General features: G+C 42.7%; 35 protein-coding genes and 6 pseudogenes (1 of these 41 running past the window's edge). 28 read left to right on the top strand and 13 right to left on the bottom strand.

Annotated elements, in window-relative coordinates:
* Both ACFI6G_RS16320 and ACFI6G_RS16315 read right to left on the bottom strand, forming a co-directional pair.
* Positions 1–1570, bottom strand: the 5' portion of a protein-coding gene (locus tag ACFI6G_RS16320; protein WP_046209599.1) for a DUF294 nucleotidyltransferase-like domain-containing protein. 275 nt of this gene lie to the left of the window's left edge; the window shows 1570 of its 1845 coding nt (coding positions 1–1570); its start codon is at positions 1568–1570; its stop codon lies beyond the left edge, outside the window.
* Positions 1571–1643: 73 nt separating this feature from the next.
* Positions 1644–3272 carry a sodium/sugar symporter gene (locus ACFI6G_RS16315; RefSeq protein WP_462710355.1) on the bottom strand — a complete coding sequence of 543 codons (1629 nt, stop codon included), beginning with the start codon at positions 3270–3272 and terminating at the stop codon, positions 1644–1646.
* Positions 3273–4049: 777 nt separating this feature from the next.
* Between ACFI6G_RS16315 and ACFI6G_RS16310 the strand changes: the two genes are divergently transcribed.
* From ACFI6G_RS16310 to ACFI6G_RS16300, 3 genes are all read left to right on the top strand, one after another.
* On the top strand, positions 4050–4643 hold the full coding sequence (locus tag ACFI6G_RS16310) for a hypothetical protein (protein WP_046209601.1): 594 nt from the start codon (positions 4050–4052) through the stop codon (positions 4641–4643).
* A 119-nt stretch (positions 4644–4762) separates the two neighbouring features.
* Complete coding sequence (locus tag ACFI6G_RS16305) at positions 4763–6994, top strand: hypothetical protein (protein ID WP_046209602.1); 2232 nt, start codon at positions 4763–4765, stop codon at positions 6992–6994.
* The gene (locus tag ACFI6G_RS16300; RefSeq protein WP_046209603.1) at positions 6976–9963 is read left to right on the top strand and encodes a tyrosine-type recombinase/integrase; all 2988 of its coding nucleotides are present in this window, start codon (positions 6976–6978) and stop codon (positions 9961–9963) included. The genes ACFI6G_RS16305 and ACFI6G_RS16300 overlap by 19 nt, the downstream gene beginning before the upstream one ends.
* A gap of 117 nt (positions 9964–10080) precedes the next feature.
* On the opposite strand, the pseudogene ACFI6G_RS16295 reads toward ACFI6G_RS16300, so the two are convergent.
* Positions 10081–10286: pseudogene (locus tag ACFI6G_RS16295) on the bottom strand (IS5/IS1182 family transposase); the annotation flags it as partial.
* A 577-nt stretch (positions 10287–10863) separates the two neighbouring features.
* On the opposite strand from ACFI6G_RS16295, the pseudogene ACFI6G_RS16290 reads away from it, so the two are divergent.
* The 3 genes and pseudogenes from ACFI6G_RS16290 to ACFI6G_RS16280 all read left to right on the top strand — a co-directional run bounded on the left by ACFI6G_RS16290 (position 10864) and on the right by ACFI6G_RS16280 (position 15890).
* A pseudogene (locus tag ACFI6G_RS16290) lies at positions 10864–11971 on the top strand (IS3 family transposase).
* Between the two features lie 258 nt (positions 11972–12229).
* On the top strand, positions 12230–13270 hold the full coding sequence (locus ACFI6G_RS16285; RefSeq protein ID WP_046209605.1) for an aldose epimerase family protein: 1041 nt from the start codon (positions 12230–12232) through the stop codon (positions 13268–13270).
* A gap of 403 nt (positions 13271–13673) precedes the next feature.
* A complete protein-coding gene (locus ACFI6G_RS16280) occupies positions 13674–15890 on the top strand; it encodes a glycoside hydrolase family 3 N-terminal domain-containing protein (protein WP_052714403.1) in 2217 nt (738 codons plus the stop codon).
* Positions 15891–16000: 110 nt separating this feature from the next.
* Here the strand turns inward: ACFI6G_RS16280 and xylA (ACFI6G_RS16275) are convergent, their stop codons facing one another.
* Positions 16001–17320: a xylose isomerase gene (gene xylA, locus ACFI6G_RS16275; protein ID WP_261896635.1), complete on the bottom strand. Its 1320-nt coding sequence runs from the start codon at positions 17318–17320 to the stop codon at positions 16001–16003.
* Between the two features lie 425 nt (positions 17321–17745).
* Here xylA (ACFI6G_RS16275) and ACFI6G_RS16270 point away from each other — a divergent pair, with 425 nt between their 5' ends.
* The 11 genes and pseudogenes from ACFI6G_RS16270 to ACFI6G_RS16220 all read left to right on the top strand — a co-directional run bounded on the left by ACFI6G_RS16270 (position 17746) and on the right by ACFI6G_RS16220 (position 31775).
* On the top strand, positions 17746–18825 hold the full coding sequence (locus ACFI6G_RS16270) for an ABC transporter ATP-binding protein (RefSeq protein ID WP_046209669.1): 1080 nt from the start codon (positions 17746–17748) through the stop codon (positions 18823–18825).
* A 28-nt stretch (positions 18826–18853) separates the two neighbouring features.
* Complete coding sequence (locus ACFI6G_RS16265) at positions 18854–19951, top strand: AraC family transcriptional regulator (protein ID WP_046209670.1); 1098 nt, start codon at positions 18854–18856, stop codon at positions 19949–19951.
* 205 nt (positions 19952–20156) lie between these two features.
* On the top strand, positions 20157–21767 hold the full coding sequence (locus ACFI6G_RS16260) for an endo-1,4-beta-xylanase (protein WP_052714405.1): 1611 nt from the start codon (positions 20157–20159) through the stop codon (positions 21765–21767).
* A gap of 160 nt (positions 21768–21927) precedes the next feature.
* Positions 21928–23214 (top strand): carbohydrate porin, encoded by a 1287-nt coding sequence (locus tag ACFI6G_RS16255; RefSeq protein WP_046209671.1) that lies wholly within the window; start codon positions 21928–21930, stop codon positions 23212–23214.
* Between the two features lie 230 nt (positions 23215–23444).
* Positions 23445–24491: an ABC transporter ATP-binding protein gene (locus tag ACFI6G_RS16250; protein WP_046209672.1), complete on the top strand. Its 1047-nt coding sequence runs from the start codon at positions 23445–23447 to the stop codon at positions 24489–24491.
* Positions 24492–24504: 13 nt separating this feature from the next.
* Positions 24505–25758, top strand: a complete 1254-nt coding sequence (locus tag ACFI6G_RS16245) for an extracellular solute-binding protein (RefSeq protein WP_046209673.1) — start codon at positions 24505–24507, stop codon at positions 25756–25758.
* A gap of 61 nt (positions 25759–25819) precedes the next feature.
* Positions 25820–26797, top strand: a complete 978-nt coding sequence (locus tag ACFI6G_RS16240) for a carbohydrate ABC transporter permease (RefSeq protein ID WP_046209674.1) — start codon at positions 25820–25822, stop codon at positions 26795–26797.
* 62 nt (positions 26798–26859) lie between these two features.
* Positions 26860–27627 (top strand): carbohydrate ABC transporter permease, encoded by a 768-nt coding sequence (locus ACFI6G_RS16235; protein WP_231576292.1) that lies wholly within the window; start codon positions 26860–26862, stop codon positions 27625–27627.
* 75 nt (positions 27628–27702) lie between these two features.
* The gene (locus tag ACFI6G_RS16230; RefSeq protein WP_052714406.1) at positions 27703–29988 is read left to right on the top strand and encodes an endo-1,4-beta-xylanase; all 2286 of its coding nucleotides are present in this window, start codon (positions 27703–27705) and stop codon (positions 29986–29988) included.
* A 323-nt stretch (positions 29989–30311) separates the two neighbouring features.
* Positions 30312–30398, top strand: a pseudogene (locus ACFI6G_RS16225) (methyl-accepting chemotaxis protein); the annotation flags it as partial.
* A gap of 222 nt (positions 30399–30620) precedes the next feature.
* Positions 30621–31775: a glycoside hydrolase family 5 protein gene (locus tag ACFI6G_RS16220; RefSeq protein ID WP_052714407.1), complete on the top strand. Its 1155-nt coding sequence runs from the start codon at positions 30621–30623 to the stop codon at positions 31773–31775.
* 247 nt (positions 31776–32022) lie between these two features.
* Here ACFI6G_RS16220 and ACFI6G_RS16215 read toward each other — a convergent pair whose 3' ends face one another.
* The 3 genes from ACFI6G_RS16215 to xylA (ACFI6G_RS16205) form a co-directional block, all read right to left on the bottom strand.
* A complete protein-coding gene (locus tag ACFI6G_RS16215) occupies positions 32023–33075 on the bottom strand; it encodes a glycoside hydrolase family 43 protein (RefSeq protein WP_046209676.1) in 1053 nt (350 codons plus the stop codon).
* 261 nt (positions 33076–33336) lie between these two features.
* Complete coding sequence (locus tag ACFI6G_RS16210; protein ID WP_046209677.1) at positions 33337–34959, bottom strand: glycoside hydrolase family 43 protein; 1623 nt, start codon at positions 34957–34959, stop codon at positions 33337–33339.
* A gap of 86 nt (positions 34960–35045) precedes the next feature.
* Entirely contained in the window at positions 35046–36365 is a 1320-nt protein-coding gene (gene xylA, locus ACFI6G_RS16205) for a xylose isomerase (protein WP_261896563.1), read from the bottom strand.
* 342 nt (positions 36366–36707) lie between these two features.
* Here xylA (ACFI6G_RS16205) and ACFI6G_RS16200 point away from each other — a divergent pair, with 342 nt between their 5' ends.
* The 6 genes from ACFI6G_RS16200 to ACFI6G_RS16175 all read left to right on the top strand — a co-directional run bounded on the left by ACFI6G_RS16200 (position 36708) and on the right by ACFI6G_RS16175 (position 46176).
* The gene (locus ACFI6G_RS16200) at positions 36708–38096 is read left to right on the top strand and encodes a glycoside-pentoside-hexuronide (GPH):cation symporter (protein WP_046209654.1); all 1389 of its coding nucleotides are present in this window, start codon (positions 36708–36710) and stop codon (positions 38094–38096) included.
* Between the two features lie 151 nt (positions 38097–38247).
* Positions 38248–39348, top strand: coding sequence for a substrate-binding domain-containing protein (locus ACFI6G_RS16195; RefSeq protein ID WP_046209655.1), 1101 nt, complete (start codon positions 38248–38250; stop codon positions 39346–39348).
* Between the two features lie 123 nt (positions 39349–39471).
* A complete protein-coding gene (locus ACFI6G_RS16190) occupies positions 39472–41835 on the top strand; it encodes a glycoside hydrolase family 3 N-terminal domain-containing protein (RefSeq protein ID WP_046209656.1) in 2364 nt (787 codons plus the stop codon).
* 575 nt (positions 41836–42410) lie between these two features.
* On the top strand, positions 42411–43406 hold the full coding sequence (gene xylF, locus ACFI6G_RS16185; RefSeq protein ID WP_046209657.1) for a D-xylose ABC transporter substrate-binding protein: 996 nt from the start codon (positions 42411–42413) through the stop codon (positions 43404–43406).
* A 63-nt stretch (positions 43407–43469) separates the two neighbouring features.
* Positions 43470–44999 carry a xylose ABC transporter ATP-binding protein gene (locus ACFI6G_RS16180; RefSeq protein ID WP_046209658.1) on the top strand — a complete coding sequence of 510 codons (1530 nt, stop codon included), beginning with the start codon at positions 43470–43472 and terminating at the stop codon, positions 44997–44999.
* A 4-nt stretch (positions 45000–45003) separates the two neighbouring features.
* Positions 45004–46176, top strand: a complete 1173-nt coding sequence (locus ACFI6G_RS16175; protein ID WP_046209659.1) for a sugar ABC transporter permease — start codon at positions 45004–45006, stop codon at positions 46174–46176.
* 147 nt (positions 46177–46323) lie between these two features.
* Here the strand turns inward: ACFI6G_RS16175 and ACFI6G_RS16170 are convergent, their stop codons facing one another.
* A complete protein-coding gene (locus ACFI6G_RS16170) occupies positions 46324–47538 on the bottom strand; it encodes a XylR family transcriptional regulator (protein ID WP_046209660.1) in 1215 nt (404 codons plus the stop codon).
* Positions 47539–47775: 237 nt separating this feature from the next.
* Between ACFI6G_RS16170 and xylB the strand changes: the two genes are divergently transcribed.
* From xylB to ACFI6G_RS16155, 3 genes and pseudogenes are all read left to right on the top strand, one after another.
* Complete coding sequence (xylB, locus tag ACFI6G_RS16165; RefSeq protein WP_046209661.1) at positions 47776–49227, top strand: xylulokinase; 1452 nt, start codon at positions 47776–47778, stop codon at positions 49225–49227.
* A 79-nt stretch (positions 49228–49306) separates the two neighbouring features.
* A pseudogene (locus tag ACFI6G_RS16160) lies at positions 49307–50099 on the top strand (IS5 family transposase).
* Positions 50100–50190: 91 nt separating this feature from the next.
* Positions 50191–51192, top strand: coding sequence for a Gfo/Idh/MocA family protein (locus ACFI6G_RS16155; protein ID WP_052714404.1), 1002 nt, complete (start codon positions 50191–50193; stop codon positions 51190–51192).
* A 320-nt stretch (positions 51193–51512) separates the two neighbouring features.
* On the opposite strand, the gene ACFI6G_RS16150 is transcribed toward ACFI6G_RS16155, so the two are convergent.
* The 5 genes from ACFI6G_RS16150 to ACFI6G_RS16130 all read right to left on the bottom strand — a co-directional run bounded on the left by ACFI6G_RS16150 (position 51513) and on the right by ACFI6G_RS16130 (position 55491).
* On the bottom strand, positions 51513–52199 hold the full coding sequence (locus tag ACFI6G_RS16150; protein WP_197080433.1) for a Shedu immune nuclease family protein: 687 nt from the start codon (positions 52197–52199) through the stop codon (positions 51513–51515).
* A gap of 663 nt (positions 52200–52862) precedes the next feature.
* Positions 52863–53417: a hypothetical protein gene (locus tag ACFI6G_RS16145; protein ID WP_046209662.1), complete on the bottom strand. Its 555-nt coding sequence runs from the start codon at positions 53415–53417 to the stop codon at positions 52863–52865.
* Between the two features lie 26 nt (positions 53418–53443).
* Positions 53444–53926, bottom strand: coding sequence for a hypothetical protein (locus tag ACFI6G_RS16140; protein WP_046209663.1), 483 nt, complete (start codon positions 53924–53926; stop codon positions 53444–53446).
* A gap of 166 nt (positions 53927–54092) precedes the next feature.
* Positions 54093–54848 carry a DUF3307 domain-containing protein gene (locus tag ACFI6G_RS16135; protein WP_046209664.1) on the bottom strand — a complete coding sequence of 252 codons (756 nt, stop codon included), beginning with the start codon at positions 54846–54848 and terminating at the stop codon, positions 54093–54095.
* Complete coding sequence (locus ACFI6G_RS16130; RefSeq protein WP_046209665.1) at positions 54841–55491, bottom strand: hypothetical protein; 651 nt, start codon at positions 55489–55491, stop codon at positions 54841–54843. The genes ACFI6G_RS16135 and ACFI6G_RS16130 overlap by 8 nt, the downstream gene beginning before the upstream one ends.
* Positions 55492–56361: 870 nt before the next feature.
* Here ACFI6G_RS16130 and ACFI6G_RS16125 point away from each other — a divergent pair.
* A pseudogene (locus ACFI6G_RS16125) lies at positions 56362–57174 on the top strand (reverse transcriptase N-terminal domain-containing protein); the annotation flags it as partial.
* A gap of 61 nt (positions 57175–57235) precedes the next feature.
* Positions 57236–57671, top strand: a pseudogene (locus ACFI6G_RS16120) (transposase); the annotation flags it as partial.

Below are 57671 nucleotides of genomic sequence, written 5' to 3'. Positions count from 1 at the left end.
CACTGACCGAGTATATTCGCACAAGATCAACTAATGGACCAATAGCGGCTTTTTTAATATCGAGTGTTTTTCCATTGTCCCCATTTTTCTCTAGTACCAAGTTGTTAAAAATACCGAGAGGGGGCCTGTTTTTGAGTGAATTTCTTACTAACGCGGACATAAGTCGTGTATTGGCGGTGACTTTTTCATGTCGAAAAGTATTCAGGTCGTCAAAGAGCATTTGCTCGCCGGCCAATAGTCTTATCTCAAGAAAGACCGTTAAGTTTAGTAATTTGTCATATTCGGGGCTACTAGACCATTTATGATAATATTGCTTCCAAATAGAAAGGGGTTGATTCCATTTCGGAGTTGCTGCCATAAAACGACCGCTACATAACGAATACCCGCACTCGGCAAGGCCTTTGCACACATACATAGCCAAATGGCTAAAATATATACGGTCACCATCGCTGGCGGAGTCTTCAAGTACGATTGCATTATCTTGATCGGACCCTAAGTGGACTTCACTTCTGGCATGAGAGCCGGCTGCTAAAAATGCGTATTTACAGGGTGCAGGCCCCAGGTTTTTTTTTGCCAGAGTGATAAGTTTTGTAGTAAAGGTATCATAAATCATAGTTAGTACTTGACTGATCACAACAGAAGGTAAGTGAGCTTCTGCCATTGCTTCAAATATAGCCTGTCTCTCCTGAGACAATGAAGTAAGTTCTTCTATGTCTTTTGCCTTATCGATCTTCTTAATGAGAAATACTGCTTGAACACTGTGCTTTTTCACTAAGCTTTGCGGTGTTATTACACCAACGACTTGGTGATCATTGTTTATGACGGGAATATGCTGAATATTTTTTGTCATCATCAAATTAACGGCAGAGAGCACTAAGTCGTCGTCTTTAATTGTGTGAGGCGTGGGTGTCATAACCGTTTTTATTGGTTGGGTGATATTGATCCCTTCCGCAACCACTCGCTTGGTCATGTCTTTATCCGTAATCATACCTATTAATAAGTTTGCTTCCATAATTACCGCGCAAGATGAACCTATTTCGTGGCGCATTATTTTCGCGACATCCTGGATACTGTCGTTCGCATTAACAATGGCTACATTTGAATTGGCTACATCTTTGGTTGGTTTAAAGAATAACCCTTTCTCTGACTCGGACCATTTCACTTTTACGCCTGAAGAAAGGCGTTGATTAGCTTTATTGGCTAGCTGATCAGCAACGGTCGGAAAATCTTGTACTTGAATTTGCAGTTTCGATAACGGAAAACGGTAGATGAGAGAGTTCTCGACTGCCGTTATTTGGTAGTTTTCTTTTTCAAGATTAAAACCGAATAAGTCATTGGCACCAATCTTAGATCGAAGTTTTCCGTCAGGTAAGTGTTGATCTAAGATTCCAGAACGAACAGCATAGAGGTGTCGACCTGAATCTTTTTTTATAGAAAGTATTTCACCATGTCCAATATAGAGAATTTCAGTATTTGAGGCGATGTTGTCCAATATAGCGTTGGGAAGTTGAGAAAAGGGTTCTATTGTTTTAAGAAAGCTAACGATGTTTGGTAGTAAGGTAGAGTCCATAGAAAAATTATCCTCATAGGAACACAAAACTCCGATCCAACCGGAACGGAGCTGAACTTTAATTGTATTGATCTTACCAGAAAATAGTATACAAAATCGCAAGTGTAATCATTATACCGTATGACGCAAGATTAAAGCTTGAATCTGTAGCAAATATTTTCGCTGTAACTGCAATACCTTTCGGATCATCATCTTCAGTAGAAGTACTGAGACTTGTTAGTCCGATGATAACGATAGTGAACAGTAACGTATAAAGCATTTGGTCTAGAAACGGCATGTTTATAGGCATGAACTTTAGGAATAGAGCAAACGGAATAGATGCAAGAACACCAATAATTGCACCTTTACTGGTTGTTTTCTTCCAGAATAGGCCTAGGAGGAATACGGCTAGGATGCCAGGGCTAACAAGACCTGTGTATTCTTGTATATATTGGAATGCTTGACCAAGGTCAGCTAAGTTAGGAGCGATAATACATGCAATTACTAGAGCAACAACTGCAGTCATTCGTCCCACGTTTACTAGTTTATGATCACCTGTATTTGGAGCGATGTGCTCTTTGTAGATATCCATTGTAAAGATTGTAGCGGTAGAGTTTAGCATTGAAGCGAGAGAAGATACGATTGCCGCAGAGAGTGCAGCGAATACGATTCCTTTGACCCCCACCGGTAAGATTTGAGTTAACCATGGGTATGCTTTATCAGCTTGACTATCCGTCGGAGCCGTTGCCAGACCAAAATTTGTGAACTCTGCCATTAGAGTTGGGTCGTTAACAATAACGTATGCAGCAATACCTGGTAGTACCACGATGAAAGGGATAATCATCTTAAGGAATGCAGCAAATACAATACCTTTTTGTGCTTCTGGTACTGATTTAGCTGCTAGAGTTCGTTGAATAATGTACTGGTTGAAGCCCCAGTAATAAAGATTTGCTACCCATAGGCCACCGATAAGTACCGCGACACCTGGAAGGTTAGAGTACTGAGGGTTAGATTGGTCTAGAATCATTTCGAAGTGACTCGGCGCTTTGTCTACCATAATACCAAGGCCCGCAAACATATCACCCGCCCCAATGAACTCTGCTGCGTAGTAAGTGGTCATGAAGCCACCAAGAACGAGAATGAAAACTTGAATTACGTCTGTCCATACTACTGCCGATAAGCCACCGTATACAGAGTAAACCATGGCAAATAGCGCCAGGCCTAAGATCGCATACCACATATCGATACCAAGGATAGTCTCCAGAGCTAGAGCTCCGAGGTAAAGAACAGATGTTAGGTTAACGAAGATGTAAAGTGAGATCCAGAAAAGTGCCAAAATAGTTTTTAGACTTTTATTAAAGCGTTTTTCGACAAACTCAGGGATCGTATAAATGCCCTTCTCGATAAAGATGGGTAGGAAGTATTTACCGACAATGATTAACGTTAGAGCTGACATCCACTCATAAGACGCGATTGCAAGACCAATTGAGAAACCAGAACCTGACATTCCGATAAATTGTTCTGCAGATATGTTGGCAGCGATCAGTGATGCACCTACGGCCCACCAAGGAAGAGATTTTCCTGCTAAGAAATAGTCTTCGGTACTTTTTTCTACCCCCTTTTTATCTCGAGAAACCCAAAGGCCTACACCGATAATAACGGCAACATAAATGGCAAATACCATTATGTCAATAAAACCTAAACCTTGTTGTATGTCTGACATTGCTTCATCCCAATGTTGTTGATTGATACCAAAGTGTAAGCGTTTACACACCTTGTGGTTGGTATTTTAGTCACACTTTAAATATTAACTTACAAAAAATAGTATTTTTGGGAGGTTTATTACGATTTTTTAGGTGTTAATCGTTATTTGTATTTTATGTTCTTCTTTAGAAAAAGGGGTTTTAACAAAACTAGTGTACACGTTTACACAAACATCAAGAGAGCGGGAGATAAGGCGAATTGTGGCTTTAGGGAAGTATTGATGGTTATTTGAAATACCTTGGTTGCTCAACTTGATGAGGCTAATTCATGATAGCAAAGCTCGAGAAGTCAAGATGATGAAAAGGAACGAGATGGTGCAAGACGTATTCAAAAAGGACTTGAAGAAAGTAGTTAATATGATGTAAAAAAAACCATTGCCGTGAGCATGAAATGTCAGATCTGAGTTGCGAAGGTTGCCCGGAGTTCCAATATTAAGACAGACAGACCTGCCTTCGGTGATTGTACATCACATAGATATCAACAAAAGATGGGATTTCGCGCTCTGGCAACAATTGCCCTAAAACACTTCTGCCCTGAAATCATCAGATTATAATGATTATACCCTCACACTTTTTTATGTTGGTTTTTATATAAAATAATTTAATATCAATTGTTTAATTGGAAATTTTTTGTAAGTCCCTTCACATTTATTACCATTTAATCTCATATTTTTTCATTTTAGGCTTCCATTAATGTACAGTATTTGCACATTAATAGTTTGGATGAGGTGAACGAAATGGCAAAGATACTGGGATCTAAGCAGAAAAAGTACTTAGAATTTTCTATCCATCCGTATGCACTTCCAGCATTTGAATTTTTTAATCAGAGTTCGCTTTTGGTCAATAAGACGAAAATGGAACGTCAGGCTCTAATTGATTTAAACGTAGGGTTACCACTGCAGGGGGTATTTGAGTCTAATCATCTTCAAATCGTTTCTGGGTTCGAGTTCATTAGTTTTTCTCTTGCAGAACTCGACCTATCTGTATGTGAAGTCATTATTCATAGTAATCTGGCAAATAACGATATTGCTCAAAAAGCATGGTCCGCCGTCATTCGTTCACTACTAACGTCACTAGATCCACACCAGTTAGAACTCACTCGCAGAGCACTGAATGAGTCTGCTCCAAAGTCAGTCCTCAATTCTGTTTTTGGTAAAAACAAGCTATCTCAATCTTGTTTTGCAGAAATTACGCACCTGTCACGCAGCACACTTGCCCAGCAGTACTCAAAAGCCGAAGGTGATAAGCTATTAGTTCAAGAAGAAGTTCCTACAATTTTCTCACTACTACAACAGAAGGCTAAAAGTGATCTCTCTGGCATTAAAAACTGAACATTGCTGATTGGTCTCTCTTATGATATTCAACTAGCCGGTTCATGACTTTGATGCCCGCTTTAGTACTTTTAAAGCGATTACTCTGTTACCGATTCATAACCAAAACGGCGGTGTAAATGATTGACGACTTTTTCGAACGGTATAAAGAGAAGAATATCGAGCGATTTTTTAAACAATTACTCCCTTTTGGCAATGCTGACAATATTGCAATAGCGAAGGAAGTCCAACGATTATGCAACCTCGTTTCTCCAAAATATAAACAAGAGTTTGAAGAGGTTGAGCTCTTGGTTCAGCGCACCAATACGCTGGCAAATCAAAAGTTGAATAGAACCCTCAACGATGTCTTCAAAAGCATTAATCGAAACCAGGCCGTTGGGGTACACCATCTTCCAATATTTCTTGCCTCGAACCTTCTTTTGACCTCCTATGACCACACTAGGTTTGAGCAATATAAAGCATTAACACTGTTGTGCGTTACTCGTCTAGCTTTCATTGGTTCGCATCAATCTAAGATCAAAGCAATTTGTGATGATGTACGTCTGTTTTCTCAAGGTAAAAGAGAAAATATGGCGGCTTATTTACCGGATATTCATGACCTCGACTTTCCATCGCTTGTTGATGAATTTCAGCTACTTGTCGATGAAGAAAATACCAATCCTCCACCATCAACCGTGGTTAATCAGTTAAACCACTATCGCCGTCCCTATGAAGCCAGCTTGGATCACAGTGAAGGTTTCACACGGAAAACCACATCCACAGAGTTCACAAAGAGCGGTCAGCTACAAACCAGTGACGTGAAAACTCTGGATGACGATGAAGCGAGTTCATTGTTGGAAATTCAGCAGATCCAACCATCAACAAAGTTTCATCATCAATGGCAAAGAGAAGATGAATCTGGCGATGCAACGCGCACTCTCAACATCGTCACCTCCAAATCATCGAACCCAAAATCTTATGCTGCCGAGGCAATGCTCGCACAAGCCGTCAAAAATAAAATCGCAAAGAAAGAGATGGCTATGGCTTGCGATACCTCTGTTAGCACTAATTATGAAATTGGAGCGGTAGTAAATTTTTGCCTTACCCAAATAGAAGAAGATACAAGTACCAAACCTGCACAGTTACTGCTCATTATGCTAATTACGGGTAATACTTCAGCACAAGTAAAAAAACTGAAGACAAAGAGACTAAAGCCCTCAGGTTTAATTGGTTTTCAGCGCACACATACCCTACCTTCCCAAAATCAACGTCCAGAACTCTGTGCCTTGCTAAATGTTACGGATAAGAAGTACTGGTCTCCTCTGCCCAAGATCGTCACACAGGGACTACAGAGTTTAACCTTCACTGATGTAACCGATGACGATCTCAACGACTTACTCAAGAGCCTAAATAAAAATTATGGTACTCACATTACGCTAACTAGAGTTTCAGCCTATTTAAACCAGAAACTGACTCACGAGAATATTGACCCAACAATTATCGCTTTACTAACCGGCGCAGCTGCTCAAACTGTTCCTTCGAATTATTATCTAGGCTTATATAGTCTTAAACTCTATGAGACGTATCGACGATATCTTACGTTTCTTTCTAAATTTCACGGCGATGATGCGTTAATTATTTTTGCCTCTGAGCCGGAAAATATTAAGTTAGGCTCGCCTTTACATATTGAACTCCGGATCCTTCAATGGCTATTTAAGTCGCTCATTACCAAAATAAAGGATCAAAGGAACAATCTGAGCACTGAGCAGTGCCACAATGACGTCACACTCTATACTCAGTTAGTCCTTGCTTTATCCTCGGGCTATCGACCAGTGACAGGCTGGTTTGGCAAACTTAGTCACATGCATCTCGCTACGGGGGATTACTGGATTTCAGATAAAGAGTCCGGCATTGGTGACAACAGTCGAGTGGTGATCTTGAGCCCAACGGCAATTCAAGTTGTGCGCTATTACCTCGAATATTGTGAACAAATGATTGTAGAGCATGGGAATAGCAATGTAGATCTTAGCCGTCGCTACAAGCAGATTGTCGATGGCGATGAGTATCTGTTTTTTTATCAAAAAGAGGGAGAGTTGTTGCCTTGTACGCCGTCGAATTATACCACGATGATAGATGATATTTGGCCTCTACAACCTAACTGGGCACGACATCATATACGATCAACACTGAGTCAAACTGGGGTCGATTCAACCTTAATCAATGCATGGATGGGTCATGCTACAAATGGAAAGCGCTGTTACCACTCCTATAGCACCTTATCGAGGACGCAATTAGAAAAAGTAACAGATACTATTGAAGAGCATTTATTACAAATAGGAGTCGAGACTATACAATGGACCAAATTGGCTTAGAAGCTCGCTCGAAAAATCGATTGAAGCAGATAGAGCGTGTTAAAAACAAAGCTAGGCAGTTGTTTGAAAAGCAGTTTCCGAACCCGTCTCACATACCAACTCAAGATAACTTTCATGACAAATGGATGCTTTATCTGAGTGATATTACTGAGACATTTGGAGCTCATAAAGACTATCGGCGTGCGTTTAACTGGGCAGTTAAGCAGGTGCTATCATATCAAGAGCAATATAATTGGAAAGTCACTCCACCCTCATATATTGTCACCAATAAACCGCCAAAGCAGCTTAGAACGCTAGAATGGATGCAGCGCGCATGGCGCGTCCATAACTTCTATCAACATTGGTACCAACAGCTTTTATCAAAACCTGTCGATGACCAGGCGCAGTCGTTTTGCAATGTTGTACTTTCGTTTATCTTTCATAGCGGCCATTGTACACCTTGCGTGGTGAAGGCGTTCATTGAATATATTAGTGGTAAATCACTTGCTCTCAAACAATGGGATGAAACCCCCTTTGTTTCATTGCTAACAAAAGGGGGGTCATTCAATACCAACATAAAAGTTGACGAGCAGCCACTCACCCAGTTTCAGTGCTACTTACATCCTGTTACGCTCGGTTTACTCAGAACATGGCGTCGTTGGAAAGATGAAAACTGGTGCTCTCCTAATGATGAATCCTCTTTGATGAAAATACTCACTGGCAACAATCTATCATTGACCTTCGACCAGCTTTGCTGCTCTGGGGTATATGTCTGTGAGCAGCATCAAGGCGTTTCTATTAATCAGGCGTTGGTTGAGTATCAAGTTGGTTCAACCAAATCTTATAGTTTACCGACTTGCGATCTTGCTCGTATCCTCCATCCTGAGGTTGCCATCGCTAAATATTTTGCACCACAATCCACGAAACACGCTTCCAATAAGTCGACATCACATAAAATAGAACGAAACTTCGACACAAGTATAGATACTTATCAGGAACTAAAAGTCAGTCTGTACCCTAAAAATGGCGCGAAAGAGCTTAGTAAAAAAAAACTATTGGTGGACTTAAATGCTCTGGTTGAACGGATAAAGTCATCCCCTGAACAAGTGAATGAGCGACTTATTGTTGACTGGTACCGCCATAAATTGAGTACGACTTGTGGCATTCCCACGATTAAAAGATATCACGCTAATTTGACTCGGAAGTGGATATACCTCTGCAACCAAAATCAGCTAGATAAACTTGAATCTGACGATCTTGAATCCATTTATCAAAACGCAATAGAGACCCAACCAACAATTAAGTCGCAGAAGTATTTTACAGCGAGGCTCAAGGACCTGCATGGTTTTGCAGTAGAGCACTATAACTTTGCACAAATTTCTGAGCAGTATCTCCATTCTGACCCCACACAGACTCATACTCGATCGGGTTTTATTGATGAAGCCCTATTCCTTGCTTTAATTAATACAATAGAAGCCAGCAATGATTTCGATGACGCGGATAAATTATGCTTACAATCCATTAGTATCATTGCTTATCGCTGTGGCTTACGTATTTCTGAAATAAGAAAGCTTCGGATGAAAGATATCGAGCAATCCAATATTGGCTGGTTATCCATTCGCTCTAGCTATTTGGGTGAAAATAAAACTGCCAGCAGTTTAAGGAAGGTGCCATTGCACCCTTTGCTGTTAGAGCACGAAGAAGACATAATTAACAAATACTTCCATCTGAAATTTGAACAACAAACGTCGAAAACAAAGCCCTTTTTCTCTTTAGGTCATGCCAATTTACCATTTAGTACATTCGAGGTATCACATCTCATCGGTTGCCTTCTAAAAGCGTTATCGTTAAATAATCATTTAGTGTTCCATCACCTCAGACACGCGTGCCTCAGCAAACTTCAACTCCTTTTGGAGCTACCTGACAATCACCCTATACCAAATCAACTCATTCCATATGATGAACAACAGAGGCAGAAAATTAAGGCTACGGTATTTGGCCGTTCGCTGATGACTGGCTACGATGCTATTGCTGCATTTGCAGGACATGAATCTCCAGCTATGACCTTTAGGCACTATTTTCACTTCTCAGACTGGATCGTGGCACACAAATTGAGCCTGGCTGACTATTCAACAATAACCAAAAAAGAAGCGCATCATTTAGGTTTACTACCCAAAAATACAGTAAGCGATACAAATAATAATCAGATCTTGAAAGAATCTAGCGCTTACCTAATTCGCAAACTTCGAGTTAAATATCTAGAAACCCAAGTAGAGGAAGGGAAAGTTCCGGCACTCTCACTAATGATGTCCGACCATGAAGTCATCTCGATCCCAATTTGCTATCAAGCATTGACTACTTATAACAAAGGGTTCCAAGTGGGCGATATATGCGCTAAATACAGACTGAAACAGAGGACTGTCGATAAGTGGATTAAGAATGCTATGGAAATTAAAAGCTATGCTACAGAATCGAAAGGCACAGAGTACCGACGACACTTTACAAGTGCTCGTATCGACAAGTTGTTACCGGCTCAACTCAAAACAGAAGCAGAGCAACTGCGCTTAAATCAATATGCTTCTAAGTTAAACGAGGCCTTGAAAGACGACTCCAAACGGCATGCAATTCAGGATGCTATAAAATATGCGCTTCAACATACCAGCCCTTCTCGATCTGGGATCTACTTTAACTCACCCGACCGGTTAGAGCAGTTTGTTGAGGCCTGTCACTCGTTTATACCAAAAACGCACTGGAGAGCCGCCACTCAGTTTGTTGAGAAAAGTATTCAGCTTGAAGAGTGGCGTTTAGCTACAAAAGGAATATCAAGCTACTCGGAGCGGAAACCTTCAGGGCGCAGTAAAAAAAGTCGAGGGGCAATCAGGCTAGAGTTAATTCATCCTCACACACAGCAAGGTAAGAAGCTCAAAGTCAAACGTTCGTCGTCAACATTGATGTATTTATTCCACATGATGGGGATAATGATGCTTTAACCGGAAACCACAAGACGATATGCCTCGCAACACAATGAAGATAAATACCTCATGATTTGTAAGGCTTTGTCTCCTGAGTCTTCTGAACAATTACCCAGTCTTCTAAGAGTGATAGCGTTATTTTCTTAAAATTGTTTCAGATATATCAAGCTCGGTTGTCTTGTTCACGCTTAACCATTACGTATGTTTTTCCTGTTCTGGCGTTGTAACCTCTTAAGCTCAAAGTGTTACCCAACATTTTTTAATCGATGTATTACTGTCTCTAACAGCGAACGTTTGTGGTAGCCATATTTCGACTTCCAGTATTTGTTGCACTCATACAGTGGTATAGATTTTCAGGTAAACCAATCACGGTATCTAGCAGTTTTTCTTTGATGTAGCTGAATCTGACATTACCGGCGGTGACTAACTTAAAACGTTAATTACTTGGGTTGAAGCATACGAAGATGCGATGGACAAAGAAATAATCAGGCAAAGAGAAAGCTTTCCTGAAATCGATGTAAACCTTAATGAACTGTGATCTCTGGCTCTCTCGATGTCTATGGGTTGGCACGCAGATGCTTTCCCGAGCTTGATTGACGCTATCGAGAATCGCGTCAATTAAATCTGCTTTAGCAAAGGAATTCCCATTGTCTAATATCGCTGGAGCTTAAGGAACCACAGAGTCGCAAGCATGTTGGTAAGTTGGTTCTTATTCCCGATCACGAAGAATAAACTAAATAGCCCTATATTTAGTTCTCATGTTTAAAAACATGTGCAGATATATTCTTAAGCTATACCTCTATCTCAATTGGATTTAATGGTTTAGCGAATAAAAAAACCTTGTGCAACGTGGTAACTGATCCGCACCAGCAGTTTTGACATTGAGTTAAGTGAGTACAATCACTAATGAGGTGAACCATGACAAGTAAGAAGAAACCTATTATCCATTCTCCTGAATTTAAAGCAGAAATCCTGAAGCTGGCAGAGAAAGTGAGAGTCGCTGCAGCTGCAAGGCAGCTTTCGTTAAATGAACCTCAGATCTACGGTTGGCGAAAAGCCACAAAGAAGAATTCTAATATTAGCCAACGAGAACAAGAATTGGCTGTTGAAGTCGCTAAGTTCAAGAGGCTGTTGGCAGAGCAAACAGAAGAGCTAGAAATCGTAAAAAAGGCCGCCACCTACTGCGCGAAAAATCTAAAGTAAATTGCTATGAATTTATGCTCGAACACCTGCTGAGTTTAAGTATTTCCTGTATGGCTAAGGTGTTCAGAGTTTCTCGAAGTGGGTTGTATTATTGGGTTGAGAATCGGCACAAGGCGATTCAACGTGAAGACAGAACGCCAAAAGGTTGATACCTAAGCAAAAGAAGCTTTTGACGTTAGCAAAGAACGAGATGGATCGAGACGTATTCAGAAAGAACTAGCAGATAAGACCATTGCCGCCAGTATTAAACGTCAGGACTTAATAGCGAACGCAGTACGCAAGTTTAAGTGTACAACGGACAGTAAGCGTAAAATGTCCGTTGCTCCGAACTTGTTCGCTCAAGATTTTAACGCAACGGCTCCGAATCAAAAATGGGCAGGAGATATCACCTATGTTTCCACAAGCGAAGGCTGGCTGTACTTAGCTGTCATTATTGTGGTTGGTCTATGAATACGAGAATGACGGCCTCACTGGTCTACGATGCTTTATCAATAGCTTTATTTCGCCGAGGTTTCTCTGATCAGGTTATTACTCATAGCGATCTAGGTCGTCAGTAATGTTAGAAAGATTATCGAGACCTCCTAAGTCATTTTAATCTAAGGCAAAGTATGAGTAGGAAAGGAAATTGCTGGGATAATACTTGTGTTGAGAGCTTCTTTCATTCTATGAAAATTGAAGCAATCCAATATAAACCGATCATGACGAGAGAGCAGATGCGTTAAACGATCTTCGAGTACATCGAGGTTGATTATAATCAAACGAGAAGGCACAGTGCGCTTGAGTACCTAGGCCAATGAACTTTGAAAAACAAAATGTCGCTTAGTTAAGTGTCCAGTCTGACTGGAGCAGATCAGTCACTTCAAATTAGAGAATAAAGCTACCTCCCAATATTCGAGGGTTGGATACACTTAGCGGTAATTATTGAGCTTTCTGGTGCTGCTTGATGATCAGTCCTTTTTTTGGACATATTATAGAAAGTGTGATCAAAATTAGCTTTGAGATTTAACGTTAGAGTAGATCAAAATTTCATAATGGATGACACCATATTTATTTCTGATAATGCATAAAAACAGGAGTGAATATGAGTGTGAGCGAGCACAGTGTAGAGCGTAAACATTGGGGTGATTACAACATTTTTGTTCTCACCAATAACAACGGTGTGACGGTCGAAATCAGCGATTTAGGCGCAACGATTGTTAGCTTCTGGGTCACTGATAAGTCGAGTATACCGCGTAATATTGTGCTGGGTTATGACACCGCGAACGAGTACCTGAGCGGCGGTGCATTTATTGGTGCAGTTGTTGGCCCTTGGGGAAATCGAATCGACAACGGGAAATATGAGCTAAACGGACAAACGGTTCAGCTAGACAAAAATGAAGGGGAAAATCATCTTCACGGTGGTTCATGTACGCTTCATAAACGCCGTTGGGAAGTTATGGCGAGTGCGAAACAAGGCATTTCATTACAAACGCGGGTAGCAAGTGGCGAAGGTGGTTATCCGGCTAACTTAACATTGTTAGTGACGTATCGCTTGAGTGATGACAATGAGTTGTCTATTGATTATCACGTCACGGCAGATAAAGAATGCCCAGTGAACCCCACGCATCACGCTTATTTTAATCTGTCGGGCCAACATAAGAGTATTGGCGATCATGTCGTGAGCATTGATGCCGACCGCTATTGGCAGGTAGACAAAAACTCCATCCCGACAATTCAGGCTTCGGTCGGCACAAGCGCAATGAGCTTTATGACGCCGAAAAAGGTAGGACTTGGTTTAAGTAGTGCGGATACAAATCTTGTGGAAACCAAAGGGTATGACCATTGCTACATCGTAAACGGCGAAGGGTTAAGACATTTCGCTTGGGTATTTGAGGCCACAACCGGTATTGAGTTGGATGTATTTTCAGATAGGCCAGCGATACAATTTTATACAGGCAATCATTTAGCGGGCGAAAGCAGAAAGACAAACGAACTGTTTGTTCAATATGCTGGGTTGTGTTTGGAGACCCAAGCCTTTCCTAATCAAGTTAATATGCCAGAGTATCAAGATGGCGGTTTAGTACACCCTAACAACCCATTTTTCTCGACCACTATATACAAAGTCAGTGTCGACAACCTTTAGCATTTAAAACGGTTCAATCTTTAATCAAATCATCTCTACGTACACCGGTTTCTTAATCATTATCTCTAAATACACCACCTTCATGCCAGTGCTGATTTAAGCGCTGGTGTGTTATTTTTCTTCGATTTACCGCATGAAACTTCTTTGAAACAAGTCATGGCGACTCAATTCTTATGAGTAAACTCACAATTACAAGAAGTTAGAAAAAAAACGTAATTGAATAATGAATTAACTAAATGATTGTGTTAGCAACGCGATAGATACTGACGTGTATTATTTGTGTATTTTGAAGTCGTGCCATGATTGACCTAAATGAATAGAATTCATTCGCTGAAATCTATAGAGATTTAGTCAGTCTGGATCGGCCAATATTGTTGAGAGAGCCTCACATTGGAGCATTCACGTGGAACCTATTTATAAAAATCAGCAGTACTCAACAGAGCAACGCGTTGATAATCTAATTCAACTCATGACGCTTGAAGAAAAAGTGGGCCAACTACTTCAGTTGCCTGCCAACGTTGAAGGAAATGCAGACAAGCTCGAGGAATGGCATGTTGGTAGTTATCTGCATTGTACTGGAACGATGAATACAGCACTTCAAGAGAGAGCGCTTAATTCCCGTCTCGGCATTCCGCTGATCTTTGGAATTGACGCTATTCATGGTCACTGTTTTGACAACGATTCAACCGTTTTCCCGAGTCAGTTGGCCGCGTCGTGCAGTTGGGACTTAGGTCTTATGCACAAAATGGCTCAAGTTACTGCTAAAGAGACAAGGGCGTCAGGGCTGCATTGGACATTTTCACCAGTATTATGTGTAGGGCGCGACGCCCGTTGGGGAAGAATTGATGAAACCTACGGTGAAGATGCATGGTTAATTGGAGAAATGGCCGCTGCCACAATTAAAGGGTATCAAGGTGACGACGTGAGCTCGCCAGATTCTATTTTAGCGTGCGCAAAACACTACGTGGCTTATGGTGAAACCATTGGCGGTCGTGACTCGTATGAAGCCAATGTAACTAGACGCCAGTTGCTATCGACGTTTTTACCGCCATTTGAAAAAGCTGTGAAGGAAGCCAATGTTGCCTCGTTGATGACGGGGTATCACAGCAACGACGGCATACCGTGTACGATTGACGATTGGTTGTTAACCGATGTAGCTAAAACCGATTGGAATCTGGGTGGCTTTATCGTGACAGATTGGGAAAACGTACGTTCACTGCATACGAAACAAACGGTATGCGAGAACGAGAAAGAAGCGTGTTATCAGTCATTAATTGCAGGCAACGACATGATGATGTCTACGCCAGAGTTCTACCCTCTGACGGTGGAACTTGTTCAAGAAGGGCGTATTTCAGTTGCGATATTAGATTCGTCTGTAAAGCGCATTCTAACTAAGAAGTTTGAATTGGGTTTGTTTGATTCGATGGTAAATTACGCTCCAGAACGAAGCTCAATTATGGGCATCGAAGCGCACCATGCGGTTTCATTAGAAGCCAGTCGTAAAGGCCTAGTGTTATTGAAAAACGATGGAGTGCTACCTATTAAGCCTAACTCGCTAAAGAAAGTGCTTCTGGTTGGTCCTAACGCAGACGACGTGATCGCACAGCTTGGTGATTGGTCGTTTGGTTCGATCCAAGCAAGCATGACAAACGATACATTTCACCGGGAACAAACAGTCACACTGTTAGACGCCCTAACTCATGAAGCGGATGTGCAAGGGTTCGAGCTAGAATTTATTAAAGGTGCAGACTGCGTTGATGCCTCGGTTGATGAAATCGAGGCAATCAATTTGGCGCTGCCGACGGCGGATCTTGTTGTGGCATGTGTGGGAGATACTTTATCCCAAAACGGCGAGTTTCATGACAGAGCGAATCTGGATTTGAGTGGACAACAGCAAGCTATGCTTGAAACTATTCGCCGTCAAGATAAGCCTCTTGTGGTGTGTTTAGTGGCGTCGAAACCATTAACGATCCCTTGGGTAAAAGAGCACGCAAATGCCATATTGTGTGGTTTTAATTCTGGTCCTAAAGGTGGACAAGCGCTCTCTGAGGTATTGTTTGGTCAACTTAACCCAACTGGTAAACTAACTATTTCATTTCCCGTCCATGTTGGGCAAATTCCGGTGTACTACAACAAATATCAAGGTTGGCACGCGCACAATAGTGGCCAAACAAACGGTGAAGAACGTTACATTGATATGCCTTTAGATCCGTTATTTAGCTTTGGTGAAGGGATGTCATACAGCCGTTTTAGTTACAGTAATGTTCATATTCAGAACACGCACCTTAACCCTGGTCAAAATGTCGAAATATCGTTAGAACTTGAAAACCTATCTGATATAGATGGGGTCGAAATTGTGCAGGTGTACCTTCGTGACCTTTATTCCTCGGTCACTACTCCTATCAAAAAACTGTGTGGTTTTGCCCGAGTTGAGCTTGCGGCGGGTGAGAAAAAAGAGGTGAATATTGTCGTACCGTTTGATGAACTGGCGCTCATCAATGCGAAACTACAAAAGGTTGTGGAAGCGGGTGAGTTTGAATTTATGATTGGTGCATCATCTAAAGACCAAGACTTACAGCGTGTTCGAGTCAACGTAGGGCAATCTGTTGTATTGACCTAGCAAATAAGCAATAAGAAGTATGAAATAAGAAATAAATGAATGGCTAAAAAAAGCCCAAGTGCATAAAGTGAAAATGCGCTTGGGCTTTAATTTGCAGTGGAATTAATCGGTTATTTAAAGATGAAACCGTTCACTATGTTTTCTAGGTGCTCTTGTTGACCAGATGACTTAACAGGGGCGATGTTGTTTGTTACCGCAAAATCAGCCACTTGTTGAAGGTTGATGTCACCAGCAAGGATCTTCTTACCTAGGTCTTCATTCCAACCCGCATAACGTTGAGCAATTTTCTTAGACAACACATCGTTTTCAATCATGTCGGCAGCGCGCTCTAAAGACAGTGCCATGGTGTCCATGCCGCCAATGTGGCCGTGGAACAAGTCTTCGCCATCAATAGAAGGGCGACGAACGCGAGCATCAAAGTTGAAGCCACCTGTGGTGAAACCACCTGCTTTAAGAATTTCGTACATCACTAACGTGTTTTCTTCCACGCTGTTCGGGAATTGGTCGGTATCCCAACCCAGTTGAGGGTCGCCACGGTTGGCATCAATAGAACCAAACAAGCCTAAAGACGTTGCGGTCGCAACTTCATGATGGAAACTGTGACCCGCAAGCGTGGCATGGTTCGCTTCAATGTTCACCTTGATTTCGTTCTCTAGGCCGAACTGTTTCAAGAAACCGTAAACCGTTGCGGTATCGTAATCGTATTGATGTTTGGTTGGCTCTTGTGGTTTAGGTTCAATTAAAATCGCACCCTTAAAGCCAATCTTATGTTTATGCTCAACCACCATCTGCATTAGGCGGCCTAACTGCTCGCGTTCTTGACGTAAGTCCGTGTTTAGTAGAGTTTCGTAGCCTTCACGACCACCCCATAAAACGTAGTTTTCGCCACCCAGGCGCTGAGTTGCGCCCATCGCGTTGAAAATTTGTGTTGCCGCGTAAGCGAATACTTTCGGATCAGGGTTAGTTCCCGCACCCGACATATAACGTGGGTTAGAGAAAGCGTTCGCCGTACCCCAAAGCAGTTTAAGGCCGGTTTCCGATTGCTTTTGTTCAAGCACATCGACCATTGCTTGGAAGTTGTTCACGTATTCCTTGATGGAGTTGCCTTCTGGTGCCACATCGGTGTCGTGGAAGCAGTAATAAGGAACATCGAGTTTAGAGAAGAAGTCGAACGCGGCATCGGCTTTCATTTTGGCCATTTCCATGGCGTCGCCATTTTTGTGCCAAGGGCGGTCGAACGTGCCAGCACCGAAAACATCAGAGCCCGGCCAGCAGAAGTTGTGCCAGTAGCAAGCTGCAAAACGAAGGTGGTCTTTCATGCTTTTGCCAAGGATCATTTTGTCGGCATCGTAATGACGGAAAGCAAGTGGATTTGAAGATTCAGTGCCTTCAAATTGTATTTTATTAATGTGTTCAAAATATTTAGTCATGATTATTGTTCCATAATATTAGTGTTATGTTTCATCAATAATTATTCCTTTTCACCACATCAGCAATTACGAAATTTTATACACACATTAATCTATTTGTTTAATGTGCATCACGTCTCAAATAATCACTCATTATTGATTGGTTTATAGTTGTTTTTCATTCACTGACTACTCACTGTAGTTTTGATGTTTTTTTAAAGTGTTGTTTTTGTTGTGTATTTTGGGGTTTTAGTGAGGTGTGTATGCTGGTTCGTTAACTATCTATGCTTAATTGCGCATGACTCGCACTATCTTTGTGATCCAATGCTCAGTCGTAAAATCTACCAATAGCAGAAACAAAAAACATAATTGAGAGAAAGTCATTTGCCTATAAAGATAAGATAAATTAACTATCCATAACAAATTACGGAACAATAGGTGAATAAATGGCGACGGTTCAATTCAAAAATGTAGATAAGATCTACTCTGAAGATGCGCACATTGTTAAAGACTTCAATCTCGAGATTGGCGATGGGGAGTTTGTGGTGTTTCTAGGGCCTTCGGGGTGCGGGAAGTCAACCACGCTAAGAATGCTATCGGGTCTCGAAGAGGTGTCTCATGGCGAAATCTTAATTAATGGTGAAGTCGTCAACCACCTTAATCCTAAAGACCGAAATATTGCGATGGTGTTCCAAAGTTATGCCTTGTACCCACACATGACGGTGTATGAAAATATTGGTTTCTCGTTAAAGATGGCAGGCGTCAACAAAGACGAAATTAAAAAGCAAGTTCGACACGTAGCAGATATGCTGCAGTTGACACCGTTGCTTGAGCGTAAGCCTCGTGCATTGTCTGGCGGGCAACGCCAACGTGTAGCAATGGGGCGAGCGATGGTTAGAACGCCGGAAGTATTTTTGTTTGATGAACCTCTATCGAACCTAGACGCTAAACTTCGTAATGTGATGCGTACTGAAATCAAAGACCTCCATAAGAAGCATCAAAAAACCACGGTGTATGTGACTCATGACCAAGTGGAAGCAATGACACTTGCCGATAAAGTGGTGATCTTACGCGATGGCATCATCGAACAAGTGGGCACGCCAAAAGAGATCTACCACAAACCTGCCAACCTGTTTGTCGCTGGTTTCATCGGCAGCCCATCAATGAACATGTTACCTGTTGCAATGAAATCTGCTCAAGATGGTTGGGGCATCGAATTAAATAGAAAAACCATTGATGTGGTGTCGTTAAATGACTCAAGCACAGTGACTAATGAAGCCACGTTGGGAGTAAGACCAAGCGATATTAGCAACCAAAGTTCAAGCAAATCGGTTGCGGTTGAAGTGTTTGTTGAATCCACTGAATTACTTGGCACAACAATACAAGTCCATGGGCAGCTTGGTGACACAGCTGTGACCATCGAACTGGATTCTGAGCAGCAAGTCGAAGCGGGCACGAGTTGTACTTTCTATATCGATATTCAAAGATCGCACCTGTTTAATCAAAATGGCTTGGCTATCCTCTAGCATTGCAATGTAAGAGGAAAGAACCAGTATGAAAAAGATACTCGTGCTATTGGATGTGATGGTGTTTTACGACCGCGAAATATTCCGAGGAATTAAAGCGGGTGTGCATTGTCGTTCAGAAGACGTATCTATTTATATTAGTTCTGAAGAGCACATTGATAAGTTGAAAGAAGATTGCTGGGATTACATCATTGCTGATGGGGATAAGTTGGTTGATACCCCTTCAGTGATGAGAGTGGCGCGCAAAGGGTTAATTTATTCGAGCTACCAACTCGATTCCATACCTGCCGGCATTTCTACGTTAGTGGTTGATAATCAGCAAATTGCGATTACCGCACTAGGTAAGTTCACCGAGCTTGGCATTCAACGTGTTGGCTTTTACAGCAACGAATTTGACCGTCAATACAAGTGGAGTAAAGAAAGGGAACAAGGCTTTAAAGCGACCGCAGACAAGATCGGCCTAGAAATGTGCCTTGTCGACCCACCTCATTTGGTGGTTAGTAATGAAAAAGTAGGGGTGTTGTGCAGCACAGATCGCTCGGCGAGAACATTAATACAAGCGCTTACTGACGAAAAAATCATGGTGCCAAAGCAAGTTAACGTGATTGGTGTCGATTGTGATCCTATTGAAAGTGAAATTTCTCCTGTCGCAATTACTTCTGTCGATATCAGCCCTTTTGATATTGGTAAGCAAGCTGTATCACTGGTGCTTAAAGAAGAGAAAGCTCAGGCGTATTTTTACACACCAAGCCAATTAGTGGAAAAGGCATCTTGTAGCAGTGAAGACTTATCTGACGGAATAGTGAGTCGTGCCAGTTTTTATATTTACAATAATTACCACAATAGTATTAAGGTTTCTGATGTGGCTAACTATTGTCGTGTTTCAAGGAAAACGCTAGACAGTCGATTTTTTAATGCAAAGAATATAACCGTCCATCAATATATTCATGAAAGACGCTTAGAAAAATGTATGCGATTATTATCTGAAACCGATGAAAGTATTGAAGATATAGCATTGCAATGTGGTTACCCGCACCAAAGTTATTTGTATCAAGTTTTTAAGAAACACTTGTCTTGTACCCCGCTAGATTTTCGGAAGAAGGAGAATTCGCGTTATCATATTTAATATACGCATTCCAATATCTGATTTTATGTGAGCTCGATAATATTATTGAGTTTTTTTGTGTCTAATGAATAGTTTGCTTTATATCACAATTAATAATTCCATGGAAAATACCTAACTCTATTTACAACATTTGGTAAAGAACTCCAAGCTGGTTTATCTCATAGTGTTGCTGTACTCATACAACACTAATAAAAGGTTAAAACCAATGAAATGGAATTCATTTTTGCTAATAGCGGGCGTCGCTATCGCTTTACCCGGCTGCTTGTCTGAATCTGGGTCTGAAGTTGAGACAGGCTCTCCAGAATTACCTTCAACAGAAGTTGCCAGTTTGTTCCAACTGTCTGAAGGGTATCCAATTGGCGTAGCGCTTCCAGCTGGTGACGCTCAAAACTCAGTGTTCATTAGAAGCGACTTACAAAGTGTTGTAGATCAGCATTTTAACCAAATAACCGCTGAAAACATTATGAAACCCAGTTACTTGCAACCAGAGCAAGGAACGTTCTTTTTTGATGATGCGGACCTATTGGTTGCATTTGGCCAAGAAATTGGAGCAGGGATCCACGGCCACACGTTAGTCTGGCATCAGCAGTTACCTGAGTGGATGAAAAGCTGTACAACCAATTGCGCCTCGGTGATGGCCGATCATATTACTCAAGTTACCAGTCATTTTGCGGGAAAAGTAGACAGTTGGGACGTAGTCAACGAAGCATTTCATGAAGATGGAACGTATCGAAATGCCGGCGATCAAGGAAGTGTTTGGTTTGCGAATATTGGTAAAGATTATATCGCACAGGCATTTACCGCTGCTGACCTAGCAGATAGCAGTGCCGATTTGTACTACAACGATTACAACATAGAACGTAATGACGCTAAGTTAACCGCGGTGCTTACAATGGTTACCGAGCTGGAAAACGCTAATGTACCCATTGACGGTATTGGGTTTCAGATGCACGTTGGGCTCGATGACCCAAGTATCGAAACGATCTCTGCGTCTTTAACTAAAGCTGCACAAACAGGCCTAAAAGTAAAAATAACGGAACTCGACGTGCGCTTGAACCGGAACGGTGATTTCTCGCATTTATCGCTTGAACTCGCAGATAAACAAAAGGATCGTTTCGAAAATATCGTCACTCAATACTTAGCTATTGTTCCGAAAGAGCAACGTGGTGGGATCTCCGTTTGGGGCGCCTCTGATGCCGACAGTTGGATTATTGATTTATATGGTAATGCCGATTGGCCGTTACTTTTTGACTCGAAACTCGTGGCAAAACCTGCCCTACAAGGCTTTGCTAATGGCTTGATATCCGCAGCCGAACCCGAAGTGCCATCATTGTTTAAAGACAGTTTTGAAGATGGCGTGTACTGGTATGAAGACGGTTCGACAACCGTTGTTGGTGCATACACTCATAATGCCGCCGATAAAACGATGAATGTTGATGTGGACTGGTTAGCCGATGGCGATGAGTATGTTATTGCCACTACGTTCACTGACAACGAAACAATTGATTTCTCCACTGCTAAAACTCTGTCTTTTGATGTTTACGTACCAAGTGAATATGGAACTGATGGGCACTTAGCGATTCAGCCTTTCATCATGGATGGCGCTTATACGCCTGCGTATATTGGATGGCAGTTCGACTATCAATTGGATGAATGGTCGACGATTACTATTCCCAATATTTCACCAGACTTTGCTTTTGGTTACAGCGGAAATCCTGACTTCACCAATATAGACCGTATCGGGCTGCAGTTCATTGCTAACGGTGCTGTTCTCCCTCAAAAAACGATTCAAATCGATAATGTGATTATCCGATAACAGCTGAATATCGCAGCTATTACCTGAAACCGGGAATATGTAAAGCCTAAATATACAGAGCCTGCGGCGTGAAGTCTCAGGTTCCAATATCGCTAACTTTAAATTTGAGTGGGTATCCACTCGGAATAACTATACCAACAATAAATAAAGGACCAATAATATGGAACAGTTGAAACTCTTACCTCTTGCTGCTGCAGTGGCTACCACAATGATGGCGCTACCCGCTATGGCTAACGATGCAGACATTGAAGCGTTAACAAAACGCATTCAAGAACTTGAAGCAAAAGTGGTAAAAATTGACTACGTGGATGACCAACAACCTTCGGTGTTAACGCCAGAAACGAAAGCTCCTGTCGGTGTGGTTTTTTCTGGTTACGCTCGTTACGGCGCGCATTATACCGATGGCGACCGACGTTATGTTGAGGTCGGCACCACTGGCCGTTCATTGGGTCGTTTAGGTAACGAAGGGAATGGCGGAGAATTTCAGTTAGGACGCATCTTTGAAACGAATAATGGCCCAATTTGGAATGTGGGAGTCATGGTTGATCACTGGGCAAATGATCAGTGGGGATCGCCTGGTGGTGTTGATTTGAAGAAAGCTTTTGCTGGTGTGACAAATGTATTTGAAAGTCAGCCTGAAATGTATTTTTGGGGTGGTCGAGATTTCCACCAAAGACCACAACAGGGCATCAATGATTACTTCTGGATGTCGCACGATGGTCAAGGTGGTGGTTTCAAAAACTATAACTTTGGTGGCGCAAAACTCGACTTTGCAGTGATCACAAAAGTTGATTTCGGTGACGGTGGTTCGTTAGGCAATGATTCAGGGCGCTACGCGTTTACCAGTAAATTGCACAGCATTGATGCAGGTGTGGGTACTCTCGATTTTTATGCTAACTACGGTTTTGCCTCTGATGAAGCCGGAAATGAATTAAAAAATGAAACATCGTGGCAAGTTGGCGCGCAATTAGGACTCGGCGAATCAAACCAAGTGATCGTTCGTTACTCTGATGGTGCTGATGATTCTTCCTTTGATCTTGCGGGTGATGTACAGGCGCTCTACATGAGCTTTGAAGGCAGCTACAACTATGGCAACCCATGGTCTGTTGATTATCTTATCTCATATAAAGACGTAGTGGGTAAGGATGCCGCGGCGTTAAATGGCAAAGGTGAGCGCAGTGAATATGCCGCAATTGTTCGACCAATGTATAGCTGGAACGAAGTTCACTCAACATGGTTTGAAGCGGGTTATGCAATGGAAGACCGTGAAAATGATGACGAAGTGAAAGGTTGGAAAGTCACAGCGTCGCAAAACATTTCCATGGGTGGCATGCCGTGGAGCCGTCCAATGCTTCGATTGTACGCGACCGTTGGCGATGTAGAAGACACAGACAATATTAAATACGACACACTGAGCCTAGGCGCAATGTTTGAAGCGTGGTGGTAAATAATAGTAAAAATTCAACAAATTAATAAATTTCAAGCTGTTCAATTCAAAATTTAATAAAAGAAATTGGCCATTTTTCATATATGTGAGCAATGGCTAGTTCTTATCTTAAAGTCCACGAAACAAGAAATAGAGTAAATTAGAAAACAAAAAATATAATTGTTCCAACTGGTGTTTTTACACACTATTTAAACAAGCGGTTTAACTAGATAAATAATTAGGTGATGTAAATGGCATCAGTAACTTTTAAGAATTTGATTAAGAACTATGGAGAAACTCAAGTCGTTAAAGATATTGACTTAGAGGTTAATCATGGGGAATTTATCGTATTACTTGGGCCTTCTGGCTGTGGTAAATCTACAACGTTAAGAATGCTCGCAGGGCTAGAAGAAATATCAGGCGGCGAGATTTATATTGACGATCTTATGGTGAATGAGCTTCACCCTATAGAACGAAATATAGCCATGGTATTTCAAAGCTACGCATTATACCCACACATGACGGTTGGCGAAAATATCGGTTTCAGTTTAGAAAACATGAAAATTGATAGAGCCACACGTAAAGAAATGGTGGCTGATGTTGCTAAGGTTCTTGAACTAACTCCGCTTCTAGATCGTAAGCCGAAAGAACTTTCTGGTGGCCAAAGACAACGTGTCGCAATGGGGCGAGCCATGGTTCGCACACCAGAAGTGTTTTTGTTTGATGAGCCTTTATCAAACCTAGACGCAAAACTTCGTGGCCAAATGCGCAAAGAGATTCGCGCGCTGCATGAAAAAGTTAAAACCACCGTCATTTACGTTACGCATGACCAAGTTGAAGCCATGACTCTGGCTGACCGAATTGTGATTTTGAACAATGGCATTATCGAACAAGTTGGTACGCCGAAGGAAATCTTCGAGCAGCCTAAATCCCAATTTGTTGCACGTTTCATTGGTAGCCCGGAAATCAACGTATTTGATACCAATACCACCGAAATCAACTTGAGCTTACCTGATGTCGACCTTTCTGCAGATATCGAGTCCATTGGTATTCGACCACAAGATTTTTCTCTTTATCAAGATGAGATCGAACCTGAGTTTTGTCGTTCATTAAACGTTACGGTGATTGGCTCTGAAGTTCTGGGTTCAGTTATTCACCTTGATTGTTTGTTTAACGGCAAAAAAGTGGTGGTTGAAACTCATTACGTAGAAGAACTCATTGAAGGCGACATGACGATCTACTTCGATAAACGTAAAGCACATTATTTCGATAACAACAAAATTACCACTCTACAATAACAAAGGACTGAACATGAAGAAGTCGAACATCAACTTTTTATCATTATCTATTGCGACATTGCTTGCGTCCAATGCCTATGCAGCACCGACCGAAATTACGGTAGCTTCGTTCCCTAATTTTAATCAAGTCGCTGAAGTGGCGATTCCAAAATTTGAAGCGAAATATCCAGACATTAAAATAAACCTAGTCACATTGGCGTATGGCGATCACCACAACGCAATGACAACGGCTTTGGCAACGGGTGCAAACTTACCAGATGTCATGGGTATCGAATATGCTTACATCGGTCGTTTTGTAGAATCTGGTGGCCTAGAAGATTTAAATGCGCCGCAGTACAACGCCGCTAAATTTACAGAGCAGCTTGTGCCTTATTCTGTGTCGCAAGCGACGAGTTCAAAAGGCATGTTGTCGGGCATTCCTGCCGACATCGGCCCAGGTGCGACTTTCTATCGTGCTGACATTTTGGAAGCCGCAGGTGTAACAGAAGAAGAACTGTTAAAAGATTGGGACTCGTTTATTCAAGCGGGTGTCAAAATCAAAGAGAAAACGGGCAACTACATGCTCGCTAACGCTGTCGATATCACGGATATCTATATTCGTTCAAATCTAAAGGATGGCGATGGTATCTACTTTGATAAAGACCATAACGTACTCGTGAATTCTCCTCGTTTTAAAGAAGCGTTCCGTTTAGCGAAAAAAGCCCGCGATGCTGGGATTGACGCTGAAATTGGTGCTTGGTCTAACGAATGGACAGAAGGTCTGCGTCGCGGAACTATTTCCGTTCAATTGATGGGTGCATGGCTAGGTGGGCATTTACAAGATTGGATTGCTCCAGAAGCAAAAGGTAAGTGGAGAACCTCTCAGCTTCCGAATGGTTCTTACGCAAGTTGGGGCGGCTCATTCTACAGCATCCCTAAAAAAGCTGAGCACAAAGAAGAAGCATGGAAATTTATCGAGTTCATGGCGACAAGCCCTGAAATTCAAAAACTTGGCTTTACTGAAATCAACGCTTTCCCTGCGTTAGTCGCAACACATACCGACCCGTTCTTTGACGAAGAAGTGGCTTACTTGGGTGACCAGAAAGCACGCTTGATTTGGCGTGAAGCGGCGTCTCACATTCCTGCGGTTACGGTTGACCGTTACGACGAAGTGGCGCGTCAAGTTGTGAACGATTCGCTAGAAAAAGTGCTTGAGAACGATGCTGATATCGACGAAGTACTGGCCAATGCAGAGAAACAAATTAAACGTCGCGCTCGTCGTCGTTAATGCAGTAATGAGTTAGGGCAATCGCCCTAACTCGAATGATTTTCAAGTCGGGATGAGATATATGAGTTCTTCATTAGCTACCAATTTAACGGCAACGCAAAAGGGAAACTTTTGGTTGCGTAAGGGCAATAAAATCGCCCCTTACTTATTTGTGAGTCCATTCTTCGTGATATTCGGAGTTTTCGGACTGTTTCCATTAATTTTTTCACTCTATCTTTCATTTCACTACTGGGAGCCAGCGGCTGGCTTAGCTGCGATGGAGTGGGTTGGGATAGAAAACTATGTTTTCGCACTGGAAGATGAATGGTTCCAGAAGTCGATCTACAACACCGTTGTGATCGCTCTGAAATCCGGCATTCCTCAACACGCAGTCGCATTGCCACTCGCGTACTTTATTCACACCAGCTTTAGCAAAATGCGTAACACAGTAATTGGTGTGTATTTTGTGCCATACATTACTTCGACGGTTGCGATTTCTCTGGTTTTCACCACTTTGTTTTCTCGTGACTTTGGTATGGTTAACCAAATTTTGACCTCGCTAGGCAACTTCTCAATTGCGGATATCAAAGTGTTCTCGTGGATCTTCCCAACGGAGAATATTGACTGGAGCAAACCCGCGTATACCAAAGACATGATTTCCTTCGTCGTATTCTGGCGATTCGTGGGTTGGAACACCGTGCTTTACTTATCGGCGCTACAAACCATTCCAAAAGATATTTACGAAGCGGCCACTATCGATGGGGCGAGCCGTTATCAACAATTCTGGAACATCACGCTACCAATGCTAAAACCAATGGCGTTCTTCGCTGTGACATTAACTATTATCGGTAACCTGCAGTTATTTGAAGAACCGTTCATTATCACTGGTGGTACTGGTGGTATCGACCAAGCAGGTAAAACAGCGGCAATGCACATGTATATTACTGCATTCGTAGAAAGTGACTTTGGTACTGCATCTGCAATTTCATGGATTCTATTTATGCTGATAGCCGGTTTGACGCTCGTGAATAACAAACTTCTAGGTGGTAACAACCAATGATCATGAAAATAGAAAAAGACAGGCTCATTGCCTACATTATTGTCGCCTTAGGAGCATTAATAATGCTCGCGCCATTTTACTTCATGTTTATTTTTTCATCGCATTCGAATACCGGTATCTTGTCGGTGCCACCGCCCATCTTTTTTGGTGAGTATTTGGTTGAGAACTTCAATACCTTGTTGGAATTTCTACCGTACTTTTGGCACAACTTAGGCTTGAGTTTGTATGTTGCGGTTATCGTAACAGCGTTGAACCTACTGTTTTGTTCGTTGGCAGGTTACGCGTTTGCGATGTTCGATTTTAAATTCAAGAATGCTATGTTTGTTGGCATTATGGCGACCATGTTGCTACCGCCATTTTTAGGCATGATTCCAACCGCGATGATCATGTCTACCATTGGCTGGATGAACGATCCTAAAGCTCTGATCGTCCCAGCGGCGTGTGGTGCGATGGGTATCTTTATGATGCGTCAGTTTATTTCGAGCTCAATTCCTAAAGAGTTAGTCGAAGCCGCTCGCATGGATGGTTGTGGTGAATTTAAGATTTACTACCGAGTGATTGTGCCGTTGATTAAGCCAGCATTTGGAACATTGGGTTTGATTACGTTCATCGGAACGTGGAACAACTTCATGGGCCCATTGGTTGTTATGAACGACATGAAAATGTTCACGGTTCCACTGGCGTTACGAGCGCTTCAAGGAACGGGTCAAGTGCCATGGGGCGCGGTGTCTATAGGAGCTGCGATTGCGGTTCTGCCGCTATTGTTCTTGTTCATCATGGCTTCTCGACGCCTAATTGACGGACTCACAGCCGGTGCGGTTAAAGGATAAGTACCATCAGCGTGATGCCCGCTTTATCGAATTGATGAGCGGGCATCGCGCTATAAATTATAAGGATAATTGCTAATGAAGAAGACATTTTTACCGGTGCTGTTACCGACGCTATTTGCTGCCACGTTGTTTGGGTGCAGTAACAATGCCAATAATTCTATATCTGCTAATGAATCTAAATCAGCCAACACAGCAGCTGAAGCAACCCAATCTCGTTCCGAGTTATCACTCAAAGCGTTGGCTGATCAAATCAACCTCGCAGTGGGAACAGCATTTGAAACTCGTCATTTAAACGACCCCATGTTTCGAGACACGGTGATTCGTGAGTATTCTCAAATCACCCCAGAAAACGAAATGAAGTTCAGCTATGTACAACCGCAACGCGGTCAATTTGATTTCTCTAAAGCTGACGAACTGGTTGAATTTGCATTAGAAAATAATATGGCTGTTAAAGGACACGCGTTAGTTTGGCATATCCAGAACCCTAAGTGGTTAGAAGATACGAAATGGACAAAAGAAGAGCTGACTCAGGTACTAGAAAACCACGTTAAAACAGTCGTCGGCCATTACAAAGGTAAAGTCGCCTACTGGGATGTGGTGAACGAAGCGTTTGATGACACTGGTGGCTTTCGCGATACGTTATGGTATCGAACTTTAGGTGAAGACTACATAGAGTTGGCATTTAGATTCGCTCATGAAGCGGATCCTGATGCATTGCTTTTCTACAATGATTACTCAACGGAAGGAATGAACGCCAAATCAAACGCCGTTTACCGTCACGTAGAAAAATTGCTTGAGAAAGGTGTGCCAATCCATGGTATCGGCACGCAACTGCACTTAACGGGTGATAATGCGCTCAGTGATGCGTCTATTGCCCGCAATATTGAACGTATCTCGGAGTTAGGTTTAGATACGCACTTTACCGAAATTGATGTACGTATTCGTGATGGGCAAGACAACTTCGCATTGCAAGACCAAGCGAATCGTTACGAAAAGCTCATGAAGCTCGCGGCGTATTACCCTGAGGTTGATATGTTCACAATGTGGGGGGTCACGGATAAGTATTCGTGGGTTCCTAGTTGGTTTAATGGTTACGGGCGTGCACTAATATTTGATGAAAATTATCAGCCTAAGCCTGCATATTACGCGATCCAAGGCGTCTTGGTTGATGCGGTAACGGGTAACTTTAGTTATGAGCCAGTAACCGATATGAGCAATATGCAACGTTACGTTCAACCGTTTAACGCTAAAGCACTAACGTCTGATCAATTTAATGCCGAAGAAGTGGTGTTTTACCCATTTGGGTACAATCAGCTTGGCGGACGCAATCAAACACTGCCACAACGTGATGTTATTGATGGTAAGTGGGCGGTGGGGTATCACAATAATGCGATCATCGGCCAAGTTCGCCGTGAAGACAGCAGTACCGTAACGAACAATGTTCAGTTGCATGAAAATGACAACGTGGAAGTGTTTGTTCGCATTGGTGAGCAATTCTGGCAATTCCGTTCTGTCGTGGGTCAAGACTTTGCTCCACTCGAGTTCCCGGGCAAAGCGACGGGCGCATGGAATGCTGACGGCACTGTTTTCGACTTCAACATTTCATTTTCAAACTATCAAGATTTAGTGGGCGAAACCTTAGGCTTTAATATCGCGTTGTCGGATAACGACAGTAAAGATAGCTCAGGAAGCCGACATGCTCAGTTGTATCCTCTCACGGGCACTAACATTGGTTGGCAAGGTGAAGAGTTTGGTGAATTGTTTATGAATGGTCAAAATGCTGTGCTGTCTACAGTGCCGGTTTCAACTCCACCAGCTTTTAAAGCGTCTAAGTTGACAAGCAAACCAAGCGGTGCTGATGATGCAGTATGGCAACAAGGTTATCAGTATTCATTTGCGTTTAACCAGTTGAACCAGCGTGATATGTCTGTAGCTAAAGGCGACAATTTTGCCGGAACTTGGACGGTAGGTTATCACCAAAACTGGCTATATGGGGTGGTTAATCGAGTGGATGACATTACCGTGACGTCAATGGAACAAACCTACGAAAATGATAACGTTGAAGTATTTTTGCAGCGTGGCGATAAAGGCTTTACCCAGTTCCGAACTGTCGTAGGGCAAGATTTTGAGGATGTGGGCTACCAAGGTGAATACAATGCACAATGGAATGCAGATGGTACTCAACTGTTCTTTGCGATTGAGCTTGAAGCACCGATGAAATCTGGAGAGGGTGTAATGTGGAACATAGCACTTTCAGATAACGATGGTGATGAAGAGGGGCGTAAATATCAATTGTATCCAGTGCCAGGAAGCAACATTGCTTACCTTGGTGAGGAGCTTACAAAACTCATTGCAGATTAAGCTCTGCTAACAAAGGGTGACGCACAGCGTCACCCTTTTTCGTTGCTGTTAATTTGCCGACTTAGCTTATCAACTTAACGAATCGATTTAGGTGGCTGTTCTAGTTTACCGACTAACGTTGTCGACTTGGCTTATCGGTTATAGCTGACGATTTTAAACCTACTGATTTTAAAAAATGATCATCAACTCATAAAAGAGCAAGGTAACCATGAGCTCACGTCTAACCTACCATGGTTAATGGATGCGTTAAGCCAACTAGATACAGAAGTGCAGCTTAATAAGGCGTTATTTGTAATTGATAAAGCGTCGCACAGTCGCGCGTTATTTGCAGTATTTTAGACGTGATCACCGTCATTACAGGGCAAGCCAACTTGTTGGCATTGAACGCGGCGATTGAAGCGGCGCGTGCTAGGACGTCGCGAAAGATCAAACCGACATTATTGCCGAGTTTCGTCATTAACCCCTTGTGTGATAGGCACCTCGCTTGCACATATAAACCATGAATTCTCGTGTCATGAAAGCATGATTGAATTCTTATTTATTCAAAATTATCAGTGTGCTGTGATAACTGCCACAAAGGAATAAAGGGCGGTGTGCTCCACTGGTAACAGAATAGTAATGGAGTAAGAACAGTGAAAATACGCAGCTTAATATCGTTGAGTGCAGTATTGGTAGGATTGTTATTCAATTCTGGGTGTGGTTCTTCAAGTGGAAGCTCTGAAGAAGCGCACGTGGTATTAAATGAAGCGTACTACAGCGACTTGTATGATTGGAATGAGACGAATGGATTAGCGCACAGCTTTTTAGGTCGTGGCATCAATATGGGAAACTACTTAGAGTCGCCTAATTACGAAGGTGAGTGGAATGCAAATCGACTGATTCAACCGAGTGACTTTGATAACATTCACAATGCAGGTTTTGCGAGTGTGAGAGTGCCAATTCGTTGGAGTGCGCATGCAATGGAAGGTGCACCTTATACGATAGAGCCAGTATTTTTAGCGCGAGTACAGCAAGTGGTTGATGAAGCTATTCAACAAGGGTTAAGAGTTATCATCAATACTCACCATTACGAAGAGCTGTTCTACAACCAAGGTGAATTTGAACTGCACCTAGCGCGTTTAAAAGCAATTTGGGCGCAATTAGCCGACCAATTTCCTCTTAGCCGTTACCCGCAAGATCAACTGGTGTTTGAGCTGTTGAATGAACCTCATGAAGTGGTTGGTGTTGATGAATGGAATATTCTGATTGATGACTTAGTCAGCGTGCTTTGGACTGATAAGGCGAGAGAGCAGAATAACGGCCTCGAACAACGTAAAATTATGGTAGGTACAGCCGATTGGGGCGGGCCATTTAAGTTGCCTGATTTGAATTTACCGGCTGCATGTAATGCCAGTAATACTATTATTACGGTTCATTTCTACGAACCCTTTAAGTTCACTCATCAAGGCGCCGATTGGACAGAAGGAGCCAGTGACTGGATAGGAACTCGATGGTTAGGCAGTGATGCTGAGCAACAAACCTTGTTTATGTACCTTGATGCTGTCGCGCAATGGAACGATCAACCAGGGCGTGAGTTCGAAGTGAATATTGGTGAATTTGGCGTATACAGCCAGTTTTCTAAAGCGGAAGATCAACGCGCTTGGACAGCGTTTATCGCGAGAGAATCAGAAAAACGTGGTTTTAGTTGGCACTACTGGGAATACAGTGCAGGATTTGGAGCATACGATGCGGAAGCAATGCAATGGCGCACGTCGCTCATTGAAGGATTGATTCCAACCGATCGTTAGTCATTGTGTTTTATCGATATCTTGATGAACAAAAGCGCCGAGTATAAGGAGATTTCTCTTAATACCCGGCGTTGTTTTATGTGTAGCTTATGTTGTGTGCGTTTAACGCTGCATGACTTAACTGAACTTTCGTTGAAGGTACTCAAGTTAAAGGTACGTTCTCTACAAGTGCTTAGGTTAATTGAACTAGCGTTAACTGTAATCGCGGCAACTGTACTTATTCGCAAACCACTTATAAATAAGCCCGTTAGTCGAAGTAGGGTTTGATGGTTTGAATGGAACCATCGGCATTGTGTGTTAATTCGGTCATTTTTATACTACGTAAGTGAGTTTGCCCGCCAGACAGTGAACTGTCGTGGTAAAACAAGAACCACTTTCCTTGGTATTGTGCAATGGAGTGATGAGTCGTCCAGCCCAATACGGGTTCTAAGATCACGCCTTGGTAGATAAAAGGGCCATATGGAGATTGGCTTGTGGCATACACGATATTGTGCGTATCGCCAGTCGAATACGAGAAGTAATAAGTACCTTCATGTTTATGTAACCACGGCCCTTCAAAATAACGGCGGTCAATATCACCAGCAGTGAGCAGTTTTCCGTGTTCATCTAAAATTTGAATTTCTTGAGCAGGCTCGGCTAAATTGAGCATGTCTTCACTCAGTTTAGCGACCAAAGGTAACAATGCTGGCTCATCGTCTGCTGGGTAAATCTCTTCACCGTATTCGCCATTTCGCCAGTTTTGTAACTGACCACCCCATAAGCCACCAAAATACATGTAGTACTGTTGGTCATCATCTGCGAACACGGCAGGGTCAATACTAAATGATCCATCAATGTGTGTGTCTTGTGGTTCAAATGGGCCTTCAGGACGATTGCTTACGGCAACGCCAATATGAAAGATGCCGTCGTAATTTTTGGCAGGAAAATACAGATAGTACTTGCCATCTTTTTCTGCGGCATCAGGTGCCCACATTTGACGTTCCGCCCATTTTACATCGTTAACGTCGAGTGCATTGCCATGATCGGTGGTTTTGCCAAACGGGCGATCAAGTGAAATAACATGGTAGTCACGCATGTCAAAATGGTCGCCATCATCATTTAATGGCTGTCCGGTCTCAACATCATGAGACGGGTAGATATAAATCTTGCCGTCAAATACATGAGCAGAAGGATCGGCAGTATACATGTGGGTGACGAGTGGTGAAGAAATAGGGTTAAGTTGGCTTGCGCGTTCTAAATCGCGAGCGGTGACAGCTTCAGCGTCACTCAATGGCGTAGCTTCAATGGTAGTTTCAGTCATGATGTTTACTCACTAAGTTTATAATTTAGTTAACGAATGTTTAAACCAGTATATCGGAGCTAACTCGCCACAAAATGGCGTTTATTTTCACGCGAATTACGTTTTTTCACTATTGTGATAAGCACTAGATCTCCGGTTTGACACCCAAATTACACGCTTATTGATATCGGGTTTGGCACTCAAAAAAGTGAGTGCTAAAGGGGGTAGTAATAGAAAATAAGTTGATGTAAGTCGGTGATTACTGGCTTTTGGAATGAATGTCTATAAAGGTTCTGTGTTTTCGCGGTACTCAAAGTAATCGAAGTCGGCGTGTTTGCCTTGCCCGGTAATATCGGCAGCGTAAAGAGCCGCGAATGTTCCCGTAAATCGGAAGATATCAGGGCCACCCTCATCTGACAGTGGTGTGCTGTTCAGTGCTGGGCCGATGTTGTGCCATGTGTCACCATTGAGTGAATAGCTAAACTGATACCACTGTTTATTAAGAGTGAGCCTCATCCATACAACGGAAGCATCGCCGATGGTCACTTCTGAGCCATATTCTTCATACTGATCGTTAATATTACCCACGATTTTCAACACACGTTGACCGCTGTTATTCGCGGTCATCTTCAAGAAATAGTGACCGTTTCGGGCGTAATAGGCGCACAATCCTGCCATTTCGTAGGGAGTGTTTGGAGCAAACTCCATTTTGGTTTCGGCGCTAGCATAGAAGGATTGGAATCGACGGGCGATCAAGCTCTGTTCATAACGAGAGCTAAGATAATGGCGACCCTTTAAACGTAGGTATCCAGGACGTTCAGTTAACGAACCCCATTGTTCGGTGAAAGGTTCGCGCAAGGTTTGATATTCAAGCCTTAAAGTGCTGTCATCAAATTCATCTCTTGCGTCTAACACTGGCCAAGGACAAGCAGCAAGATCGGGTGCTTGCACTTGAACCGCTGGGGTTTTCCCAGTAGACACGTAAGGCCATCCATTGTGCCAATGTGCTTTTTGAATTGCACTTTCTCGGCCAAGAATACAAAAGTTGTTGTCATATTTAGGAATGAACTGGTATCCCTCAGGGTTGGGTATACCGCGACCACACAGGTGCGTTAAATACCATTCACCTTGTTGTGTTTCTACTAAAAACCCATGGCCAGCTCGGCTAAGTTCTGCTTGCTCTTGAAAGCGGCTAGTGAGAATAGGGTTTTCGGGGTGGATTTCATAAGGCCCCAAAAGATTATTTGAACGGCAAACGGTGACAGCGTGATCGCGAGACGTACCGCCTTCAGCCGTGATCAAGTAGTAGTAACCTTCTTTTTTGAGCATCTGCGGGCCTTCAGTGCAACCTAACTGAGTTCCTTTGAAGATGTTCTGTGGCTTGCCAATTAGCGTGTTTTTGGCTGGGTCAAATTGCTGCATAACGATACCGCCGAAAAAGTTCTCGTTGGCACGTCCGTCCCATACCATATTCAGCATGTATTTCTTACCGTCATCATCGTGGAACATTGATGGATCAAAACCGTAGTTGCCAATTGATACAGGTTCGCTCCAAGGGCCTTCAATATTTTCTGCGGTAACAACAAAGCTTGGTGTTGCCATCCAGTTACCACCACGACACGAATGAACGTTGGAAAAGCAGACCCAAAATTTTCCATCTGAATAAGACAGTGCCGGGGCATAAACGCCTTCTGAATTATCCATTCCTTTCATATCTAATTGAGATGAACGAGTGAGCACGTGACCAATTAGCCGCCAATTCACCAAATCTTTAGAATGGTGGATTTGTATGCCGGGAAACCATTCGAAGGTAGAAGTAGCGATGTAATAATCATCGCCTACACGAACAATAGATGGGTCAGGGTTAAAGCCTTTTAGTACGGGGTTTTGAATGGTCAGTGTCATGATGATCTCGTTATCGTAGATATAAAAAAGTCCAAGTGATACTCCCCCTGAGAACACTTGGACTTGGTCTAAACAACGCCCAACAATTACTTGTAGATGAAGCCGTTGACAATATTTTCTAGATGTTCTTGTTGGCCAGATGCTTTAACCGGAGAAATGTTGCTGTCTACAGTATGCTTAGCTAGCGTTTCAAGGTTAAGGTCACCGTTTAGGATCTTCTTACCTAGGTCTTCGTTCCAACCCGCATAACGTTGAGCAATTTTCTTAGACAACACATCGTTTTCAATCATGTCGGCAGCGCGCTCTAAAGACAGTGCCATGGTGTCCATGCCGCCAATGTGGCCGTGGAACAAGTCTTCGCCATCAATAGAAGGGCGACGAACGCGAGCATCAAAGTTGAAGCCACCTGTGGTGAAACCACCTGCTTTAAGAATTTCGTACATCACTAACGTGTTTTCTTCCACGCTGTTCGGGAATTGGTCGGTATCCCAACCCAGTTGAGGGTCGCCACGGTTGGCATCAATAGAACCAAACAAGCCTAAAGACGTTGCGGTCGCAACTTCATGATGGAAACTGTGACCCGCAAGCGTGGCATGGTTCGCTTCAATGTTCACCTTGATTTCGTTCTCTAGGCCGAATTGTTTCAAGAAACCGTAAACCGTTGCGGTATCGTAATCGTATTGATGTTTGGTTGGCTCTTGTGGTTTAGGTTCAATTAAAATCGCACCCTTAAAGCCAATCTTATGTTTATGCTCAACCACCATCTGCATTAGGCGGCCTAACTGCTCGCGTTCTTGACGTAAGTCCGTGTTTAGTAGAGTTTCGTAGCCTTCACGACCACCCCATAAAACGTAGTTTTCGCCACCCAGGCGCTGAGTTGCGCCCATCGCGTTGAAAATTTGTGTTGCCGCGTAAGCGAATACTTTCGGATCAGGGTTAGTTCCCGCACCCGACATATAACGTGGGTTGGAGAAAGCGTTCGCCGTACCCCAAAGCAGTTTAAGGCCGGTTTCCGATTGCTTTTGTTCAAGCACATCGACCATTGCTTGGAAGTTGTTCACGTATTCCTTGATGGAGTTGCCTTCTGGTGCCACATCGGTGTCGTGGAAGCAGTAATAAGGAACATCGAGTTTAGAGAAGAAGTCGAACGCGGTATCGGCTTTCATTTTGGCCATTTCCATGGCGTCGCCATTTTTGTGCCAAGGGCGGTCGAACGTGCCAGCACCGAAAACATCAGAGCCCGGCCAGCAGAAGTTGTGCCAGTAGCAAGCTGCAAAACGAAGGTGGTCTTTCATGCTTTTGCCAAGGATCATTTTGTCGGCATCGTAATGACGGAAAGCAAGTGGATTTGAAGATTCAGTGCCTTCAAATTGTATTTTATTAATGTGTTTAAAGAAATCAGTCATAGCTAAAGTTCCAGTTAGTCGTTTAATCGTTGTGGACGTATTTCGTTAGCTATATTTTATTTTTTTCGTGGCCTCATCAATTATGTTTTTTGATACCAAATTTCTTGAATTTATTAAATGTGCTCAACCTCTCAAAAAACACTATTATTTATATTGATTAATCTTGGTTGTTTTTTTAACTCATTGATTTTTATGGTTCCAGTCGATTTCATTTGTTGGATTACCTGCGTTGAATCACACATAATAAATATCGTAATTACGTTACGATATTGAGCAAGTTGATAATTTTTTCCAAAGCTAGAAAAATAATAACCAGATAAATATTGTTCCTTGGAGAAAATAATGAATACGATAAAGTTATCGGTGAGAGAAAAGGTAGCTTACGGCTTAGGTGATACTGGTTGTAACTTTGTATGGCAAACCGTGATGCTCTTTCTTGCCTATTTTTATACCGATATTTATGGCCTATCGCCTGCGCATATGGGCACTATGTTTCTTCTTGTTCGTTTTATTGATGCGGTAACCGACCCTATTATGGGATCAATTGTGGACCGAACTCGTACCAAGCATGGTCGTTATCGCCCATATCTTCTATGGATGGCGGTTCCTTTCGGTGCGGCTTGTATGTTTGCATTTTATACGCCTGATGTCGGCGAAACTGGTAAAATTGCTTATGCGTACGCGTCGTATATTTTCCTCACCATTATGTATACCGCCATCAATGTACCTTATTGCGCAATGGCAAATGCTATGACCAATGATTCTAACGAGCGAACTTCACTGCAATCTTATCGATTCGCTTTAAGTACTGCTGGTGGATTGGTCGTGGCAATGGTGGCGCTTCCACTCGTGGATGTTATTGGTCAAGGTGATGTTCAAAAAGGTTACGTTGGCGCGATGGCTGTTATGGGCTTGGGTGCGATTGGTTTGTTTTTCATTTGCTTTGCCAACACAAAAGAACGATGTGTTCCTGAAGATGAAGCCAAACAATCTGTGGTTGAAGATCTAAAGCTGTTGATGAAAAACAATCAGTGGCGAGTGTTATTCATTGTGAATGTGGTTTTGCTTACCGGAGTCGTACTTAAAGGTGCTTCAACCATGTATTACGTGAATACCGTAATGGGAAGAGCGGATCTTGCCACCACATTCATGGTCGCAGGTATGTTGGCAAATATTGTGGGTGCAATGGCTTCTGCACCGTTACTCGGCAAATTTGATAAGCCTAAAATCTATCGCGTCTTAATTGTTGTTTCTAGCTTTTTGTCGGCACTATTGTTCTTAGTTGATCCAACGAATATTTATATGGTGTTTGCTCTAGTTATCATGTTGGGAGTGATTCAAATGAGTACTACGCCTATCTTGTGGAGCATGATGTCGGATGTGGTTGACTACGAGAAGACGCGCAGTAATCGCTCTTTGAGTGGCATGGTGTTTTCTACCAATTTGTTTGCGATTAAATTAGGTATTGCGATTGGTGGCGCTTCGGTGGGTTGGGTTTTAGCGGGTGCAGGTTATGTCGGCGGATCGGAAACCCAATCTGACCAAGTGGTCACTGCAATTAATCTGTTGTTTACGGTAATACCTGGCGTCATATTCGCTTCTTTGGCGATATTCATGATGTTCTATCGACTTGATAACAAGAAGCTTGATCAAATTAAAGCGCTTCTATTGCTTGATGCAAAAAAGAAGCAAGAACAAAAAGCGAGCGTGCATAACGCTGAGCTAGGATAAAACTCGCCTTGTGCCATCGAGCACAGAGCGGAACGACCTAACCCCCAGAGTTTATCGCTCCTGATGAACTCTTGTTGCCCCACTTAGTTGTGGGGCACTTTTGCTATCTGAAGGGAGCGATATTCCCCAGAGCATCATTGGAGAAAAAAGAGTGAAGACGTTGTTGTTGCTGTTAGACAGTATGATCTATTACGATCGCGAAATATTGAAAGGCATCAAGGCTAAAGTCGATGAGTCGAGCATCAAGGTAGAGCTTCATCTAGAGTGCTCATCAAATTTAGAATACATCTTGTCGCGCGACTGGGATTACGTTATCGCGGATTACGACAAACCGCATATTAATCACATCGTTGATTCATTGTCGGCAAAAGCCGTAGTGTACAGCAATCACCAAATTGAGGTGATTCCTTCTCGTTTATCTTCTGTGATTTTAGATAACAGAGGGTTAGCGATTACCGCATTGCAAGGGCTTGAAGCCACAGGGATTACAAGTGTCGGTTATTTTGCTAACCAACAAGATTGTGTGTTCCCGTGGAGTAAAGAGCGCCATGTTTCATTCAAACAAACTGCGCAAGCCGCGGGGCTTGCGGTTGTCGATGACGTAGAAAAAGCAATACACAACAAAGCGTTTCCGATGGGCGTGTATTGTTCATCTGATCGCTCAGCGCGCCGTCTTGCAAATTTGTGTCACACATTAGGTGTGAGCGTGCCCGAAGAGGTGTCGATCATCGGCACAGATTATGATGACACTGAGCGAATGTTATCGCCGATGCCTCTCAGTTCGGTTGAGCTCAACCCCGTCGAATTGGGCAAATTATGTGTAGAAACCTTACAGAAAACGCTGCGCTTCAAAAAACCGCACCATACCAAGTTCTCGTCGTATAAATTGATTCAAGGGCACACTACCATTTCGCAAGACAATGCTGACCAGATAGTCATTAAAGCGGAAGGGTATATTCGAAATCATTACCATCTCAATATCAAAATCAAACAGGTGACGGATCATTGTCGAGTGTCTCGTAAAACCTTGGATACGAGATTTTTGATCGCACATGGTGTGACGGCGCACCATTATGTAACGCGCCTTCGATTAGAAAAGGTAAAACAACTATTGTCTACAACATCTGAAAAACTGGACGTTATCGCCAAGCAGGTGGGTTACCCAAGTCAGTCTTATTTATCTCAAGTTTTCATTAAGCAATTTGGGCTCACTCCTATAGCATTTAGGAAAAATAACAACCGTTTTACTTGATTTCCCCCTCAACTGTTATGAATCTGGCAAGCGTCGTGTTGGATTTCGTAAGTGAGTTTTACCTTAACGTATTGAATATGAATTTCGGAGATAGTAACGCCATACATCATATAGAGGTGAACAATGGTGATTTACAAACAACCGGAATATTCAGTGGCACAGCGAGTGGAAGACTTATTGGCTCGCATGACGTTAGAAGAAAAAATAGCTCAACTCGGCGCGCAGTGGCTGCTGTTAGATGAAAATGGCGATCATAAAGAACGCGGTTTGGAAATGGTTTCTGGTACTGACTCGCGCAGTCTTGATGACAAAATCAAGCATGGCTTGGGCCAAATTACACGCGCACTTGGTACCCATACTGTTGATGCACAAGCGGGCGTTAAAGCGCTCAATAAGTTTCAGCAATATTTGGTTGAGCAAACGCGCTTAGGCATTCCTGCGATTCCTCACGAGGAATGTTTAGTGGGTTTAATGGCGCAAGGTGCAACGTTATATCCATCGTCACTAAACTATGGGCATACATGGAACCCGGCTTTGATTGAAGCTGCGGCAGCCGATATTGGCCGACAAGTTAAAATGGTTGGGGCAAAGCAAGGTTTAGCTCCCGTTCTTGATGTATCGCGTGATGTGCGGTGGGGAAGAACAGAAGAAACGTTAGGCGAAGACCCTTATCTCGCTGGTGTAATGGCAAGTCATTATGTGAGCGGCTTGCAAGGGCCAAACCGAGATGTGTTTGCCACACTCAAGCATTACGTTGGTCACTCAGCCAGTGAAGGCGCGCGTAATCACGCGCCTGTAAACCTTGGCTTTAAAGAACTCAACGATACGTTCATGTTGCCATTCGAAATGGCGGTCAAACTCGCTAATGCGGGTTCGGTAATGCCTGCGTACCATGATATTGACGGCGAACCTTGCCACGCTTCTCATCATTTATTGACGCAAGTGTTAAGAGAAGAGTGGGGCTTTGATGGGCTTGTTGTTGCGGATTATGGTGGCGTCGAATTGCTTGCATCGCACCATGCAATTGCAGAAAACAACGCACAAGCGGCGGCGCTTGCATTCAATGCGGGTTTAGACATCGAACTTCCTGACGATGCCTGCGCGGAACGCCTCACTAACGCCATTGATCAAGGCCTTATTTCAATTGAAAAAATCGACGAAATTGTGGCTAGGATCTTAAGCGTTAAATTCGAAATGGGTTTGTTCGAAAATCCCTATTGCGAAGTTCCTACTACGCCTTTACACACGGAATCTAGCCGTGAACTCGCTTATCAAATCGCGAGTGAATCCATAGTGCTGCTCAAAAATGACGGTACCTTGCCTCTTAATACCCAAACGACACTCGGTTTGGTAGGCGCGACGGTTGACGATCAACTAGCGTTGTTAGGAGGCTACAGTTTCCCAGTACATCTAATTTTGAGCGAATCTGATAGCGATGAACAAGTGTCTAAAACCTTGTTGAACATCTTCCAACAACAGTTTGAATCGGTGAATTATCATAAAGGCTGCGATATATTAACTGAGCGTCACGCCAATGCGCCTGTTTTCCCAGGAGATGTTGACCTTGCGATTGGTCAAGCGATGACATCACCAATTAGCCAAGATACCTCTCATATCGCGGGTGCGGTTGATGTCGCGATAAACAGCGATGTGGTCGTAGCTTGTGTTGGCGACCTTGCTGGGTTGTTCCAAACTGGAACTGTAGGTGAAGGTTCTGATACCGACTCGCTAATGTTGCCAGGTGTGCAGCAACAGATGCTCGACGAACTACTGGACACGGGCAAACCGATTGTTGTGCTCGTTACCGGAGGTCGACCATATCAACTAGGAAGAGCAGAAGAGGAAGCCGCTGCAATCGTGTATGGCTGGGCTCCGGGGCAAGAGGGCGCAAGCGCTATATGCGATGTCATTTCGGGTAAAGTGAACCCAAGTGGTCGCTTAACCTTATCCATTCCAAAGAACGTTGGAGCTGTGCCATACTTCTATAATCACAAGCTAAAGAGTGCGGGTACCCCGATTGCTTACCACTTTGGTTCGGCATACAACTTTGGCTATGGCCTCAGTTACACCCAGTTTGATTACGCCAATGTATCGCTCAATTGTGATGAGGTGACATTCGACGATATGATCGAAATGAGCGTTGAGGTGACCAACAGTGGTAGCCGCGATGGTGCAGAAGTCGTGCAGTTGTATGTGCGCGATAAAATTTGCTCAGTGGTTCGCCCTGTCAAGGAACTAAAAGGGTTCAACAAAGTATCGATTCAAGCTGGTCAAACAAAATCAGTGATGTTCCGTTTACCGGTCGATATGCTTAACTTTACTGATGGTCAGCACCGCCGTGTGGTTGAAGGCGGTGAGTTTGAACTGATGATAGGGCGTTCGTCGAGTCAAATAGAACATCGTGCTACCGTAAAAGTTCAAGGTGGCAAGCACGTGCTTCCTAAAAACTGGAAGATGGTCTGTGAGGTAGAAGAGTTGTTGCTGTAATTTCAGTCGCAGTCAAATTTGATAGCGATATTGATACTGAAATCGATGTTGAGATTGTGACTGCGATTAGCACCAATTAGATGAGCGATAAAAGGTGAATGATCTATTGGTTTCACCTTTTTTAAACAAATAAGCTAAATGAGAAAATAAACTTTAATTAGTTCTTAGGTCGGTAAAAATGACGACTAATTGCGAGTTTTTACCATTTATTCATTTATATTTTGCGTATTTCACTTATTATTTTTCAAGGCTATGTGAACCTGTTCATTGACAACTCAATTATATTAAACCTAGTTCCGTGACTACATTTCACACTCACCCCCGATAATGTGCTGTCATTCACAGTTATCTTCCTAAATCCCCCTTGAATCTCTCCTATATGCACGATTTCGATTAATTGCAGACTGTAATCATGCTGCTTTTATAACCACCATCACACCTTGGTAGAAAAACAAAATAACGTAAAAAGAGTAATAGAAAAGCGAAAGGCAAGAATCTGAATTTGACGCTAGTTTAATTGTGCTCGCTATTAATTGGGCTTAATTAAGTCGTAGTGAAAAAAAAAGGAAAATATAATGAAAAAGGTAATTTCTCTACTCTGTACTGCAGTAATTGCATTTGCTGCCACTCCTGCATTAGCTGACACAGTAAAAATCGGAATGGCGATTGACGATCTTCGCTTAGAACGTTGGCAAAAAGACCGAGATATCTTTGTTGATAAAGCGGAAGAGCTTGGCGCGAAAGTGTATGTTCAGTCGGCAAACGGTAATGAACAAACTCAAATAGCACAGATTGAAAACATGATATCGCGTGGCGTTGACGTGTTGGTGATCATTCCTTACAACGGAGAAGTACTAAGTAATGTTATTGCAGAAGCAAAACGAGACGGTATTCAAGTCTTGGCTTACGACCGCCTAATTAACAACGCTGACATTGATTTTTACTTGTCGTTCGACAACGAAAAAGTCGGTGAAATGCAAGCGACTGCAATGTTAGAAAACAAACCAAACGGTAACTACTTTTTGATGGGTGGTGCGCCAACAGATAACAACGCGAAATTGTTCAGAAAAGGACAAATGAATGTACTGCAATCAAAAATCGATTCCGGAGACATTAAGGTTGTTGGCGATCAATGGGTTGATTCATGGTTAGCTGAAAACGCGCTTAAAATCATGGAGAACGCTCTAACAGCCAATAACAACAATATCGATGTTGTGGTTGCATCAAACGACTCAACAGCAGGCGGCGCAATCCAAGCTCTAGATGCGCAAGGACTGGCTGGCAAAGTGTCTATTTCTGGCCAAGATGCCGACCTTGCAGCAATTCGCCGAATTGTAAATGGTACTCAAACCATGACGGTTTACAAACCAATTAGCATTCTAGCGGATCGCGCGGCTGAAATTGCGGTTGAATTGGGAAGCGACGAAGCGCCTAAATCAAACGCTGTGCTAAATAACGGAACAAAAGACGTACCTGCTTGGTTGCTCAAACCAATTGCGGTCAATAAGAACAACATCAAGAAAACGGTCGTCGCAGACAAGTTCCATTCTGAAGACTCTATCTATCAATAAGCGTGTCCATTTAGAACTAGGGCAAGGTGCTCTAGTTCTTGTTTTATTGCAAAGGAGCGGGCTATGGAAGCGTTACTAGACATGCGCAATATTGTAAAACGGTTTGGTGAGGTCAAAGCGTTAGATGGAGTCAGCATTACGTTGGGACGTGGTGAAGTGTTGTCGCTATGTGGCGAAAATGGTTCAGGCAAATCAACGTTAATGAAAGTGTTGTGTGGGATTTATCCTCTCGGAGATTTCGACGGTGAAATCATCTTCGAAGGCCAACAAGTTAAAGCGCGTCACATTGCCGATACCGAAGCGTTAGGCATCGCCATTATTCACCAAGAGTTAACGTTAGTTAAAGAGCTCTCTGTGCTAGAGAACCTATTTTTAGGCGCAGAAATTCAATCATACGGTGTGCTCGATTTTGACCGAATGCACGCCAAGTCGGTAAAACTGCTACAAAAAGTTAGATTAAATGTGTCACCAGAAACGCGAGTAGGCGATCTCGGCGTTGGGCAGCAGCAGCTCATTGAAATTGCCAAAGCGCTGTCGAAAGACGCCAAAATATTAGTGCTTGATGAGCCAACAGCACCACTGACTGAATCGGAAACTGAGATTTTACTGGATCTGGTTACGGATCTGAGAAGACAAGGCGTAAGCTGTATTTATATCTCACACAAACTCAATGAAGTGAAAGCCATTTCTGACCGTATTTGCGTGATCAGAGACGGCACTCACATTGGTACAAAAGCGACGAGTACCATCACCACCGACGACATCATTACTATGATGGTTGGCCGAGAAATGAAACAACTGTTTCCACGAGAAGATCATGCAATTGGCGACGTGGTGTTAGAAGCTAATAACATTCAAGCGTGGGACAAATTGAACACCCATATCGCGAAAGTGAGTGATGTGAGCTTTGTACTTCGAGAAGGCGAAATTCTTGGCGTTGCTGGGCTAGTCGGTGCGGGAAGAACCGAACTAATGGAATGCCTATATGGTTGCTATCAGGGTAAAAACAGCGGACGTGTTTCGTTACATGGTCGTGAACTGAAACTGCACAGTAGCCAAGATGCATTGCACGCTGGAATTGCCATGGTGCCGGAAGACAGAAAACGTCATGGCATTATTCCCATTATGGGCGTGGGTGAAAACATTACGTTGGCTGGGTTAGATTCTTTTGCATCAAGTGGTGTGCTAGACGACGTTAAAGAAGCGGCAGAGATAAAACAGTCAATCCAATCACTGACCGTTAAAACACCGAATGCTGAACTGCCAATCAGAAACTTATCAGGTGGCAATCAACAAAAAGCCATTCTAGCTCGATTTTTGATGGTTAACCCTAAAGTGCTCATTCTTGATGAACCGACACGTGGAATTGATGTTGGAGCCAAGTATGAGATCTATAAGTTGATGTTTAAACTCGTAAAGCAAGGAATAAGCATCATTATGGTTTCGTCAGAACTGCCTGAGGTGTTAGGGATTAGTGACCGTGTATTAGTGATGCACGAGGGGAAACTAAAGGGTGATTTGGTCAACAAAGATCTTACCCAGGAAATAATTATGGACTGCGCACTCTCAGACAAGATCGCAGAAGAGGTATGATGTCATGGAACAAATAAAATCTGTATCAACGAACTCTGGATTCAAATGGCGCGACTGGTTAGAAGGCGCAAAATTTCAACTGCTTGTTATGGCAACCGCAATCATTCTTATCATGCTGTTTTTTAGTGTGATGACTGAGTGGGCGTATCTTTCTCCAAGAAATATCTCCAACTTATTTAGACAAACGTCCATTACCGGAATTTTGGCGATTGGTATGGTGTTCGTGATCATCAGTGGCGAAATAGACCTTTCCGTTGGTTCAATGATGGGTTTGTTAGGCGGCGCTGCGGCCATTTTGGATGTTTGGTTTGGGCTGCCTTTACCTGTCACGATTGTGATTACGTTAGGTGCGGGTTTTCTACTTGGTTTATGGAACGGCTGGTGGGTTGCGTATCGAAAAGTACCATCGTTTATTGTGACGCTAGCGGGGATGTTAGCATTCCGAGGCATTTTGATTGGGATTACCGACGGAACGACGGTTGCGCCTACCTCAAGTGAAATGGGTATTATCGGCCAAAGCTATCTACCAAATATGGTTAGCTTGGTGATGGGTGTGGTTGGACTGTCGCTGTATTTTGGTTGGCAGAAGAAACGCAGAGTCACTCGTAACCATTATCAATTGCCTGTTGAAGCTGCACGTACTGCAATGCTCAAGCACAGTTTACTTGGGGTTGCGGTACTCAGTATTATTCTTATTTTGAATGATTATCGTGGAGTTCCTACTCCTGTACTTTTACTAGCGGTATTCCTTATCTTAGGTACGTTTATAGCCAATAAAACGCAGTTTGGTCGACGAATTTATGCCATTGGCGGCAACATTGAAGCGAGCCGGCTATCAGGCATTAACGTAGAAAAAACTAAACTGTCAGTTTACGCGATGAATGGCTTCTTGGTGGGAGCGGCAGCGTTAGTATTGAGCAGTCGATTAGGCGCAGGGTCACCTTCTGCAGGGAACATTGCCGAACTTGATGCCATTGCCGCTTGTGTAATTGGCGGCGCCAGTATGGCTGGTGGTGTGGGTACGGTTATTGGCGCTGTTATTGGGGCATTTATTATGGCGTCGCTCGATAACGGAATGAGCATGATGGACGTTCCGACCTTTTGGCAATACGTGGTGAAAGGTGCAATATTACTGCTTGCGGTGTGGATGGATAGTGCAACTAAAGCGAAGCGTTAATTAATAACGAGGCGAAGCGAAGTAGCGAAACGCGAGTTAATAAGCCAAACGAGTATCAAATAAAAAGCCCTTATTATTCAGTAATAAGGGCTTTTGCTTGTGCGATGTTTTTCAAAACTCAGATCAAGAACAAAGTACTAACCGCTGTTAAGAAAGCCCCATCAAAGATTCAGCTAAAGCGGCTTCCCGATAATCTTTAGGCGTTTGGTCTAGGTTCTTTTTAAATACGGTGTACATGTATTGTAAAGATGGGTAACCACAAAGTTCTGATATTTCGATGATGGGTAATGATGTACCTTGAAGTAATGTACACGCGCGTTTTAGTTTTGAGTTGTGGATCTCTTGGTGAATGGAATGACCACGCTCTTCTTTAAAACGAGCTTCCATGTTTGAACGTGAAATCCCAACATAGCTTAATACTTGATCCACCTTAATACCTTTGTACGCATTGTGACGAATAAAGTGCATCGCCTGAATGACGTAAGTGTCTTTTAGTGCTTGGAAGTCAGTACTTTGTCTTTCGAACACTTTGGTTGGTGGAATCAATATTCGAGGCTGTTTATTATCGGCATTAGGTTGTCCCGCTTCAATATCGCGGTTTTTCACCAATTTGTGCAGCATTTTTGCCGCGCGATAGCCCATGTCTTTACAACCTTGGCCAACCGAGCTTAGAGACACGCGAGTTAAGTAGCGCGCTAGCTCTTCGTTGTCGATACCAATTACAGATACTTTGTCAGGTACCATGACATTTAGGTGCTCGCACATTTGCAGTAAGTGTCTGGCTCGTGAGTCGGTGACGGCGATGATCCCCGTAGGTGTCGGTAGGCGTTGCAACCAGTCGGCTAGGCGGTTCATATCGTACTGCCAAGTTTGAGGACTGGTTTCGTTGCCACGATATACCGCGCCTGAATAACCCTCACGTTCGACAATCTTTTTAAACGCTAACTCGCGCTCCGTAGCCCAACGTTTGGCTGGGTCTTGTGGAATACCATAAAAGGCGAAGTTCTCCAGTCCTTTTTCTTTTAGGTGCTGAAAACCTAACTCAATCAATGCTTCGTTGTCGGTAGCGACATAGGGCACGTTGGGGTAATCATCGGCATTGGTGTAAGATCCACCAACGCCCACGACGGGTACGTCAGAATCAGCCAACAGTTCTTGAATTTTAGGGTTATCGAAATCAGCAATTACACCATCGCCGCGCCACTCCTTAAAATTATCTAAGTGAGTAACGAAGTCTTCTTCCAAGAAAATATCCCACTCACATTGAGATGCCTGCAAATATTCCCCGATGCCTTCTATAACCTGACGGTCGTAGACTTTGTTGGCGTTGAAAAGCAAAGTAATACGGTAGCGTTTATCCATGATGTCCTAACTGTTAAGTTTGTCAGTTTTTGTTTTTTTTGATTGTATCAGCGAGCAGTTGAGCAAGGTGTGATCTTTCGCCCAGTCGTTAAATCAGTGAATATCACTGTTAAATAACGTAATTGTGCAACGCAATAGGTTGATGAATAGTGTAGGTAACTTGAATCGTAACTACGGCACATATAAGACCAATTCCGGTTTGTGTGGTGTCGAATCGCAATCAATTGAGGTTTACGTATGTATATTGGAATCGACTTGGGCACATCGGGTGTTAAATCCATCGCAATGTCACGCAGTGGCGATATTTTAGCGACGCATTCTGCAGAGTTATCGGTATCGCGTTTGAAGCCATTGTGGTCAGAGCAAAACCCACTCGATTGGTGGGAAGCAACATGTGAAACAATCAAAGGTCTTGGAGATAAAGTAGACTTGTCACAGGTTGTCGCGATTGGGTTGTCTGGTCAAATGCACGGAGCAACACTTTTAGATAACAAAGGAGATATCCTTCGTCCAGCCATTTTGTGGAACGATGGGCGTTGTGAAGAAGAGTGTAAAGAGCTGGAGCAAAAAGTACTGAATAGCCGAGACATTACCGGCAATATCATGATGCCAGGCTTTACTGCGCCTAAACTCAAATGGGTCGCAAACTATGAACCAGCGCTATTCGCAAAAATAGACAAGGTGTTGCTACCTAAAGATTACTTGCGCTTCAAAATGACGGGCGATTTCGCATCGGATATGTCTGATTCCGCGGGAACGTGTTGGCTTGATGTGAATGCGCGAGATTGGAGCGATACTTTGTTGCAAGCGACAGGGTTAACACGTGCACAAATGCCGAAGTTGTTTGAAGGCATTGACGTAACGGGAAGCTTGTCTAGCGAAATTGCAACCTTGTGGGGAATGCCATGTGTTCCCGTCATCGCTGGTGGCGGTGATAATGCGGCAGGAGCTGTAGGCGTTGGTATCACTGAACCGGGACAAGCGATGCTGTCTTTGGGAACATCTGGCGTATATTTCGCTGTAAGCGAGGGTTTTATTTCAAATCCTGAATCAGCATTACACAGTTTCTGTCATGCACTTCCAAATACTTGGCATACCATGTCGGTGACATTAAGTGCTGCTTCATGTCTTAAATGGGTGGCTGATCTAACTGGCTTTGATGATGTTGGCAACATGATATCCGAAGTGCAGGAAAACGCTGATAAAGACTCTCAAGTAGTCTTCCTGCCTTACTTATCCGGTGAAAGAACGCCTCATAATGATCCTAATGCGAAAGGCGTGTTCTTTGGCATGACACATTCAACTACGCGCTTTGAGCTTGTTCAGGCGGTATTGGAAGGCGTAGGTTTTGCTTTTGCCGATGGTTTTGACGCCTTGCATGTCACGAAAATGATCCCTGAAGAGGTGTCATTGATCGGTGGCGGTGCGCGCAGTGAATATTGGCGTCAAATGCTAGCCGATATTGTGGGCTTACCTTTGGTTTATCGCAAAGGTGGCGATGTTGGCCCTGCTCTTGGTGCCGCTCGTTTAGCGATTCTTGGGATAGAGAAAGAGGCTACGCTTGAAGACGTTTGTCCAGTTCCTAAATTGGTTCAGCGTCATGACCCAGATGAGAGTAAATATCATTATTATAAAATAAAGCGTGAAATTTTTCAGGAACTCTACAAAAAAGTTAACACGTTATTTTAAAGGCGTTGTTGCCTTAATCAGTTGAACCTTTTTCGAGCCTTGTAATCTGCTCATTAATGGTGGTTAGAACTGTGGTGATATGGGTAAGGCAAAAACGGATATAACTAACAGGGCGGAGTACAATAAGTCTCTGTGCAAATGGGGCTCGGTTACGTTCTAGATAGATGATTTAGGTGTAGCAAATGATGCAAAACTCATCATGGTAAGCGTGGTAGGGGCTTCCAGTACTCTGATACAGCGATTGAAACTGTATTTATGATTAAGGGGATATGAACTCTACCATTGCGTGATCTTCAAGGTTTTATCGACTTTATCTTTGAGCTATTGGAGGTTCCACTGACGTCCCTGACTACATGTGTATCAGCAAACGCTCGAAGACAGTTCAGGTCAAATATCGTAACAAATCCAGAGGAGCTATTGACTCGACTGGTCTCAAAGTCTTTGGTGAAGGTGAGTGGAAGGTGAAAAAGCGCGGCATCGAAAAACGCAGAACTTGGCGTAAACTTTACTTAGTCGTTGATGTCGACACTCATCAGGCTACCAGTGCAGAAGTCAGTTTTGTAAGTGTTGGCGATAGCGAAGTTCTGCCAACATACTCAACCCTTTACGTAGAAAGATAGATACCGTATCTGGTATTACACAAAAAGTTACTATGAGACTCTGAAAAACGGAACAATAGCGGAGTGGAAATCTGAGTCGGGTTATCACTATCGCTCAATATCTGAGACCGCAATGTCTCGATATAAATGACTAACCAGCTGTAAATGAAGTTTAAGATTTTATAACGCTCAAGTGGGAGAAATCATGGTGAATGTCAAAGCTATAAACAAAGTATAGGACTAGGTATGCCTGAAACTTGTCGTATTGACTAACAAATACACGAAACGGGGTAGATCTATATCTAAATGTAATTATGCAACAAAGCCGTGTAAAAATGGTGATTTATTTATACAAGGATTGTTTATGGAAGATAAGATATTTAACTGGGGGGTTATTGCTCCGGGAAGAATTTCTCACTCATTTGCAAAAGCAATGAGGGTTGTTTCGGATGCTCGTTTATTTTCGGTAGCCAGTTCCCAATTAGATCGTGCTCAGAGTTTTGCTGCGGAGTATGGATGCAAATATGCTTATGACGATTATCAAACTTTAATCGAAGATCCAAATGTAGATGTCGTGTATATTGCCAATCCTCATCGCTTTCATTTTGAATGTATCAAAAAATGTTTGATAGCTGGTAAACCTGTTTTATGTGAAAAACCTATTACGGTAAATGAAGCACAATGCCAAGAGTTGATTGAGCTCGCGAATAAACATCAAGTATTTCTAATGGAGGCCGTATGGACTCGTTTTTTGCCAATATGGCAACAGGTTCAAGTCTGGATTGAAAAACAGAGCATTGGTCAACTACAATCTATGTCATCATCATTTGGCTTTAATCTTCCGAAAGATGAAAGTGATCGATTATTTAATAATTCTCTTGCTGGAGGTGCGTTATTAGATATGGGGATTTACAGCCTAACTATGTCACAGTTTGTAATGCAGAAAGAGCCTACTTCAGTCGTTGCTAACGGGGTGATTGGTTCAACATATGTTGATGAGCATACAAGTGGCACCCTTAGTTATGAAGGAGTACAGAGTTTTTTTACTTGTAGCTTTAATAAACCATTGGACAATAATTTTATCTTGTCTGGTAGTAAAGGTCGTATTGTCATCCCCTCTATGTTCTGGGCTGCTACTTGTGGAATTTTGGATATTGATGGTCAAGAACCAGTGATGGTTGAATTACCATTTAGAGCTACAGGTTTTGAGTATCAAATCGAAGAAGTAATACGTTGTCTTAGTCATGGTAAGTTACAAAGTGATGTTATGAGCTGGCAAGATAGTGTTGCGACTATGCGTATTATGGACTTAATACGAGAACAAATTGGGATTAAGTATCCATTTTTAAATATGTCTGACCATTAATGTATATCATACTTCCAAAATCGCTTAAGTGTACTGTTATTAAGGCAAAGATTTTATATTATCTGCGATAAACTTAATATTGTTCACGCAGAATTTTTTTGTTAAGTAAATAATCTATGTATTGTTGATTGCTAAGTCGATAAAAGGGTCTGGTGAGTTAGAGACGGTAACCTATACTACGGCGTTTCATGAATTTATGGTAGCATACATCAAGGTAGATAAATCTCTGGACGGTTTATTAAAGGAAATCATCGAGAACCAATAAAGATGAGCAGTCGCTACAGTAGGTGATTTTATGTCAGAGGATATAGCCCGCGTTGCTAGCGTTGGTTGTGCTGTACAATGAACTTCGCACGTTCATATAGCTCATCAAATGTGATCACTTCTGGGTTAGTGATATTTTTGCGAAGCAACTCAAATGACCTCAACTTACCTTTGTTCACACCATGCTCTGATACAAACTCTCCCATACAGCCTATTACTAAGCAGGATTTAGGTTGGTAATTATAAATTTCTTCGCCAGTTGGGTTTCCTTCGCTATCGCTGGGGGTAATTCGGCTAGATAAATTCTCCACGGCGGAAGCGACAGTACCTTGGACTTGTGCGATAGCTCCTGCCAGTTCTCTTGAAGGTGCCCAGCAACCTGATCGATAAGGCTTGGTTTCTAATAAAGCTGTGGTATGGGTTTTGATTTCAACAAAGCACAAATTGGAGATGATACCTTTGCTTTTCATAAGCGCATCAACTCGCTTACCATGTGAATCAACACTATGCCCTTGAACTACTTGTTCCAGTTTTCGGTCATCTAGATTGGATAAGAATATGTAACCTAGGCCATAACCAAATACCCAAGAGTTCTTTTCAAAGTACTTTTGCCACAAAGCCTCATTAGAGCAATTCTTCTTATTTTTTAATGTGTCAAAGTAACTTTGATCAGTAAGTAGACTGCCATAAATACCTAATTGCTTCTTTCGAAAGCCTACTGCAACAAGATCTTCTGTGGTCACCTCAGATTTTAATACTTCAGCAAAAAGCTCTTGATTTTCGGTAAGGAAAGATCTCGCCTGATGTGAAGTTAAAGCTATTTTTCTTAACTCTTCATCAGAAATATTTACTTTAGCCTTGTTCTTAAAATCTACAGATTGGATATTTGCCAGAAACTCACAAAATCGGCCTATTTCTTCACCTACAAATGAAAACTCAGCCCCATAAGGCTTTCCTGTTTCTTTCTGATATAAACTTTTGGATGATTAAAACAAAAGTTTGCCTATTATCCTCTAAGAACTTTGCTGTTATATAAGTTTTTGCGTCTGGCTTCTTTCTTAAAACTAACTCGTCACGTTCTTTGGCATACTCGTATCCATCTTGAGAGGATAGAATTTTAGATGCAATACGAACACTTCTCTCCTTGTCCCCAAAAGCTGGAAGTGAAGTACGGTTCTTAGAGGGGCGGCACTTGGTAACAAGTGTCGTCTACTCGACAAAGACGTGCTGACGCCGATCTAGGCAAACACGTCTTTGCCCCATTCTTTGTTTAGACAGATTAACATCTCATTTCACCAATCTAGAATTTGACCAAGTTTTTCTCATATCTGTACCGCGTCTACTGAATCGAGGGAAGAGCAGTCATATTTCTTTGTTAATATCCGTCCAGTCTGTATTCATCCTCTCTACTCGACAGATGTGCCTCGCTTTAACCATCCATGCACTTTATAGGCTGCATAGAAATAAGGTGTTATAGTACTAAGTAAAATAAAGTGCTCGACCCATCCCCAAGCAAAGCTATGCCAGTTGAAGTACTCTGCACCGTTCAACCACTCAAGCAACACCAACGGCAAGCAGACACCACATAAAAGAATGAAAGTAGTAAACTTAATGAACACAAGACCACGTTCCTCTATACGGAAACGTTCTTTGTGCATTTTATACTCATTAAGTACTTCCGTTAGCACTGGAACTACACTCATTTGATACTCGTGAACTCTCTCAAAGAAGTGAGTCGCTATATTCACATAGTTTGTATGTGTAAGTGGAAAGTCATAGTGACGTTGAGTCATTTCAGCTACTACATCATCAGGCATGTCATCAGGCATAGTACGAAGCATTTCTTTGAGGCTTTTATCTCTTTCCTCAATTTCTTTTGCTTGCTTAATAGCCGTGTAGCGTTTGAATAACTCAAGTATAGATAGATGGTTAGTTTGCCAGCACCAACAAACATAAGACACTCTACTACTCATTTGCTGTAGTTGCTCTATGTAAAAGGACGTTTCTTTTGCTCCTCAACCTTATTGGTTACTCCTTCAATGTGTACCATTGATCTACCTGTGAACGGGTAGGTATTGAAAAAGTGATGAAATAAGTTCAGTAGCTCATCACCTGCTTGAAGTATTTCTTGCTCTGTTGGTTCACGATTATGTCGATCATTTAAGCCGTATTTAGCTTTGTTATCTAAATGAGAAAATAGAGACTTATTTCGCCACAACAAGTGTTTACCGACACCTTCCCAGTCCAGTAAGCCATCTTCTGTTAGTAAGTTATTTTTGTTCCCTCCAATAACTACTGTTGATGACAGCGTACTTCGCTCCTTAGCTTCAGTTAGAGCTTTCTTTAGCTTATCTTCTGCCTCAAATAGTTGTTGAAACGCCCAAACAGCAAATGCTGAAACTATAGCAGCAAAGATACCCACAACTGTTACGTGAATAGCAGGTAATGATTCTAGAATAGGTGAACTCATGTATACTCCTCATAGGCAACAAGGTTATTATATGAGCATCATCATCCTAAGTCGCTAAAAACTATTACTAGTGTTAACCAATAGAGGTTGCCATACCTCTACTAATTTGTACTTTGCCCGTAAAATTCGAGCTTATTTAGTCACAAACTGCCGAATACCTTTTGGGTCATTTAATTTCCACATCCAAACCAAGTGATATTAAGGTACCTACCAGTGTTGTGAGCACCACCGATATCAATGAACCAATCAGCACATACTCAGTCATGCTTCGGTCGTCTGATTTATTCAACTCACCAAACCTAAATATTGACTTAGCCGCTAATACAAAACCCACCGCTGCATAGCTCCCCACAAGCGTAAAGGTCAGTATTAACACTCGCTCTAAGTAACCGATTAACTCACCACCTGCGATAAGACCACTAATACTAGTAGTATCTTTATCTGATATTGGAAACTTACTTAAGACGCTGCCAATAACAATCGAAGTCGGCTTGAGAATTAGTAAGTAAGCAAAGACCACTACAACACCATCTGAGAACTTCTCATCTTGTAGTACGGCATCGATCGTTACACCATCTGCCATGTGAAAGGCAATGGCTACTAGCACCGATACATGCAAAGTCTGGTCAATGATAAAATAGGAAAACTTACCACCATTTCGTGCTCTTACTTTCCACAAATCGATAATAAAATGACTTACCGCTACGATAACTACCAAGCAAGTTGTTGAGCGCCAATCAATACCTAACGCTATAGCAGGAACTAACAACGTGACGCCGTGTAATAGTGAGTGAAAGTACAGTTCAGTTGAACGGTAAGTGTATTTTTTCTTTGCTTCTACCCATTGGTTCGGCTGGAGGTAAAAATCACAGATGATGTGAATCATCAAGAACGGTATTAGAACATCAAAAAAATCAAACATACTTGAGTCCCGCCACTTGGTTTATGAATCGCCAATTTAGCTCACTGATTAGCGACCAACCTGAAGCTTTAAGAGATTTACTGGCAGTGGCAGTAGCAATATCAAGCTTTTCTGCTAAATCACTAATAGACAAGCCTTCATTAGTTCGAAGCATCGGAAGCATAACTTCACATTGCCGCGAGGTTAATTCCGTTAGTTGTCTATCGAGGTACTTAAAGAGTAAGTCAAAGTGCTCAGTGAGTTCGAAACGGTCAGAGTTAAATAACAACCTGTCGCTTTTTAAGGCTTTTAGTCCACGCCCAGAAAGAACAAATGCTTCACCCATCGATTCAGAGACGAACTCACGCAAATCGGCATTAGAGGCAATAGCAAGGCTAATGCGACTATCAAACTCTTTGCCAAGCGCTTTAATGCCAATACGATAAATGATGGTATATCTCAGAGCGTTTTCAATATCATGTACCACTGTCTGAAATTCATCACCGCGCTCAATGCTGTGCGCATTTGATGAATTTGCTTCGGTGATCTGTCTCTGAATGTCCTTGATTCGTTTAAGAAGTTGTTCAAACTGTTCAGATGTTAGCTTGGTTGAGTTGACAATATCGCCGCTGATCACTGCGATAGGTTTAGAGATAGGTTCCACATTAAAACTCCTTCTTTCATGTAGACACCAATTTAGCCGTTTATGGCTAATAATGCAAATTTAGCCATTTGTGGCTAATAAATAAAAATTAGCCGTTAAGAGCTAAACGATTCATGAAGCTTGTCATTACATCAGTTTTACTGTCATCACTTTTACGAGTGAAGTTCGACTACTGTGGCAGTGACCCAATATGATCTGCACCATCAATAATGGATACTGAGCTAAGCGACTTTTCCATACTTGAAGTAATTCATCAAAGACTAATTTAGTAAAGTCACTGACTCACTTTTGTCCGTGCGACCTGAAGTCGTATGAAGTGCTGTTCACCGCAACAAGTGTGAACCATCTGTATCACCAGATGACCCTAGGGTTCTGAATAAAGCAGCGAATCCGACAATGTAACGAAGTTCAGCCTTTGCTGAGCGGGAATGAATTCGTGAGAGGACGTTCCTCCTGATAACCACAATTGGGTGAGTGCTAGGGTGTTGGTATGATGAACGTAAGTGAATCCATTTAAGATGCGTTATACGTGGATCAGCGGAAGTGGTTAATACGCTGTGGCCAAAAGGCATGAGAGTAGGAAAGAGATTGGACAGTGCTCTTTCGTGATCAAGACGCTCTCCGCATTATAGTGGGCATCTAACCCGACGTTGCGCGACATACGGAACAGGGTAAGCCTGTACTTCTCCCTTTGGGAAAGCTGTCTGCAAAGACAGCCGATAGTGGTGCAGGTAAAGGAGGCTAGAAAAAGCGAAAGCCGTGTTGTAATGATGCGGATACAGGTTTTTATCTGGCGCGAAAGCGAGCTGACTTCTAGCTGGTCTCCCGTTGCAAGATAATTTGAAGAACTTTATTTAAGGAGAAATGCAAATGGTAGCTTCAAAAGAAGTTAGTGCCTCTCCTAACGGCACTCGATGGCAATCCATTAACTGGAAAGCCGTCGAACAACACGTATTAAAGCTTCAAATACGCATTGCAAAAGCAACTCGAGAAGGTAAACGCAGTAAGGCGAAAGCATTGCAGTGGATACTAACTCACTCGAAAGCGGCAAAACTTCTTGCCGTTAAACGAGTGTCACAAAATAAAGGCAGCAAAACGCCAGGAATCGACGGCATCATCTGGAATACGGATGCTCGTCGTGTGGCAGCGGTTAATCAATTGAGTCGGAAAGGTTACAAAGCTAAACCACTCAGACGTATCTATATCCCCAAGAAAAACGACAAACTCAGACCTTTAGGTATTCCGTGCATGATAGATCGAGCGCAACAAGCGCTTTATCTACTTGCCTTGGAGCCTATCTCTGAGACCATTGCTGACCTAAATAGCTATGGTTTTCGACCTAATAGAAGCACAGCCGATGCAATCGAACAATGCTTCAAATGCTTGGGTCTTAAACGTTCAGCACAATGGGTTCTTGAGGGGGACATTAAGGCTTGTTTCGATAAAATTGGTCATCAGTGGCTAATCGATAACATTCAAACAGATAAACGAATGTTGAAGCAATGGCTTGAGTGCGGTTTTATCGATAAAGGACTGTTTTACAAGACAGCAGAGGGGACGCCTCAAGGCGGTATAATTTCCCCAACGCTTATGCTGTTGACGTTAGCAGGTTTAGAAAATCTGGTTAAGTCGGTAGCACGTAAAACTGGCGATAGAGTCAACTTCATTGGATACGCTGATGATGATCCGCACCAGCAGTTTTGGACACTGAGTTAAGTGAGTACAATCACTAATGAGGTGAACCATGACAAGCAAGAAGAAACGTATTATCCATTCTCCTGAATTTAAAGCAGAAACCCTGAAACTGGCGGAGAAAGTGGGAGTCGCTGCAGCCGCAAGACAGCTCTCATTACATGAATCTCAGATCTACGGTTGGCGAAAAGCCACAAAGAAGAATTCTAATATTAGCCAACGAGAACAAGAATTGGCCGTTGAAGTCGCTAAGCTAAAGAGGCAGTTGGCAGAGCAAGCAGAAGAGCTAGAAATCGTAAAAAAGGCCGCCACCTACTTCGCGAAAAATCTAAAGTAAATTGCTATGAATTTATGCTCGAACACCTGCTGAGTTTCAGTATTTCCCGTATGGCTAAGGTGTTCAGAGTTTCTCGAAGTGGGTTTTATTATTGGGTTGAGAATCGCCACAAGGCGATTCAACGTGAGACAGAACGCCAAAAGCTTGATGG

The organism is Vibrio sp. PSi01 (genome assembly GCF_054960695.1).
Note: the sequence above shows the minus strand (reverse complement) of the source record. Positions and strands in the feature narration are given on the sequence as shown.

Excerpts from the sequence above, each read along its gene's own strand:
- ACFI6G_RS16250 (WP_046209672.1), top strand. The coding sequence starts at position 23,445 with ATGGCATCAGTAACTTTTAAGAATTTGATTAAGAACTATGGAGAAACT.
- ACFI6G_RS16285 (WP_046209605.1), top strand. The coding sequence starts at position 12,230 with ATGAGTGTGAGCGAGCACAGTGTAGAGCGTAAACATTGGGGTGATTAC.
- ACFI6G_RS16180 (WP_046209658.1), top strand. The coding sequence starts at position 43,470 with ATGGAAGCGTTACTAGACATGCGCAATATTGTAAAACGGTTTGGTGAG.
- ACFI6G_RS16310 (WP_046209601.1), top strand. The coding sequence starts at position 4,050 with ATGGCAAAGATACTGGGATCTAAGCAGAAAAAGTACTTAGAATTTTCT.
- ACFI6G_RS16270 (WP_046209669.1), top strand. The coding sequence starts at position 17,746 with ATGGCGACGGTTCAATTCAAAAATGTAGATAAGATCTACTCTGAAGAT.
- ACFI6G_RS16230 (WP_052714406.1), top strand. The coding sequence starts at position 27,703 with ATGAAGAAGACATTTTTACCGGTGCTGTTACCGACGCTATTTGCTGCC.
- ACFI6G_RS16260 (WP_052714405.1), top strand. The coding sequence starts at position 20,157 with ATGAAATGGAATTCATTTTTGCTAATAGCGGGCGTCGCTATCGCTTTA.
- ACFI6G_RS16235 (WP_231576292.1), top strand. The coding sequence starts at position 26,860 with ATGCTCGCGCCATTTTACTTCATGTTTATTTTTTCATCGCATTCGAAT.
- ACFI6G_RS16245 (WP_046209673.1), top strand. The coding sequence starts at position 24,505 with ATGAAGAAGTCGAACATCAACTTTTTATCATTATCTATTGCGACATTG.
- xylB (WP_046209661.1), top strand. The coding sequence starts at position 47,776 with ATGTATATTGGAATCGACTTGGGCACATCGGGTGTTAAATCCATCGCA.
- ACFI6G_RS16255 (WP_046209671.1), top strand. The coding sequence starts at position 21,928 with ATGGAACAGTTGAAACTCTTACCTCTTGCTGCTGCAGTGGCTACCACA.
- ACFI6G_RS16155 (WP_052714404.1), top strand. The coding sequence starts at position 50,191 with ATGGAAGATAAGATATTTAACTGGGGGGTTATTGCTCCGGGAAGAATT.
- ACFI6G_RS16215 (WP_046209676.1), bottom strand. The coding sequence starts at position 33,075 with ATGACTGAAACTACCATTGAAGCTACGCCATTGAGTGACGCTGAAGCT.
- ACFI6G_RS16140 (WP_046209663.1), bottom strand. The coding sequence starts at position 53,926 with ATGAGTTCACCTATTCTAGAATCATTACCTGCTATTCACGTAACAGTT.
- ACFI6G_RS16200 (WP_046209654.1), top strand. The coding sequence starts at position 36,708 with ATGAATACGATAAAGTTATCGGTGAGAGAAAAGGTAGCTTACGGCTTA.
- xylA (WP_261896635.1), bottom strand. The coding sequence starts at position 17,320 with ATGACTAAATATTTTGAACACATTAATAAAATACAATTTGAAGGCACT.
- ACFI6G_RS16190 (WP_046209656.1), top strand. The coding sequence starts at position 39,472 with ATGGTGATTTACAAACAACCGGAATATTCAGTGGCACAGCGAGTGGAA.
- ACFI6G_RS16240 (WP_046209674.1), top strand. The coding sequence starts at position 25,820 with ATGAGTTCTTCATTAGCTACCAATTTAACGGCAACGCAAAAGGGAAAC.
- ACFI6G_RS16175 (WP_046209659.1), top strand. The coding sequence starts at position 45,004 with ATGGAACAAATAAAATCTGTATCAACGAACTCTGGATTCAAATGGCGC.
- ACFI6G_RS16315 (WP_462710355.1), bottom strand. The coding sequence starts at position 3,272 with ATGTCAGACATACAACAAGGTTTAGGTTTTATTGACATAATGGTATTT.
- ACFI6G_RS16135 (WP_046209664.1), bottom strand. The coding sequence starts at position 54,848 with ATGTTTGATTTTTTTGATGTTCTAATACCGTTCTTGATGATTCACATC.
- ACFI6G_RS16265 (WP_046209670.1), top strand. The coding sequence starts at position 18,854 with ATGAAAAAGATACTCGTGCTATTGGATGTGATGGTGTTTTACGACCGC.
- xylF (WP_046209657.1), top strand. The coding sequence starts at position 42,411 with ATGAAAAAGGTAATTTCTCTACTCTGTACTGCAGTAATTGCATTTGCT.
- ACFI6G_RS16300 (WP_046209603.1), top strand. The coding sequence starts at position 6,976 with ATGGACCAAATTGGCTTAGAAGCTCGCTCGAAAAATCGATTGAAGCAG.
- xylA (WP_261896563.1), bottom strand. The coding sequence starts at position 36,365 with ATGACTGATTTCTTTAAACACATTAATAAAATACAATTTGAAGGCACT.
- ACFI6G_RS16305 (WP_046209602.1), top strand. The coding sequence starts at position 4,763 with ATGATTGACGACTTTTTCGAACGGTATAAAGAGAAGAATATCGAGCGA.
- ACFI6G_RS16170 (WP_046209660.1), bottom strand. The coding sequence starts at position 47,538 with ATGGATAAACGCTACCGTATTACTTTGCTTTTCAACGCCAACAAAGTC.
- ACFI6G_RS16210 (WP_046209677.1), bottom strand. The coding sequence starts at position 34,959 with ATGACACTGACCATTCAAAACCCCGTACTAAAAGGCTTTAACCCTGAC.